Genomic DNA, 57671 nt, shown 5'->3' on the forward strand with positions numbered 1-57671 from the left:
GGGGCCGCGCGACTGGAAAACTGTCGTGCATCCCGCGAACCACGACGCCTTGTGTCGTGCCGCCGGAAATTCCCCTGAAAACCCGTCGTGAATTCACGAGAATTCCAGCATTATCAAGCCGGAATCCGGCTTTAGGCGTGGTGCGAGTCGAGCTATATTTGAATTGTTCCCGGGGAAACGGGAATTGAAATCCCGCCGATTTCTTCGCGGAGTATATCCGCGCCTGGGGTGAAGTGCGGCCAAAAACTGGCGTCCCGTCAGTTAATTGTCGCCGCTGCATCAATCACCCGAGAAACAACGCCGCCTGCAAATAGCGCGGCAGTCCCACCTCATACGCCCGAAGACGGAGCACGCCCATGTACCACGCGTCAGACGACAACGCCCCTGCCATCCCGCGCATCCCCCGGCCCCGACCGCCGCTGGACTCCAAGCCCCCGCAGCCCCGACCGCCCCGACAGCCCACCGTGCCGCGCCAGGCGCCGCCCGCTGACAAATAGTCAACCTGCCCTGCCCCTCCGCAACACGCACGATCGGAGCCATACGTGACCACCCAGCCCCAACCGGCACCCGCCACCCCCACCTCGCCCACCTCCTCCGCTACGCCATCGAAGGCGCGCCCTGGTGAACTGCGGGCGGCCGTCGCCAAGATCCTGGCCGGACAGCCGACGGCGATGTTCAGTGTGACCGAACTGGCGAAGATGCTGGGGCACTCAGGGGGCGCCGTCGGCAACGCCTGTGAAACCCTGGTGGCCCGAGGCGAGGCCCAGCGGGTAGGCGCCAAACCGCGCATGTACCGGGCAACTCCCTGCACCGCCACCGCAGCCCAGGCCACGCCTTCAACTCCACCCGGTACCAGTTCGCCCCTGCCCGGACCACGCCAGACCGCCCCCCAGACGACGGCAGCTCCGCCACCGGGCGGCAGGCCGCAGCCGGTCACCCGCCCCAACGGCCAGCAGTACCTCCCCAGGGCCCTGGCACAACTCCCCGACGTCGAAGCACTCCGCAAACTGCGCGAAGCAGGCGTGGCGGTGCTGTTGTACGGACCGCCGGGCACGGGCAAGACCTCGCTGATCGAGGCGGCCTTCCCGGACCTGATCACAGTGGCCGGGGACGGTGACACCACCGTCGGCGACCTGATCGGCGAATACACCCAGGACGAAAGTGGCGGCTACGAGTTCGTCTACGGGCCATTGGTCACCGCGATGCAGGAGGGCCGCGCCCTGCTCCTGGACGACGCGACACTCATCTCGCCGAAGGTGCTGGCCGCGTTGTATCCGGCAATGGACGGGCGGCGGCAGATCCAGGTCAAGGCCCACAAGGGCGAGACGATCACCGCCGCCGACGGCTTCTACGTGATCGCCGGTCACAACCCGGGCGTGCACGGCGCGGTATTGACCGAGGCGCTGGCCTCGCGGTTCAGCGTGCAGATCCAGGTCGGCTCCGACTACGACCTGGCAGCCTCCTTGAAGATCAATTCCACGGCGGTGCGCATCGCCCGGCGCCTGGCCACCAGCCAGAAGACAGGCGAACTGGGATGGGCTCCCCAGCTACGGGAGTTGATCGCCTTCCAGAAGATCGCCGATGTCCTGGGCACCGAGGCGGCCTTCTCCAACCTGGTCGGCATCGCTCCCCTGGAAGACCGCGACACCGTCGCCGAGATCGTCACCAAGGCCGTCGGCAGGCCGGTCACTGCCCTGGCCCTGGGCCGCCAGCTCTAACCACCCCGGGCCCGGCCACCCGCCGGGCCCCACCTGCCCACCTCCGCGCCACCCACACCACCACAGCACCCTCGCACGAAGGGAACAACCTGCCATGACTGCCCAGTTGCACAGCCACCTCCAGCCCACTCCCCCCGCCCTGTCCCAAGCCGAAGAAGCCATCGCACGCTGGGAGGACGACGGCGGCCTCATCCCCGAACCCCGCCCTGCCGCCCACAGTAGCCACTGGCTGCGCATCGGCGCAGCCCTCAGCGCCCGCCTGCCCGAACTCACCAGCCGCGAAGACGTCCTGGTCACCTGCCAGCCAGGCACCCGCTCTGGCGCACCGGCCGCCTTCTACCCCACCCTGGCCGAGCTGGAGATCGACGCCACCCTCTTCGCTCCGATGAACCCGGCGACCATCCGCCCCGAGCGCCCCGGCGATGAGGAACGCTACCCGGTGGCGTGGGGTGCCCTGGTGCACGAGGCGGCCCACGCCGCCCACAGTCACTGGCTCACCCCGCCCGCACTGCGCGGAACGGCCTTGGATACGGCGGCGCAGGTGCTGGAGGAGTCCCGCGCCGAACTCGCCCACCTTCACCGCCGCCCCGGTGACCGCCGCTACCTGCGGGTCTCGATCCACACCCTGGTCCTGGACGACTTCACCGCCCAGACCCCTACCGACCGCTGGCAGGCCGCAATGGCGGCCGGGCTGATCCTGGCCCGCCGCGACGCCGGAATCTTCGACCCGGACGAAACCGAAACCCTCGAAAACACTGTCACCGGCATCCTCGGCCCCGACCTCCTGCAAACCCTCGCCGACATCTGGACAGCGGCCCACAGCACGGCGGACGGGGACGGCCAGACGATGATGGAGCACGCCCGCGCCTGGTGCCAGGCCCTCGGCACCCAACCCAACGCACCCGAGCCACCCCCGGGACCGGATGGCGGCCGTAAGGGCGAGCTGGCCGAGGCGATCGGCAAGGTCGTCGGCCAGGTACGGGCGAACGAGGCTGCGCAGGCTGCTGCCGAAGCCCGGGTTGCCGCCGCCCGCGCGGCCCGCGCACGGGCCAAGGCCGCCCAGGCCGAGCAGGCGCGGCAGGCCGCGAAGACCGCCGCGAAGGTCTTCGCCCCCGGCGGCCGCCCGCACACCCCAGGCAACAAGCCCGGCAAGGGCCGCCGCCGCTCGCCGGTGACCGGCACCCGCGCCCCGGCGCCTGCGGAGAAGGCCGCTGCCGGGCAACTGGCCCGGGCCCTGCGGGCTGCCGCCTACCGGGAACGCACTGCCACCACCACCGCCTCGGCAGCCCCGCCCGGACGCCTCAACATGCGCCAGGCCCTGGCCCGCGACGCCCAACGCGCCGCAGGCGTCACCCCCACCGCAACCCCCTGGACCCGCACCACCCACCGCCCCCACCCCACCCCACCACTCCGCGTCGGAATCGCTGTGGACGTCTCCGGATCCATGGGATCGGCCACCGCCCCGATCGCCTCGGCCGCCTGGATCGTCGCCAAGGCCGCAGCCCTCACCGACCCCGACTCCCGCACCGCCACCGTCGCCTACGACCAGGCCATCACCGCCATCACCGCACCAGGCCGCGCCCCCGCACGCGTGACCCAGTTCAACGCCAACGGGCTGGGCCACAGCCTCGCCGAAGCCACCGACGCCCTCACCGCCGCCCTCGACCTCACCCAACAGGGGGCAGGCCGCCTGCTGGTCATCGCCTCCGACGGCTACTACCACCCCGACGAAGCCACCCGCGCAACCGAACGCATCACCGCCCTACGACAGGCCGGATGCGCCGTCCTATGGCTCGCCTTCGACCCCGACCCCCGCCCCCTACCCGGCACCACCCTGCTCGAACTCACCGACCCCGCCCAGGCCGCCACCGCCATCGGCAAGGCCGCCACCGCCGCCCTCGCCACCACCACCTGACCCCTGGGGCCGCCCCGGCACCGCCCGGGGCGGCCTCGCAGTCCCGTACGCGCGGGATACGGGTCTGCGCCGAGCACGTCTTCGACCGGCTGAAGGACCCGATGGCTCTCCGAGGTTGCCGCCGGAAGAGCCATGTCCACCGCGCCATGCTAGGCAGCTCCCGCCTGCGCAGCGTCACTGTTGCAGGGGGACCAATGAGCGAGAAGGTCGGCAAGCACGTTCGAGATCTCTTTTACCGGACCGCCCTTACAAGCCGCGATGGCATTGCCCATCACTGAGGGGAGACTGTTCCGCCACACCGGGATTGCCACCATGGCAGGAACTGATCCGGGCGGTTTGTGATGATGCCGTTCACGCCCCATGACGTCGCTGCCTGCCATTCGCTTTCGCGGTTGACCGTCCAGACGAATACCTGAACGCCGGCTGCCTTGAGCTGGTTCACCGCCGCAGGACGGGCGGAGAGCCCCTTGAAGTTCACCGCGTACGCACTGAGAGAGAACTTGCGGGCCGTGGCCACGGGGTCCGGGTCGAGGCTGGACCGCAGCAGCGCGACCTTGGTCCTGTGCGCTGAGTCGGCTGCATGCCGCACCACATCCTCATCGAAGGACTGGACCATCGTGCGTTCAGTCATGCCTGCCTCGGCGACGAGTCTGAGTGCATGCTCCACGGCTGCGGACGTCTGCGGCCCCTTGATTTCCAAAAGGAGACGAGTGGACCTGACCTTGAGCGAGGCCAGCACCTGTTCCAGGGTGGGCACGCTCCCACCGCCCTTCACCGTCAGTTTGGATATCTCTGCGGCGGTGAGCTGGTCGATGCGTCCCGTCCCGTTGGTCATCCTGTCCACGGTCGCGTCGTGCATGATGACCGGCTGACCGTCCTTGGTGAACTGCACATCGGTCTCGACCCACTCCGCGCCGCGATCAGCCGCCGCCTCCAGTGAGGCAATTGTGTTCTCCGGAGCAATCTCAGGTGCGCCGCGATGCCCGACGGTATACGTGAGAGAGCATTGAACAGTGGAACCCTGTTCAGCGATGCGGATGTTATCGATGGTTCCGGCGAAGTGTTCTTGCCAGGTGTATTTGTAGAAGAGGCGGCCGATCTGCAGGGCGCTTCTGGCGCGCCAGGGGGTGGTGAAGTCGGCTGCTGTTTGTGGTGTGCCGTTGACGTATAGCTGGATCTTCTTGGCCGCTGCGTCGTACACGCCGGTTAGCTGGGTCCAGACTCCGGCTTGTGCAGAGTCTTGGCTTATTGATCGGATGATGGCTGTGTCGTCGGTGTCTTTGGTGTGCCGGTTGAAGACCCATTTGTCGTAGTACTTGGAGTAGTAGAGCTGGAATCCGCTGGCACGGTTTCCTGCCTGGGACAAGAAGGTGTAGTTGCGGTCTTTGTTGTCGAGCTTGACCCAGGCGGAGACCGAGAACGATTTTGTCGTGTCCACTACCGGCCCGGACGTGGCCGCATATCCCGATGTCCCGTTGAGGTGCAGTGCGGTGCCGATCTTGCCTTCGGCGCCCAGTTCGGTTCCGCTGCCGGCCAGTGTGGCGACCGGTCCTGCGCCTTTGCCTCCGCTGGCTCGCGTGCTACCTGACGCCTCGTCCAACGGGAACGAGGCCAGCTCTTGGAGATGCGACGGCAGACGGCCACCCGCGATCGCCACGACGTCGGTCGGCGTGACTGCGGACTGCACGGTCCGTACATCATCGATGAGGCCGCCCGTGTGCTCCTGCCAAGCTCCCCGGTAGTGCAGTCGGCCGATCTGCAAACCACCACTCGCCCGCCAGGGGGTGGTGAAGTCGGCTGCTGTTTGTGGTGTGCCGTTGACGTATAGCTGGATCTTCTTGGCCGCTGCGTCGTACACGCCGGTTAGCTGGGTCCAGACTCCGGCTTGTGCAGAGTCTTGGCTTATTGATCGGATGATGGCTGTGTCGTCGGTGTCTTTGGTGTGCCGGTTGAAGACCCATTTGTCGTAGTACTTGGAGTAGTAGAGCTGGAATCCGCTGGCACGGTTTCCTGCCTGGGACAAGAAGGTGTAGTTGCGGTCTTTGTTGTCGAGCTTGACCCAGGCGGAGACCGAGAACGACTTCGTCGTGTCCACCACCGGCCCGGACGTGGCCGCGTACGCCGACGTCCCGTTCAGCTGCAGCGCGGTACCGACCTTGCCCGCAACCCCCAGTTCGGCGCCACCACTCAACTGCGCAACGAACTCCTCGGCGACGCCGCCCGACACCCGCCGCGAACCACCCCCCTCATCAAGGGTGAAGGTTGCTTTCTCGGCCAGGGAGGCTTCATCGACGGTAGAGGGTTGCGCAGCAGACGATCTGGTAACCGAGCTACTCGATACGGTTGCCCACAGGATTGCCGCAAGCGCCATGACCAATACAAATATCAACGGCAGCGTGAATCTGCCATGCAGTTTCATCCTAAATCCTCACCAATCAAGCAATCCAGTGCAGAGAGCAGGGCACCAACGCCCGCAAGAAGCTGAGGGCTGGTCCGGCAGGATCTGCCGGACCAGCCTTCGCTAAGAGAGTGTGATTCGCCGACCGCTAGTTATTGATTCGCAGGCCGTCGCTGATGATTTCGCCGGCCTCGACGGGCCGATCCCAGATGCGGATGTTGTCGATGGTTCCGGCGAAGTGTTCTTGCCAGGTGCCCTTGTAGAAGAGGCGGCCGATCTGCAGGGCGCTGCTTGCGCGCCAGGGGGTGGTGAAGTCGGCTGCTGTTTGTGGTGTGCCGTTGACGAACAGCTGGATCTTCTTAGTCGCCGCGTCGTACACGCCGGTCAGCTGGGTCCAGACACCTGTCTGTGCGGAGTCCTTGCTCATCGACCGGGCAATCTGTGTGTCGTCGGTGTCCTTGACGTGCCGGTTGAAGACCCACTTGTCGTAGTACTTGGAGTAGTAGAGCTGGAACCCACTGGCGCGGTCTCCCGCCTGGGACAGGAACGTGTAGTTGCGGTCCTTGTTGTCGAGCTTGACCCAGGCCGATACCGAGAACGACCTCGTCGTGTCCACCACCGGCCCGGGCGTGGCCGCGTACGCCGACGTCCCGTTCAGGTGTAGCGCGGTGCCGATCTTGCCTTCGACGCCCAGTTCGGTTCCGCCGCCGGCCAGTGTTGCGACCGGTCCTGCGCCCTTGCCTCCGCTGACCCGCGCGCTACCCGATGCCTCGTCCAACGGGAACGAGGCCAGCTCCTGTAGATGCGCCGGCAGACTGCCACCCGCGATCGCCGCTGCATCGTCCTGGCTCACCGCCGACTGCACCAGCCGCACGTCGTCGATGAGGCCGCGAGTGTTCTCCTGCCACGCGCCTTGATAGAGCAGTCGGCCGATCTGCAGGCCGCCACTGGCGCGCCACGGCGTGGTGAACTGCACTGACTGCTGCAACTGGCCGTTCACGAACAACGACAAGGACTGCTTGTCCGCATCGTATGAACCGGTCAGGTGGGTCCACACACCCGACTGGGCGGAAGCATTGCTCATCGCGCGGACGATGGCTGTGTCGTCGGTGTCCTTGGCGTGCCGGTTGAAGAGCCACTTGTCGTAGTACTTGGAGTAGTAGAGCTGGAACCCACTCGCACGGTTCCCTGCTTGGGAGAGGAAGGTGTAGTTGCGGTCTTTGTTGTCGAGCTTGACCCATGCCGAGGCCGAGAAGGACTTTGTCGTGTCCACCACCGGCCCGGACGTGGCCGCGTACGCCGACGTTCCGTTCAGCTTCAGCGCGGTGCCGGTCTTGCCTGCAACACCCAGCTCGGCGCCACCGGCCGGTCGTGCGACAAGCTCCTCGACCGCACCGCCCGACACGCGTCGCGTACCAACGCTCTCGTCCAGGCCGAACCGTGCTTTGCCGCTGAAGGTGCTGCCGTCGAGCCACGGGACGATGTTGTCGGTGCGGGCCGCGATCGCGTCCTCGCCCTGGCCGGACTGCCCCAGGCAGCCGGCGCCGTCGGCGCGGCTCTGCACTGCCGTGATGTGTCCCTTGCCGTCGAGGATCGGACCTCCGGCGTCGCCCTTGCAGATCCGACCGCCCCCCAGCCCCAGGGTGGTGGCGGTGGTGCTCTTCTGGGCCACATTGCTGTGATGGGGGCTGCTCGGCACCCACTCGGTGTCGGTACGACCGAATCCCGCGGCGACCAGCGTAGCTCCATCGGTGGGGGCGCTTCCAGCCAGCGTGGCGGGGGTGACGTCGGTGACCGGAGTGGCCAGCCGGGCGAGCATCACGTCCCGGTCGCTACGTGGTATCAAGTAGTCGATTTTTACGGGGGCCTGTCCGGCGATCGTGGCTGTGGCGTCGAGCGTCGGAGCAGCGGCCGCGGCCCGCATCGGCTTGGCCGGATTGTCAGCGAAACAACTTGCCGCCGTCAGCACCCAGGTCCTGTCGACCAGAGCGCCGCTACAGCTCCGTCCGCCCTCGTGCCCCGGCGTGTTCACGGTGACACGAGCCAGCCACGGACGAGCGGCATCGCCGGACAACGTCGAGGCCGGCTTGCCCTGTCCGACACTGATCTCGACCAGCATGTGCTCGCGGCGCTCGGGGTCGTCGGACTCACCGACCGGCGTCCACTCGTTCTTGTCGTTCTTGGGGACCTCCACCACGCGCTTTGTGTTGTCCGGTGCGGTGAGGGTGAGGTCGACGGCGTGGTCAACGCTGCCCTTGACGGTGAAAACGGCCGGGATCTCCAGGGCGAGGTAGCCGGAGTTGCCGGTGATACGGAAGCAGGTCTTGCCGTTCTTCCGTGACATCACCTCGAACAGGCCCGTGGAGCTGGCGCACTCGGCGAGGGTGATGTGGCCGTCGCCGCGCTTGAGCGCGATCCCCTTCTCTTCCTTGATCTTGTCCGCGCCCGGGTAAGTGAAGTCCTCGATCGCATAGCCGGGCTCGCTGTTCGCGACCGGGACTGTCGACACCTGCCGCGTGGAGTCAGGGGAGGGGGTGGTGGCTAAGACCGTAGCCGCGCAGGCCACGGCCGTCGCACCCGTGGCGGTGATCCGCCGTAGGAGCTTCATGCAAGTTCCCTTGTGTGAAGGTGAGCTGAGCCGCGCCTGCCGTCCCTTCCAGGGCACACTGCATCAAGTGCGGTGTGGTGCGGGCACGGTGAGGCAAAATGCAAACACGGGTTCGTATCCCATGTCACTCAACAAACCTGACGCAAATGAAGCTAAACCGGCACATAGGGGGTTTGTATTCTTTCTCACGGCTTTCACGGCATGCACACACCTAGCCAACAGACCCTCTACTTGCATATCGTCACGAGACGCGCTCTGTTGTGCCTCTGCCCAACGCCCGTACTGCTACCGGGACATGCGCGATGACGACGACGTGAACATGTTTGGCGGCGTGCTGCCGTCTGTGCGCCACCGCCAGGAGCCATCGGATAGGACCACCTTGGACACCACCTACTGGAGCAGGCGGCGATTACTTACCGCTATAGCGGCCACGACGGCCGTCGCCACCACCTCAAGCCTCGTCCTCAACCCCATAGCCGCCCGGGCCGACACCCCGTCGACCGACAGCGACGACGGTGACCCGTTCGCTCTGCCCGACACCGACCGGGCGAAGGCCGTCAATGCCTGGCTGCTGGGCGGCAAGGCCACCCGCGCCGCAGCAGAAGCGGCGCTGATCGGGTCCGACGCCGACATCCAGATCTTCCTGACCGTCGAACTTCCCAAGGCCACGGCGGAAGACAGCCGTGTCGCTGTCGCCACCTCCCTCGCTGGCGGCGGTAAGGGCACCCGGCGTGAGGCTTCCGCGGCGCTCGACGGCGGTGACGCGGCCATTGCCGACTACCTCAAGGGCGGCTTCAAGGCCGGCATCATGGAAGACCTGCGGGCTGCTACTGCCACTGTGATGGCCATGGGCGCCAAGGCCGTACGCCGTGATGGGAGCGCCGCCCTGGACGCGGACACCCAGGCCGCGTTGGAGAAGTTCCTCACCGAAGGCCAGTACACCGCCCGCCTGGAAGACATGCGCGTCGAGGTGTCCACTCTCCTGGTGCAGGCGGGCCCGGAGGTGAAGGAGTATGCCTCCCGAGCTCTCTCCGGCACCGTCAGTGACGTCGAATGGTTCCTCGACACCGGCCAGCACATCGCCCGCGCCCGCGACCAGGAAGCCGCGACGATCGAGGAACTCGTCGCGGTCGTCGAACGCGAAGGCAAGAAGGCCGACGCGAAGACGAAGCAGGCCGAGGAGGCATCCGCCCGCGCCGTGGAGGCCGCCAAGAAGGCCAAGGGAGCTGCGGAGACTGCTGCGGCCGAGGCCAAGGCGGCCCAGGACGATGTGGTCAAGTCCGGCAAGGCGGCTCGCAAGGCAGCCGGGGCCGCGCAAGGTGCGGCCGACTCGGCCCGCGTCGCTATCCGCGCTTCCCACGCCGCCGTCCAGGCATCCCGCCGCGCCGCCTACGCCGCTACCGCCGCGAGCCAGGCCGCAGCCTCCGCCGGCTCTGCTGCCGCCAGGGCATACGGTGCTGCCATCGCCGCGTCCAAGGACGCTTCCCAGGCATCCGCGGCCAAGGACGCCGCCGTCGCCGCCCGCAACGCCGCGGCCAAGGCCCGTAGCGCGGCGAAGGCCGCCGACTTTGCTGCCAGTGCCTCGGCCCAGGCCGCGAGCGCCGGGTCCGCTGCCGCGTCGGCGGCCCGCAATGCCGCCGCTGCCGCGAACGCTTCCGCCGCGGCCGCCTCCGCTGCAGGCAAGGCGCAGGCGGAGGCCGCGGAGGCCAAGCGACAGGCGCGGATCGCCAGCAGCAACGCAAGTATCGCCACCAACGCCGCAGGCACGGCGCAAGCTTTGGCGAACACAGCAGCGCAGGCCGCCCGCACCGCACGCGACGCCGCGAACAGGGCGGCCGACCACGCGGAGAAGTCCGCAGAGGCTGCCGAGTGGGCTGCCAAGTACGCGGGCAAGGCTGTCGAGTACGCGAAGAAGTCCAGCGACTTCGCCAACGCAGCCACCCAGGCCGCGAACACCGCCACCGACGCCGTCACCCAGGCGATCGAGGTGGAGAAGCAGGCGCGGGAGGCCGAGTGGCAGCGCCTGGACGAAGACAGGAAGCAGGCGATGGAAGAGGCCCGCCTGCTCGCACAGATCGAAGAGCAGGAGAAGAGAGAACTCGGGGGCAGACGTACGCAGGCCGAGCAGGCAGAGCAGGCCACGAAGGACCTGGTCTCCAAGGCCGAGTCGGCACTGAAGGCGGGCGACACGGGCCTTGCCACCACCCTCGGGCGCAAGGCGGCCATCGCGTTGATGAACTCCCGCGGCGCCTGGTCACGGGAGGCCGCACGGTTCGCCCTGTCCGGCACGGACGCCGACATCCATGCCTGGATCGACACCGACCGGCAGATCGCGCAGCGGCAGGACGACCGGGAGACCGTCCTCTACCTTGCCCAGATCTCCGCCCCGGACGTCGCCGACGCCGCGACCAAGGCCTTGGAGAGCGACGCCCCGGACGCCGCCACGACGTTCCTCGCCACCGGCGTCATCGAGGCCGCCGCCATGGACAACAGCGTCGCGATCGCCCGCGTCCTGGCCGGCAACCCTGGCAGCGCCGTCAAAAGAGCGGCGAACGACGCGATGAACGCCGGAACTGCCCAAGCCCTGTACGAATTCCTCAGCAGCGGGTACGAGACGGCGCAGCAGGAGGACGACGCGGTCGCTACCGCTGCCATCCTCACCAAGGCAGGCCCGTACACGAAGGCCCACGCCCAGGCCGCACTGGAAGGCCCGGCATGGATGCGCCGCAACTTCCTCGCCTCGGTCCAGCACAAGACCGCACAGCTCGACCACGACTCCGCCACCCACATCGCCGCCATCCAGGGCGCCATCGCCGCTGCCGCGAAGATCGCCCACAAGGCGCAGGAGGACGCCGCCCGTGCGCAGGAGGCAGCGGCGAAGGCCCGCGACGCCGCCGCAGATGCGGTGAAGTGGGCGGACAAGGCGAAGAACTCAGCCCAGCAGGCCGACCACTACGCGAAGCAGGCAGACGCGAACGCGGACGCCGCCGAGAAGTCAGCCAAGAACGCACAAGCCTCGGCCGACAAGGCGAAGCAAGCCGCCACCACCGCCCGCACGGCCGCGCGCTCGGCGAACTACTCGGCCAACCGCGCTGTGGACGCCGCGCGCCGCGCGGTGTCCTCCGCCAACTCGGCTCAGGCGTCGGCCTCCTCGGCCCGCGCCTCCGCCATGCAAGCCGGCAAAGACGCCAAGACGGCAGCATCCGCCGCAACCCAAGCGCACCAGATCGCCATGGCCAAACGGAAGGCCGAAATCGAGGCAGCTGCCAGGAAAGCAGCCGAGGAAGCCCGCAAGGCCAAGGCAGCGGGAAAGAACCCGGCCGATACCCCAGAGAATGACAAGACCAAGGATGACCTTCCCTGGTGGAAGGAGACCGCGCAGTGGCTGGCGAACGCCACTAACTGGGCCAGCATCGGGTTCGGATTCGCCTCCGCTGTCACCGGTCTCGCCGGCCTGGCGGTCGGAATGTTTGCCCCGCCCGCTGTACCGGTCATTGAAGCTTTCGCGACCGGCTTCGGGCAAACCTCCCTCGTGTTCACTGGACTCAATGTCCTGTTCACCGGAATCGGTTACGGAGTGACGAGCAGCGAGTTCTGGCAATCCCTCGGTAGCGCCGGCCTGAGCTTGCTCACCTTCGGCCAGTCCAAATGGATCGAACAGCTCGGCAGGGTCGAAGAGTTCGGCAAGATCGAACGGATAGTGGCCCCTGTCGCCACGAAGATCACGCAGATCGGGACCGATCTCATATCGCCGGTCACCGGCCTGCTGGGAGCCATCGGATTCTGAAGAGAAAACGTATAGAACCCGTCCAAGGGCTGGCGGCACATCTGCCACCAGCCCTTGGACGCTGCCGAAAGGACGGCCATGCTCGCGCAGCTTCCCCTCGTCTACCTGCTGCTCATGGCAGCTTTCGCCACCTTCCTATTCTGCCTCGCAATGGACAGATGGATAAAGGTACGCAAGCTGACTGTGCTGTGTGCCATCATTTCTGTCGGATGCTGCCTCGGTATGATCGTGGTAGGCAATCTCCAGTACCAGCACTGGAATGCGCGGCAGATGCTGGTTTTGTACTCCTTCACATGGATCGGAATCACGATCGGCTTTCTTCCGCCCAGAAAACTGCTCCTCAAATACTGCGAGGAATGGCGCCGAGGCGTGAAGAGGGAAAAGTACGAGTACCCTGCGCGATACGTGACGTATGCCATTATTTCAGTCGGCCTGATGGATCTCTTGGCATTCGTTCTTGCGAAATGACGCACGCCGCGCCGTGCCCCCATCGATAGTCGCACGCCCCCGCCGTCCCGCGGCGGGGGTGCCGAGACGGCGGCGAGGCGGCCAAAAGGGCTGACCGAGGGGCGAGGGCCGGGTGCACACCGCTGGTATGCGGGGTGCACCCGGCCCTCGGCGCAGGTGGGCGGCTACTAGGGGTTGTTCACGGTCGAGTTGGCGAGCCGGAACGTGCGTGGCCGGTCGCTGACCTGCTCGGCGATACCCTGACTGACCAGCTTGTCGAGGGCGTTGGCGATGGCACCCGAGGACTTCTCGATGATGCGGCTGATCCGGGTGGCGGTGAATGCCTCATCGGGGTGTGTCCGGAGGTGCTCGATGACCATCTGTCGGAGCGCTCCCGGCGCGAGTCGCCTGTCCGTAGGAGCTGCGGATTGTGCCGGTACGGTCGGGGGCTCGGCGCTCACCTGCGGTGAGGGAGCGCTGCCGGGGCCCTCTTCACCGTGCGAACTGTTCGCCCTGGTGCCCTCGCTGTCGTCGTTCCCCGTGTCCTGGGGGCTGTCGTCCTGGGGCATGTTGGAATCTCCGGTGCCGGTGCCGGTGTTGCTGGTGTCTGCGTCCGTATCTGCGCTGTCGGTGTCCGGTGCCGTGGTCTCCGGAGGGGTCTGGTCCGAGGAGTCGTCGGTTTCCGTAGCGCTGTCGGTTGGCTGCGTTGTGTCGTGCGTGGAGGGTTCCGGCTGGGCGGGAGTGGGTGTGTTGTCGTTGTCTTGCGTGCCGTTGGCCTTGTGGGCGGGGGCGGTGCGGTACCAGAGGTCGGGCGTGCGCCGGGGGCCGTCGTGGCCGCCGGGGGCGCGTTCGGCCAGGCCGCGCTGTTCGAGGAGAGGAAGTGCCCTTCCGGCAGTGGATTTGCCGACGCCTGCGGCACAGGCGAGCTCGACGACGGTGGCCGGTTCGGTGAGGCCGATCAGTTCCGTATAGATGGCGGCTTGCGCTCCGGTCAGACCGGTCAGCGGTGCAGAAGCGGGGGTTTGCGTCGGTGTGGTGTCAGAGGTGGTGTCGGACATGTTGGGGTCCTCGATTCCGTTGTGAGCGGGTGGTTGAGGTCCCCGGCCGGGGCGGCCCATGTGTGGGCCCGTGGGGTTCGCCGGGCGCGTGCGCATCGCGTGGTCCCGGCGACATAGCCGTGGCGAGCGCGGGCTTGTGTCGTGCGGCCCGCGGTTCGTTGGCCGTGACCATGGACGCTCGAACCCGGCGGGAAGTCAAGCGACCCGATCGCACGGGATCGGAGCTGGTCAGAGCGGTAGCGCGAGATCGCGGACAGATCGGGGTGGAGCGGTGCGCCGATCCCGATCGGCGCACCGCCGGTGGCATGCGGTTTCGTTCTCGCCGGTCGATCGGTCCAGGGGTGAGGTGGGGCGGGGCGGTTCATTCGATTGGGGGTGGTGGGTCGGGGTGGCGGGTTTGCAGATGGTGGTGGATCTGTCGGGCGCGTTCGGGGCCGATGTGCAGATCGGTGCGCAGCCGCCAGATGCTCGCCGGCCTTCCAGTGGCGGCGCGTGCGGTGTCATCGACGGCGATGGCGCGCGGCCATAGGCCGGTGTCTGCCGCCCCGATGCAGGGAGCTGGCGGGTCGGGGGCGGGCCAGCGGCGGTTCGGGGTGCTGTCGGCCGGGCCGGGCCGGGTGTCGGCCGCGTCGGGGATGTTGCTTGCCGTCGGATCGGGATAGGCGGTGTTCGCCGTCGGTGAGGTGGCGTCTGGTCGGGTGGCTTCGGTGGCTGATCGGAGTGCGAGAGCGGTGGTCGGACCGATCGGTTCGGCCAGCTCGGTGGTCGGATCGGCCGGGTCGGTGGGGCTGGCGGAGCCGATCTGGTCGAGGAGGTTGGTGATGGTGCGGCGGTAGGCGGCGATGGTTTCGGTGAGGGCGATGAGGAGGAGGGCGGGGGTCAGATGGAGCAGGACGGCCGCTGGATCGGCGTGGTCGGGCCAGCCGATCTGCCCGTCGGGCCACAGGCTTTCCCACGTGTTTATGAAAGCGGCGGTGGATCCGGCGCTCCAGCGCAGTGTGGTGGACCAGGCGGGTGGGCGGATGCTCCAGGCGGCCAGGCGTGCGTCGACGTAGAGGACGCCGGCCAGGGCGGTGCCGATCATGGGGTCGAGGAGGACGGCGATGGGGAGGGGGACGTCTCGGCTGGTGGCGAAGCGGGTGACGTTGACCGTGGTGAAGACCAGCGCCAGGATCCCCACCACACACAGGACCCGGGTCATGGCGCGCAGGAGCGTGACGGCTTCGCGGGCTTCGATCTGCTTCACCGGGCACCGCCTCTTCGTGCGGTGGGTCTGGTTGCGCCCTGGAAGGTGGGGGCGGTGGTGCTGGCTGCCGCCTGGCGGACGACTGCTCCGGGGTGTGGGGCGTCGATGGCTTGGCCGCCGCCGATGTTGAGGGTGACGTGAGTGATGCGGGTGGGGCTGGGGCCGAAGAACAGCAGGTCGCCTGGGGCGAGGGCGGCGTCTTTGGGGAGGTGGGGGCCGGTGTCGTATTGGGCTTGGGCGATGCGTGGGAGAGGGATGCCTGCGGCGCGGTAGGCGGCCTGGGTGAGGCCGGAGCAGTCGAAGCCGCCGTCGGAGGGTCCGTCGCCGCCCCAGACGTAGGGGGTGCCGAGCTGGGAGCGGGCGAAGGAAACCGCCTTGACAGCAGCTCCTGTTGGGTCGGGTGTGTGAGCCGCGTAGGCGTGTGCGACGTGGAGGACCTCGCTGACGTAGGCGTGGGAGTGGTTGTACGCGAAGATCGCGTCCCGCACGTTCTTGCCGTGCCTGGCACCGTGGGCGCAGAGCAGCCTGGCCGCTGCGTACACGGCGTCGACCGGGTCCCAGGGCGTGGGCGGCCTCTTCCCACCGGGCGGCACGGGGTGCGCGTAGGCCGTGAACGTGGAGGGGAGGAACTGCATCGGCCCTACGGCGCCTGCTGTGGAGGTCATGGTGGGGTGGCGCGCGTGGTTTGTCTCGACCTTGCCGATGGCGGCGAGGGTGGTCCAGGACAGGCCGGGGCATTCGGGGGCGGCGCGCTGGTAAAGGGCGAGCATGAGCGAAGGGATGTCGTTCAGGGCGCGTGTGCTCGGGGCGGCGGCCGACGCGCTGCTGTCGAGGGACGGACCGCCGAGGGCCGCGGCGATGGTGAGGGCGGCCAGTAGCGGCAGGGCGAGGACCGCGCATCCAACGCCGGCGACCGCCTTGCCGACCAGGGAACTCACGAGTCGGCCTTGGAGACGGGCGGCAGTGCGGGGACGGGGAGGGTGAGGGCGGTGTCGGCGTCGGTCGGTTCCAGGCCGGAGGCGGGGCTGAGGGCGGGCCAGTGGGTGGCGAGGACGGTGAGGGTGGTGCGGCGGGCGCCAGCCTGGAGGGGTGTCCACCAAGGTCCCCAGGGGCTGGTGGTGGTGAAGTCCGCGGAGGAGGTGGCCACGTTCAGGTCCAGGTTGCGCGCGGTGTCGGCGAGGCGGTGACGGAGGGCCTGGTCGCGGGACTGGGTCCGGGTGTGGATGAGCAGGGCGGGGCGGGTGCTGGTGGCGGTGGTGAAGGCGGCGTAGCCGGCGAGTTTGGCTTCGACGCGGGCGAGGGGTTGGCTGCCGGTGTCGTATTCGAGGAAGAACGGCAGCAGTTGATCGCCGTCGTGGTAGTGGGCGTAGGCGTCGGGGCGGATGATGTCGCCCCAGCGGCGGGCTGCGGAGTGTTCGGAGAGCCAGAGGGAGAGTCCGGTGGTGGGGTTGGTGTGGGTGTGGGCGGCGAGGTGGGTGAGGAGGTCGTTGACGCCGAGGTCGTGGCCGAGGGAGGGGGAATAGGCGATGCGGCCGGTGTGGGTGGGGCGCCAGCCGAGCGCGGAGACGTCCAGGTCGGCGTGGGCGGCGAGGAGAGCGGCTCCGGCGGGGCCGAGGGTGTAGTGCTCGGGGGCGGAGCCGGTCTGCGTGAGGGGCCGGAAGGATTCCAGGACCGTGTGCTGGTGGAGGGTGCGCAGGCGGCGTTGGGCGGAGCGGGGCGAGGTATTGGCGAGGCGGGCGAACTGGTGGGTGGTCAGGACGCGGTGCTCGTGGAGCATGCGGATCAGCCACAGGTCGCGGGGGGTGAGGCGGCGGGTGAGGGCGGCAATGTCGGTGTGTCGGGTGGGGCGGGTGCGGGTGGTGGCGGCGCGGGCGGTGTAGCGGGAGCCGGGGCCGGTGGCGGGTCGGGGGAGTGCGGGCATGGCGGTTCACCTTCGGGTGGGGCGAAGGGGTTGGTGGGCTGGTTGTTCAGGGGCGGGTGGCTTGTCGTGGCCCGGTGCGGCAGGCGGCAGCCGTGCGCAGGTTTTTGGCCCTGCCGGGCACGGGTGGTGGCAGGGGGCGGGTGGTGAGGGTGAAGGCGGTGGATTCCGCGCCGCCGGTAAGCAGGTGGGCGGCGGCCTGGAACGGACCGAGGTGGGCGAGGTCGTGCGCGGCCAGTGTCGGAAGCGTGTGGCGTTCTAGGGCGTTGGCGTCTTCGGGGGAGGCGTTGAAGAAGATTTTGTTGCGGGCGTTGGCGGAGATGCCTTCGCGTAGGTCGCGTGGGAGTTGGGCGAGGTGCTGGTGGGCCAGGAGCATGGACAGGCGGTAGCCGCGTGCCTCGGCGAGCATGTCTTCCAACGGGTAGGGGAGAGTGAGGAAGTTGTGGGCCTCGTCGATGTTGAGCGTGGCGTCGATGCGCTGGTGTTCGGGGGTGCGGGCGCGGGCGGAGGCTGCTTGCCAGGTTCCGGCGACGATGAAGGAGCCGAGCAGCCGGGCGGTCTCCTCCCCGAGGGCGCCCTTGGGCAGGCGGGCCAGCAGGATGCCGCCGTTGAGTACGTCGGTGAGGTCGAAGGTGGAGGGGCCGGCGGCGATGGCGCGGCGGGCGAAGTCGCGCAGGAGGAAGGCGCGGAGCTTGTTCATCACCGGGCCGACCACGGCGGCGCGGGAGGGTTCGGACATGGACTCGTACCAGGCCCAGAAGCCGCGCAGGACGGGGTCGTGGAGGGCGGGGATGATGCGCAGCCGGTAGGCGCTTTCGCCGAGGAGGCGGGGGATGTCGGCGAGGGTGACCTGTTGGCCGGTGTGGCCTTTGTGTTTGAGGAGGGTCAGGCAGGCGGCGCGCATGAGGTCGTCGGTGCGGGGTCCCCAGAAGGCGGTGAAGATCCGGCGGAAGATGCCGGTGATGTTGTCGACCACGACGTCGATGTCCGTGCCGTCGAGCACGTTCAGGCACGGGGGCTTGTGAGGGTCGTCGGGGTCGATGAGGACGAGGCGGTCGGCGCAGGTGTCGGGGAGGCGATCTAGCAGATCGTTGACCAGGTCGCCCTTGGGGTCGATGACGATGACGCCGCGGTGGTGGCGTACGTCGTCGAGGGCGAGGTTGGCCAGGAGGGTGGACTTGCCGGAGCCGGTCGCGCCCATGACGTGGAGGTGGTGGCGGGCGTCGGCGACACCGAGACCTACGCCCCGGCGGGCGCCGGCATCGGAGTGGCCCACGGGTTTGACGCCGTTGCCGGGGGCGGGTTCGGGGATCTGCGGGGGAGGCAGGACGGAGCGGGCACCGGCCCGCCGCACACCGGGGGCGTCGGGGTCGTAGGGGAGGTGGGCGAGGGCGGCGAGTTCCGGCACCGACAGCAGCGCCGGGCGGGAAGACGGGAACTGTCGGGCGGTGAGTTGGGGTTGGGGGCGGTGGAGGCGGGTGCGGGTGAGGTAGTTGCGGTCGGCGTACAGGCCGAAGGCGGAGGCGATCGCGTGGGCCCGGCCCCGCGCCACATCCTGGGCTCGCTCCGCTTTTGGTGAGCAGGTGGCGGCGTAGGTGAGGGTGCACTGCCACTGGGCTCCGGATTGCTTGGCGACCATCTGTCGTACGGCGGTGCTGTGGTCGGGGTCCTGCTTGCCGGTGGCGGCGGGTTGGGCACGATGGAGGAGGAGCGCTGCCAAGGCGGGAAGACGGGCCGGGGCGTGACCGGCTTTGAGCCGTCGTGCCTGGCGGCGGGCGCGGCGCAGGGCGCGGCCGGTGGCGGGGCGGGCCAGGATCTGTACGCAGGCCGATTCGTGCTCGGCCATGCCGGTGGCGGCCTGGAGGAGAGCGCGTAGGGGGTCGGTGGGGTGGTCGGTGCGCAGCGGCAGGATGTCGGGGCGGGCCGGCCGTAGACGCCCGACCGTGCAGGCGGCGGTGTCTGTGTTGGGGAGGAGGGGGGTGGGTTCGGTGGTGCGGGTGTGGGCGCCGGGCCAGGCGGCTTCGACGGCGCGGCGTACCAGGCCCATCGGCACCGTGCCCGGGACCCACAGACGGATGCGCAGGCCATCATGGGCCCAGGTGTATTCGAAGGCGAGGTGGGGCTGACCGGTGGTGATGCGCCGCCACCAGGGCCGTAGGAGTCCGGCGAGTTGTGCCCAGAGGACTTCCCCGCCCTTGGGGGCGACGCGGGGCGGGGCGAGGATCTCCACACAGCGGGCGCCGTCGGCGAGGCGCTGCCGGCGTGAACGCAGCAGTCGGCGCCGGGCGTAGTACGCAGATGCTGTGGACACGAGGGCGGTGGGGATCAGGAAGGGCGCGGCTGCGGTGCACCAGTCGAGGGCGGCGTGGAGCGCGGTGGAGACGAACGTCTCAGGGCGGGTGAGGAAGTCCACCAAGGGGCTGCCCGGCTGGGCGGTGGCTCGTACCATGGACCCGGTCACGGCGCCCACCCCTCGTCGCCGTCGACGCCGGTGCCCTCGCCCGCACAGCCCTCGACGGAGAGGGGATCCTCACCGCCTGGGTATTGGGCGGCGGCCAGTTCACCGGGATCCGTCGTGATGACGTTGTGTTCGCCGGGAGCGGCGACGCTGATCAGAGCGACTTTGTGCCGGCGGTCACCGGTCAGCAGCAGAGCCTCACCACGGGAAGCGGACAGCAGGAATTCCCGTTCACCATGGCAGAGGTGGAAGTTCTCGCTGATCGTGTCGATGGCCTGCGGTGCCTGGCGGAGCAGGATCTGGGTGGCGGCGTTGGAGACGATCGCCCGACCCAGCGGGGAGGTGAGCACGTCGTCGGCGTCCTGGGTGACCAGGGCCAGGCCGGTCCAGCGCTTGCGGGCGGCCTTGGCCATGCGGAACAGGAAGTGGGCCCCGGCTCCGTCGCGCATCAGCAGCCATGCCTCGTCCACCACGACCAGGTGCCGGCCTGCCTGGGCGCGATGGGCGACCTGCCGCCAGATCGCATCCAGGGCGAGCAGCATCGCCGGTGCCTTGACCTCTTCCGGCAGCTGGCGGAGCGCGTAGACGACCAGATGGCCGGAGGTGGCTGCGGTGCTGGGACCGTTGAACAGGCGGGCGTGCGAGCCGGTGGTGTACGGGGCGAGCCGGTCGGCAAGGCCGCTCGCCGTCTCGCTCGCGTCGTCGGCCAGGACGGCGGCGAGATCGGTGAGGGTGGGTGGGGTGCGCGTCCACGTGCGGGGGTCCGCGGTGATCCCGGCCTGGGCGTACACGGCGAGGATCGCCCGGTCGAGCACCGCCTTCTCGTCCGCCGCCAGATCGGTGCCCAGCAGGACGGCGAGGAAGGTGTGCAGGAACAACACCCGTCGCGTCAGGTCGTCTTCTCCCTCGTCCCCCGCCGGGAGGTCGAAGGGATTGAGGCGTACGCCGTCGGTGCCCAGCGCGATGACGGTGCCGCCGACGCGCTCGGCCAGGCGCACGTACTCGTCCTCGGGATCGATCACCGAGGCGGTGACGCCGGTGAACAGCAGTCTGAGCAGTTCGAGTTTGGCGAGGTAGGACTTGCCTGCGCCGGAGCGGGCCAGGGTGATGGAGTTGTAGTTGTCCTGCGCGAAGCGGTCCCAGACGACGGGCGCTGCTGAGACGGTGTTCAGCCCGTACAGCACCCCGGAGGCCGAACCATCCTCGCCCGTGGTGAGTGGTAGGTCTGGGCTGGTGAAGGGGAAGCAGGCGGCGAGGGCTGCGGTGTCGAAGGTGCGGCGGATCTTGAGCGTGTCGATGCCCAGGGGCAGGGTGGCCAGCCAGCCCGGCAGCGCCCGGTAGGTCGTGGGCGCGACCGTCATGAGCAGTGACTCGGCGATGGCGCGGACGGCGGCGGCCTGTTCGGCGAGGGTGTCCTCGTCCGGTGCGTGCACGGTCAGGTAGAGGGCGACGTGGAAGAGTTTTCCTTCGCCGCGGGCGATGCGGTACGCAAGCTCAGCGGCGTCCGCAGCGGCGGCCTCCACCTCGGGGTCGTCCAGGCGGCCCTTGTCGAAGCCCGTGCGGCGGCCGGATTCCAGGCGGGCGCGCTGCTTTTTCAGGCCGGCGGCGGCTACCGGGTTGGGGACGGGCTCGATGTGCAGGGCGAGGTCGAGGGGCCCGGGGAAGTTCAGCAGCGGGGCGAGCCAGCCGGGGGTGACCTCCGCGGGGTAGCCGGTGACCGCGAGCGTGGTGGCCAGGTGGGCGCCGATGGCCAGGGCGCGGGCATGTACCTCGATGGCCTCGGGCCCGGTCGCGTCGAGCAATGCCGCACTGTCGATGGCTGGGGCCGGGGTTGGGTGGTGACGGCGGCTGAGAAGACGTCGGGTCATGCGAGGTCACCTTCTGATCCGTTGATGTGCGGGGTGGGGGTTTCGGGGTTGCAGGCCGCGTGCACCGCGCGGGCGGTGTGCGGGCCGTCCAGGGGCGTGACGGTGATCTCGGCCGGTGCCAGGGCGCGGGCGGCCTCGTCAAGGCGCTGGATCACCCGCACCGCTCCCGAATTCCGCATCACGCTGGAGGCGGCGGCTTCCTCGCGGGCGACCAGCAGGATCTGCCGGCCGAGCAGGTTGCCGCTCGCGGCGAGGTCGGAGAGGAAGTCGGCGTGCGCACGCGCGGCCGCCTCCAGCGCCGGGTGCGGCAGCGCTGCCGCGTTGTGCTGCAGGACGTCGGCCAGGGGCGCGAGATCGACGCGGTGGGAGCGCACCAGCAACTGGGCCGGGCCGGTGAGGGAGTTGAGCCAGCGGGCGAACGCAGCGGTGAGCCCTTGTTGTTCGGCCACCGAGCGCAGGTCGAAGTTGACCGTGGAACACGTCGCCATGGCAGCGCTCCCCTCGCTGCCCAGGTCGAGCACCCCTTCCGGGGTGATGCCGTCATAGGGCATGCGCATGGCAGCAGGGTGCGGCCCTGCGGCCTTGACCCAGCGGGCGGGAACGACGGACGGTAGTGGAGGCACGCCGTCGGGGGCGTATACCCGGCGCTTGGGCGTGCGGGCATGGGCGAGCGCCGCGAGCAGGAAACGGTCCAAGCCGATGCCCTCCCGGTGGCCGAGCGTGAGAGCTGCCACGGCTCCGGCAAGCGGAGCGGCCAGAGCCGCGTACGTGATCGGTGCCATGAAGGGTCGCGTGGCCCACCAGCCGGCGTACAGCACGATGGCCGCGGCGGCGAGGAGGGCGGTCTGGCGGGCAGTGAAGGGTCCTAGGAGACGGTCGGGGCGGGAGATGTCTGCTGGGATGCGTGTGGAGGATGGGGCTTCGGTGGGGTTGTCGGGTGCTGCCATGGGATTTACCTCCGGGGTGGTTCGAGGGGCAGCCGCAGCTGCAGGGGGCGCGGCGGCCGTGGGCGTACGCGTTCGCCAGGACTACGTCGAGGCAGCTGTCGTGCATGCGGTGCTGATGCGGGGAAGGACGGCGGTGGTGTGGCTGGCTCGGTGCGGGAGTGGGGCGCTGGGGCGGCGGCCCGTTCGGCTCGGAGCGGCAGCGACACCTGTGTGGGCAGGGGTGCTCGGGCCGGGATGCGCTCGGCCGAGGCGGGCCGGGCGAGTTGCTGGATCCGGCGGGCCTGGTGGGGGCGGAGTACGGAACGGGGACCTGTCGGTGTACGGGTGAGAGGGGCAGCGCGCGGGGCGGGACGCCGAGGAACCTGGACGCCGGACGCAGAACCTGCGGGAGTCCTTGAAGCCGCGTGGCCGACGGCCATTGCCGGGCGCGTCCCGCTGGACGTCCGGTCTGTCGGTGCTGACCGACCGCCGTCGGCGGATCCCCCGTGCGGACGCCCCGGGGAGGAAGCGCCGCGGGAACGCAATGCTCGCCGCCGATCCCCTCCAATGCGCCCCGACCCGGCGCCAGGCGGTCGTCCACCGCCGCCGCCCGGGCCTGGACGCCCGCCTCCGCCTGCCGGCCCTCCATGGCGTGGTCCGCCTGGGCCGAGTCCCGGTGTGTCGCCTCCGCCGGGGCGGCGCCGTAGCAGGCTCATGCCGGGCAGGTAGTGGTCCATGAGCCGGTACATCGCCAAGTGCCGGAGCACCCGCACCGCGGAAGGCGCATGTGGACTGTGGGCGGGAGTGCCGCGCAAGATGACGTGCATGGTCCAGCCGGGAATCTTGAACAGCACCCAGAACAAGCCGAGTCCGGCGAGCAGCGTGCCCAGCTGGTCGGACTTCGGGATGCCCAGCGTCGAGGCGCCCGGCGCGAAGAACAGCTTGATGGCGAGGACGAACGTGAGCGACTGGGCGACCTGAATGACCAGGCACCCGGCCAGGGCCCGCCACCACAGCCGGGCGATCGGATCGGTCAGCGGGTGGGCGTGGCAGGCCAGGGCGAGGGGGCCGCTGACGGCCACCAGTGCCAGCACCGCCACGCGCACCATGAAGCCGACCAGCACGGCCAGCACCAGCGCGACCATCATGATCGCCAACAGCAGCAGGTACAGCTTCAGCCCGGCCACACCGAAGATGGCGAACGGCAGGACCCGTTCGACCATGCCCTGCCCGGCGTCCGCCAGGTCGGTGGCCATGATCGCGTGGGCGAGCGCGTTGGACAGACTGATCGCCTTGCCCATCACCGTCAGCGAGGTAGTCGCCGCGACCATCCCCAACAGCAGCCGCGGCAGGATGTGCTTGAGGGCATAGCGGGTCTGGACCGTCTCGTGGCCCATGACGGTGATGCCGCCGGCGGTCACGAACAGCACGTAGATCCCGACGGTGATTTCCAGCATGGCTTTCCACAGCCGTTTGACGTCGGCGTGCTCGGTGACGTCGGGGGTCGCCAGCAGGGTGTCGGCCAGAAACTCGCGGAGCGGTTTCATGACCTGCTCGATCAGCGTGCCGAGGAACGAGGTGATCGCGTTCACGATCATCCCGGGGACGTCGAGTACGTCCCAGCCCGAGGAGGTGTCCTTGACACACTCCCGTCCCTCCGCCTCGCACGCCGGAGGGGTGGGACCCGGCTTCGGCTCGGGCGACGACGTCTGTGAGGACTGCGAAGGTGTCGGGGACGGACGGCCCGGTGCAGGTGTCGGCCCGGGCTTGGGGTCAGGTTTCGGCGAGGCGGAAGGTGGCTTCGGAGCGGCGGCTGTGGGACCGGGTGCAGGCTGAGGCTCGGGCCGCGGCGGCTCCGGAGCCGCGGGCGCCCGACCCGCTGTCGCCGTGTACACCATTCGTGGTGCGGCGCTCTGTGTAGACAGCGTTACTGGAATGAGCACGACCAGGAAGCACAGACCGGGCATGAAGCGTGCGAGGCACCTGGCGCGGGTCACCTCCCGTCACCGCCGCCGACGCCGACGATGTGCTGCAACACGGTGACGAGAGCAGGCGCCAGGACCGCCAGCCCGTACCCGATCGCCGCGGCTTTCAAGGCACGCTTGGCGGACTCGACTTCACCCGGGTCGCCCCCGGCCATCAGATAGCGCAGGCCACCGAAGGTCAGAAAGAGCGTGGCGAGGCCGGACAGGATGCCGACGACCCAGTTCCGCAGATTCTTGATCACGGTGGGGATGTCCGCGACCGCCCACACACGCGGCGAATTCACCAACACCACCAGGACGGCGCCCGCCGCGATGACGGCGAGCCTGACCATCCAACGGCTCAGCGGCCGGTGCGGCCGACGAGATCTTGCGAGCATGGCGAACGCACCTCCAGCAGACAACACGGCAAGGGGAAAGAAGCGGATCGATGAAGCGCGACGCGACCAGACGCGTCACGTAAGGCCGTGCGGTGTGGGGCGAACACGGAACCCCGCCCGGGGCCGTCCTCCTCGAAGGCGGTGGGAACAGGGTGCTCGGGTGTCAGCACGAGACGGTGCGTTCACCCCACACAGCAAGGACCTGGAACAGCCCCCGAAGGGCCTGCGTCGGGGACCGGCACCGCCGGGTGCATGGTGCTGGGGTGCATCCGGCGGTGCCGCTCACTGGTAATAGAGATGCACGGCCCGGAAAATGACATCAGCGGGTTGCAAGTCCCCCGAATGCACTGCGGTTACTGCTCGCGCATCTGGTGGTGCAGGTAGGTGGTCAGGTGCTGCTCGGCGGCCGTGCGGTGGCGATAGAGCTGACGTGCACTCATACCCCGCTCATCCGCGAGGCGCTGCATCGGCTCACCTTCCAGCCGCGTACGGGCGATCAGCTGCGCCTCCGCGATACCCACGGCACCGGCGCTGACCGCACGAGCCAACACCGCGTACTCGTCGCTCGCCTCAGCGCTCCCCACCCCCAGGGGCGCGGCCTGACACATGGTCCTCGCCCTCGGCTGGGCGAGGCGGCCCAGGTGAGCGGCTTCCTGACTCGTCTCTCGCGTGGCGCGGCGCCGAGCGGCGTACCTCAGCCGGTGCACCGCGCGGTCGGCCGCCGAGAAAAGCTCCCGGGCAACGTCCGCAGTGGCCACGTCCACGGTGGACAGCGCGGCAGCGATGGAGGCCAGGGCCTCCTGCTCGACCTCGGCACGCTCCAGGTGGGCGGGGCAGGCCAGGCGGGCCAGCATCCGGCGCAGAACCGGAACCGTCATTCCCACGGCCACGACGTCCCACGGATCGCCGAGGCGCTGGGCGCGGCGCACCACCTCACGCCAGGTCTGCTCACGCAGCCCCGGCGAAGTGGCGGCGTGGGCGAGGCGAGAGCGGATCTGGTCGATGGGCAGCACAGGCTGCTCCGGCTCCTCACAGACCAGATGGGCAGGCATCGTGAGCGGCTGGGCTGCCGTGGCGAGCGCGAGGAAGGACTCTTCCAGTGCTTGAAGAGGCGAGTGGTTGGCTGGACGTGTACAGGGGGTACGGCCGGAGGCGCGGTGGCGGGGGGTGGGGTGGGGGCGCATGTGCGGCTCCTTGCGGGGGAGTGGCGATCACTGTCGCCGCAAGCCCTCACACCACCCCGCGCCACCCACGGACCGGCCCCGGCCCAGCCCCGCGCACCGGCCGAACCACTGGCCCGCTCTGTGCGAAGGCTGGCCACTGGTCCATCTCTGCGACCAGCACTGTTCCCAGGGGAGAACCGCCAGAATCGAACACAAAGAAATTCTCGGACCATCCTCGCTTCACGGTCCGCGCCTTCCCTGGGGGTTCGGCAGTGGCTCGCAGGTGGCTCGTCGCTCGATCTTGTCCGATAGATCCCCGGATGGGCGCCTCCCTGGCCTGCGCTGGACGACCAGTGACCATTGCTAACCTCGGGTACTTGTTCGTCTTCAGTGGTGTGGCCGTGAGGGGGCGGTGGGGGACTGGTGAGTGCCGTGGAGCAGCCGTTCCTGATGGTCGTCGAGGATGTCTTCCCTGGGAACAAGGGCTGGGTGGTCCGGGAGGTCCTGGCGACGGGCCGGATCGAGCGCGGACGGGTTAGCACAGGCGATGAGGTGGAGCTCGTCGGCTTCGGAGGCGGCGCGCTTGCCCGCGTCGCCGGCATCGAATTGTTCAGGCAGGGCATCGATGAGGCGGAGGCGGGCATGAACGTGGCCCTGCGGCTGCCGGGTGCGCTAGCGGAAGAGCTGGAGCGGGGACAGGTGCTCGCGACGCCGGGCTCGATCGGCGCACGCGCTGCCTTCATTGCCGATATGGCAGTGCTGCCAGAGAAAGAGGGCGGGGCAGAAGTACTGGCCGGCCAGGAACTTGATTTCTACCTGCGCGCTGCTGCGGTGAGGGGCGTCGTGACGCTGCCCCATGGCCTGGACGCGCTGCGCCCGGTTCACATGGCAACAGTGACGGTCAGGCTCGAACGGCCCGTCGCGTTGGAGGACGGTCAGCACTTCCCTTTCCGGCACCGCGGTCGCGCTGCCGGTTCAGGGACCGTGACCCGGCTCTTGGACTGAGTGTCACGAGCCAACCCGTCACATGACCTATCGGACACGTCTGCTCTGCAGTGCTCGGGTGGTTCTGGCGCGCTTGGGAGACTCCCAGGAGCTCTTACGACGTGGTCGGCTATTGATGTTCGGGCGTGCTGGTCTGAGGTTCCGGCTGGTGGGTGAGTCAGCGGGCTGCAGGTTGACGGGCACGAGTTCGGTGCTGGGTCTGGGGTGGGTGGCCCGCTGGGCGGCCCGGTCGGAGACCAGGCCCGCGACAGCCCGGTGTGTGGCGGGGGAGAGCTCGCGTCGTCCGAGGAAGCGTTGCAGCGGGCGCCACTGCTTGTGCTCGGCGTTGGCGTGCTCGACGCAGATCCGGCGTGAGAACTGGTGGCGTCGCTGCTCGCGCCAGGTGTGTTGCTCGCCCAGCAGGGCATCGTCTTTCGGCTTCTTCGGCGGGCCGCTGACCTGGTCGGGGAATGCGTTGGCTAGCCCCCGGTAGCCCTCGGCCTTCACCTTCGGGTGGAGACGGAGTTGTTCGGCGATGCCCTCGGTGCGGACGGCTTTCTGGTCGTGCATGCGGCCTGGCCGCGCGGCCCCAGACCACAGGGTGCGGCCCTGAGAGTTGCTGATCGTGGTGGTCTGGTAGGTGTTCTGCTTCTTCTTGCCCGGCACGAAGGCGCAGCGGCCGGGGCGGTGGGCCTGGGGCTCGGTGGCATCGATCCGCAGGGTCACGCCTTCGGCCGCCGCGTAGGCGAAGACGTCGGCCAGGGTGTGCAGCCGCAGGCCGGGCCGGTCGGGGACGGCGAAACCACGGCTGACTAGCAGGGGCCGGATCTCGCGATGGCCTAGGTGACGGTGGAGCGGCCCACCGAGTACAGCTCTGCGAGCGCGGCATACGGGAGCTGGGTGCGCAGGTGGACCAGTGTGACCAGCACCCGGTCGGTGAAGTCCAGCTCGTGCTTGCGTCCGGCTCCGGCCGCGCGGCGGCGGTCCCCGCCGCGCCCCTCGCGCAGCGCGGATTCCCGACGGGCCTGCCACCCAGGGGCCAGCTCCTCGATCAAACCGCCGAGATGTGCATGAGAGATGCCGGTGAAGGCAGGATGGGACAAGGCCGCACGGGCCCACTTCGTCTTCACACCCGAAGAACCCGTGCGGCCCCCCATCACGTCACGCCCGATGCCCCGGCAACCCGACCGGTCAGGCCAGCTCCTCGGCGAGCAGGTCCATAAGCAGCCCGTCCTGCCAGGCACCCGACCGGTGGTCGCGCCCGTACGCGCGCATGATCCCCACGGCCTTGAATCCGACCTTGCGGTAGCTGCGGATCGCGGCGGTGTTGGCTGCGGCGGGATCGATGGTCAGCCGGTGATGACCGCGTTCGTGCACCAGCCACCGGGCCAGCGTGCGCACGGCATCGGTGCCAAGTCCCTTCCCGTGATGCCCTGCCGACAGGAAGATGTCGATGCCGGCATGGCGGAACTCGGGGTCGGTCTCTTCCTCGAACTGGACCGCCCCGATGACCTCGCCCTCGAAGACGACGGCGAGCATTCCCTCGAAGTCGTCCGGGGGCGACCACCACGCCGCAACTTCCGGCTCCCGCACGATTCTGTCGAGAACCGCCCCATCGCCGCCTGCCACCAGTCGCAGCACAACCTTGTCCCCGCGCAGCTCCATGCCCAGCATTATCCCTGGAGGGCGCAGGCACCCCCAGAAAGAGGACGCGCGCTATAGCCGACTACGTCGTTAGGCGCGGGTATGAGTGCCTTCGTCCACATCGCACTCATTCAGCCGTCACTGGAGGGAGCGCCGACTGAACTCAAGAACGGCGGCTCCCTCGCGCCACTGCGACTCTTCGCCCTGAACCCGGAGCCGGCGTTGGCCCGGCCCTGATAACCGGTACCGCTTCACGGTCTCACCCCTTTGGGCTCGAACACAGAGATTTTTCGAGCCGGTGCCTGCCCCTCTCACGATCCACTCCCGCGATGGCTCGGCAGTGGCTCGCCACTGGCCCGTTACTGCGATGACCTGGGGAAAGCGCTCCGCTGACCCGTCCGTGCACCCAGTGGGAGACGCCAGCACCTGACGGGCAATCGATTCGAACGCCTTCAGTAACGATGGCAAAGACGCACGGTCGCATCCCTATTACTTCACGTCAGCACCAGACGGTCCGGACCCCCTTCCCGGGCGCCATCCACAGATGACCCGCTCCCAGGACGCCGTTCGCCACCGCACCTCTCCCCGCCGCCCGCTCCCGACCACCCTCTGGCTCCCCGACCCCGACCAGCCTGACGCCGTACCCGCACCTGGCACTGTGCTGCCCGACTGGGCGATCGAGAAGATCCGCACCGAGTTCACCCAACGCCCCGGAAAAGTCCCCGCACCGCTGCTCAAGCTCTCCATCCGGGACACCACGCCGGGCATGGACGCCCGCACCCCCGTGGTCACCTACACCGACGGCGCGCCCAGCAGGCTCACGATGCTGCTCGCCGAACTCCACCCCGACGCTCTCCCCACGCCCACCGACCGTCTCACCAGCGGGGCCGCCAGTGACATGCCCGCGGCCATGGAGGAGGGCTGGTCCGGCTTCTTCCACCGCGCGCACCGTCTCCTGCCCGGGGACGGACTGCTGTTGCTGGCCACCCGCCAGCGCCGGGACGACGACGCAGGGCTTACCGACCCGCTCGGCTCCCTCATCGCCTGCGCCCGCACCGCCGGCTTCCGCTACCTCCAGCACATCATCGTCGCCCACACCCACCCCGCCGCCGACCAGCTCATCCCCGCACCTCCCACCGACGCCGACCCCGGTGTCACCCACAGCGACCTGATCGTCCTCTCCGCCATCCACCACGCCTGAGCATGCAAGGAGTCTCCGTGGCCTGCTCCAACTCGGTGTGGAACACCGCCCCTACCTCCGCCCCCGCCCAGCGCAAAGGCCGCTATGTGCCCGGCTCGGCCGCCCACCCGGCCAAAATGCACCCCGGCATCGCCGCCCACGCCATCACTACCTATACCCAGCCCGGCGACCTCGTCCTGGACCCGATGTGCGGCATCGGCACCACCCTCGTCGAAGCCCTCCATCTCGGTCGCAACGCCCTCGGCATCGAGTACGAACCGAAGTGGGCCACCATCGCCTCCCGCAACGTCAGCTTCGCCAGAGGCGCCGGAGGCACCGGAGGCACCGGCACCGGAGCCGTCCACTGCGGGGACGCGCGACGGCTCACCGACCTCATGCCCACCACGCTCCACGGTGAGGTGGACTTGGTCATCACCTCACCTCCCTACGGACCCAGCGTCCACGGACAAGTCCGCTCCACCCGCGAGACCGGCGAACCCGGCGTCGTCAAGAAGGACTTCCACTACAGTCACGACCCCACAAACCTCGCCCACGTCCCCGCGGCCTATCTCCTGGAGGCCTTCACCAAGATCCTCGCCCAGTGCCGCACCATGCTGCGCCCCGGCGGGACGGCCGTCGTTACGACCCGCCCTTGGCGCGAACGCGGCGAACTCGTCGATCTGCCCTCCGCCGCCCTCGCCGCCGGGCGAGCCGCCGGCCTCACACCCGCCGAACGCTGCGTCGCCCTCCTCGCCGGGATCCGCAACAGCCAGGTCATCTCCCGCCCGTCGTTCTTCCAGATGAAGAACGTCCGCGACGCCCGCCGCCAGGGCATCCCCCTCTCCATCGTCCAGCACGAAGACGTACTCGTCTTCACCAGACCCCTGACCCCCGCGGTTTCGCCAAAACTGAAGGGGGCCCAGCGGGAACTCGAGCGTCCGATGCCCTGATGTCAGGGGCGCCTGTGGGTTCGTGGTGAATTCGCGGAGCTGCCTCCGCCTGCAGTGAGGGGGAGCTCCACGCTCGTCGGAGCGGCAGTCTGACCCGACAGCGAACCATCGACGGCCCACCGCATTCGGTGGGCCGTCGATGGTTCTGCGCTGGATCAGTGATGCGTCTTAGCGTAAGCGACGGCACTTGACGCAGTCTCGATGAAGATTTTTGTATAGGTCTACACCAATGAACTGTGATAGAGGCATATCTCCATTTTGCCGGAATTGGTACTTGCGTACCACGCATACCTCACCCCCGGACTACACCGACGCGACCTTCTCCTGATGCGCCCGCCCACCACCACATCCGACGATCTCGGTGGCAAGCAAGCCGGGCCGCACCGACCGCGCCTCGGCGAACCGAAGGACGGAGTCGCAACATGCCGGCGCGCAAGAGACACAAGGCCAGCTGGGGACGGAGACACACCGTGGTGATAGCCACCGCGGCCGCTGTGATGTCCCCACTCACGGGCGAGGCCCTCGCCGCAGGGGGCGGCGGCAAACCCGCACGCGGCGCCGGCGCCGTCGCCTGCGCCGCGAACACCAGCGCCCCCACCTGCGTCTACCGCGTCGACAGCCGCCCACCGTCGAAGGTCTTCGCGGAAGGCTTCGAGGTGCCCGGCGAGGGCACCAACAGCAACCTGCTCGACCACATCAACGGCCGCAGCACCCTGCAGGCGAACGGCCCCCTCAAGGGCACCACCAACTTCGTCTCCACCTCGACCGGCACGGAGTACGTCACCAACTACGCGGGCCGCCTGAAGCTCGACCTGAAGGCCACCGGCGGAGAGGGCTGGATCTACGTCGTCCAGCCCGACCGCAGCTTCTACAACGTCCGCACCAGCCTGGAGCGCGCGGCGAGGAGCGGGGACGCGGAGGTCGCGAACGCCGCCAAGCAGACCCTGAAGTACTACGGCTACCAGGCCGAATGGGCAGCGCACGGCTCGATCCGCCCGGAACTGGTGCAGCACGCTGTGCCGGTGAAGATGGTCAACGGCCTGCCGGAGCCGGACTGGAGCCGCCTGGAGACCAACGGCGGCTACCGCCCGGGCGACGCCAAGGCGGCCAACCCGGCCCCGTACGACATCGCGAGGGCCTCCGAGCTGTGCGCGACGGGCAGCGGCACGGGGAGGGCCCGGCGTTCCGCAGAGGTCTGCGACATCGGGGCGAAGGACACCGCCGAGATTGCGCGCAAGCACCGCGAGCGCCTGACGACGCACGGCGACGACGTCGAATACGTCACCACACTGGACGAGTTCGAGAAGAACCCCAATTCCCTGCTGTCGCCCCTGCGCGAGACCAACGCGGTCCTCAACGACGCCGCGGCCGGTGAACTCGGCGCGAAGGACTTCGAGGCGTTCTCCACCCGCGTCACCGAGGCCTTCGGCCGCGACCTGCGGGCGGTGCACGGGCTCAGCACGGACACGGGCCTCCTCGCGAAGGTGGCCCGCCAGGCCGGCCGCACCGCCGAGCTGGGCGCGAAGGCACTCCCTTACGTGGGGATCGCCGCGACCGGTTACGCCATCGCCGAGGACGCCAAGGCCGGTGACTACGGGAACCTCGCCTTCGACACGGTCGCCGAGGGCCTCCAGGTCGCCATGGCTGCGCAGCCGGAGCTCGCCCCTGTCCTCGAACCCGCCCTGCTCGTCGAGCAATTGGCACAGATCGTCTACAACGAGATCGCCGGGTGGTTCAAGCAGCAGGAGCAGCTGGACCACGACCGGAAGCAGTGGGACAGCGCTGCCAAGGACCTGGTGCAACACCGCAACACGCAGTGGCGGAACCATCTGGAGGGCCAGGCCCTGCAGCAGCTGTTCCCGCAGCTGAACAAGAAGTTCGACGGTGTCCTCACCTCGGACGTGAAGACCCTCAAGAAGTGGGCCCAGTCCAAGAAGGAAGCCGTCGCGCAGATCGCCGCCCGGTCCAAGGCCCGCGCCTCCTCACCGGAGGAGAAGCTGCGCATCGAGAAGCACGAGATCGCGCTGAAGAAGAAGATCAACGCCAAGGTGTGGGAGCAGCAGGACGCCCGGGCCGCGGTGTACGAGCAGCAGATCGCCAAGACCGCCACCGGCGCATTCGCCGCGACGGTCAAGCCCGGCAAGGACGGGAAGGCCGCCTTCGACGCCTTCACCGACGCGTTCGTCGAGCACAGCGTGAAGCCGTACCTGGACAAGCTGATCGACAAGATCAGCGAGGACGAGTTCCGCGCGAGCGGCGCCCGGGTCTGGGGCCAGGCGGAACTCACCCGGCGTCAGGCGCGCTGGGAGAAGATGACCGAGGACAAGCTCACCGAGGTACGGACGGCCCTGTCCCGCGAGGGCCGTACCGCCCTGTCGGAGCAGGAGGTCAGGAAGCTGCAGCAGGAGAACTTCCCGGCGAAGGAGGCGTTCCGCAACCCGGAGCGCGACCGGGAGCGACTCATGGATGAACTGGCACGGGACAGCCGGAACCGGCGTACCTGACGGCACCGGGAAGGGAAGGGGTGGATCCGCCCCTCTCTCTCCCACAGATCACGCCGCGGCCGCGACGGCCGGGCCGGCTACTGCACCCGGACCATGGCGTTCTCGGCCCGGACGGGGCGTCCTCATCGAGGACGCCCCGTCCGCCTGCTTAGGGCGCAGCCGCGCCCCAGTGCCGCGTCCATCGGCGGCTCGGACCGCGGGAAGGCGAAGTCGAAGGCGCCCGGCGTGCCCAAGCCGCAATCCGCACCGACGGCACGGATGTGAAGGCCCGGCCACACCTGTAGCGCCCAGCAAGTGCTGTACCGGCCCGCTACCGGGTAGCGCTTCGCAGAGATCGGTGGCGTAGCGTCCCCCCACACACCGACCCCCACATCTCGTGCCACAGAGTCTGCACAGTGCGCGGTTGACGTGCCGAGTTCCACCGACCCACTTCGCTGCAACAAGCGACGTTCCTCGACAGCGGCTCGGGATCCACGAACAATCCATCGACATCGGCGCCCCCCCGCAGCTGCTCCTTGTCACCTGCTTGAGAAGGGTATTTCAATGGCAAGTCTCGGTCGCAGGTCCAGCGCACTTGATGGCCTTTGAGGTATTGCTTAGCCAGAGCCGAATCCGTAGTCTGATTTAGGGGAGTTCGATTTCGCCGGTGGCCCACGGCTGGTTGGTGAATGGTGACACTCGGACTCGGACACACTCTTGGCACGCGCTGCTGGGTTTTCAGGCAGCGGTCATCGGCGCCCGTTCTTGGCCTTCGGCCGGGAGCGGGCGTTTGTCGTGTCTGGCCTCCTTTTGTTCGGGGGGTGGATGGGGTGAGGCGCCGGTCGGTGGCTGTCAGCCGATGAAGATCCTTTCTGCGGTGGGGGTGCTGGCGGTGAGGGTCTTTCTTTTCGGGTCGTAGGTCAGTGTGATCTTTGATGTCCGGAGGCGGGTGACGATGTCGGCTGGCGAGGTGCTGGCTGCACCGGGGGCTGCCAGGCCGAGTCTGATCGCGAGGGCGGGCAGGTGGGGCAGGATGCGGTCTTCGCGCACGTAGGCGTTGCGGGGCCGGTCGCTGCTGGTGGCGGTGGTGTAGCCGTGGCGGCAGCGGTAGGCAGGGCGTTGGTGGGACCAGCAGGAGTCCATCTGGCGCTGGCAGAGAGCGCAGCGTAGTAGGCCGACGAGAAGATATGCGCGGCCGGAGGCGGTTTCCCGCGGGGCGCGGATGTTCTGGACGGCGACGAAGTCCGCCTCGCTGACCAGTGCCCGGTGGGCCGGGGCGGTGGAGACGCTCCAGTTCTCGGGAGTATTCCAGCGCCTGACGTCACGGCTGCCGAGGGTGGTGTTGGCCGGGTCGAGGAGGACGTGGTCGGTCCGTTGGCGGTTCCAGACCTGGCGGCCCGTGTAGCGGGGGTTGGCAAGAATCGCACGCACGACAGTGGCGTTCCATGCTGTCTTGTTGCGGTGGGGGTTGCGTGCCGGGTCGGCCGCCGAGGGGCAGGGAATGTCCGCGTGGTTCAAGGCGCGGGCGATGCGAGCCATGCTGTGCCCGGCGAGGCGTTGGGTGAAGATCCAGGTGACGACAGGGCCGGTGGTGGGGTCAGGGACGAGGCGGTGAGCGCGTACGCCGCGTCGAGCCAGGCCCCGGTTGGGGTGAGGGCCGGCATCCGTGAGCCGGTAGCCGTAGGGTGGGCGGCCTCCGAGGAAGCGGCCTTGGTCGCGGGCTTGGACGGTCATCGAGGTGAGGGCGCGCATGCGGGCGCGGGCGACCTCGCGCTTGGCCAGGATGCCGAGCAGCACCATGAGTTCCTCGTGGCCGGCGGTCTGCGGATCGGCGGCGCCGCCCAGTTCGGGAATCCATACGGGGATTTTGTAGTGGTCGAAGAGTGGTGCAAGGACGGTGAACTGGTTGCCGTGGAAGGCGCGTTCGCTGGAGCCGATGACGATGGCGTCGAAGCCGCGGTCGGGGTCGGCGAGCGCAGCTAGGAGGGCGGCTGCTTCGGGGCGGCGCGGCCAGGGGGTGCTGCGGCTGCGGCCGATGTCGAAGTACTCGGTGGTGATGTGGCCGTAGCCAGAGGTGAGGGCTTGGGCACGCAGGAGCTGCCAGCCGCGGGAGGTAGCGGGGTCCTGGTGGTCCTCGGTGGAGACACGGCCGTAGAAGGCGAACCGCAGCCCCGGCGATGCAGATGCCTCAGTAGTAGTTACGTGGGTGTGTTCCTGAACCCATTGGTCCAGCCCCGGGAGCTGGTTGGATGCGCACGACACCGAGTTACCGGGCAGTGGAAGACAGCAGTCCTTCGACGCCATGGCACCTCCAGCAGCTGGTGGTTGGCGACATGACTTCACTGTGATGGACGGATGGCAAGATCGGGAGTCGTGTTCCCTCGTATGAGGGAAGGGGCCTTGACAGGCCGCGAGGCTGCTCGTTATGCGCGGCGCGGGCAGTGAGGACCGGGTGTGGCATGGGTTGCTTGTCATGTGTGGGCCGAGGGAACCTCTTCCGGAAGGGGCTCCCTCGGCGACGCGGTGCGGTCTGCTGTGCCGCCTCGGCAAGACGCACCGGCCTCGCGCAGACGGATGATCTTGCTCGGGCCGGTTGTGAGAACTGGACTCCTCCGGATTGCCGGAGAATGCCCCTTCAAGGGTTGGCCTGGGCCTCACGGACGGCTACATGTCGATGAGCGGCGGGTAGAGGTTGCGATCCACGGCCCCTGGGGGACGACTGCCACTCTCCGGCGGCGTCAGTTCTCGTCTGTAGCCGGTGAAGTCGTGATCCATGGTCACCTCGGAGGACGAGCGCCCCAGCCTCCCCCAGCGCCGCTCGCATGCGCCGCTGGTCGCGATCCATAGCCGTCCCGCGACCCCGCCGCTGTCATGGACTGCCCGGCCATCGAAATTCCACGGCTCGGCTGACCTCAGCTCACGTACCCGCATCGACACGTAACGGAATTGCACCCCTGGAACCGTCGCAGTGTGGGTGAGGATCTCGCCGAGTGCACCTCACGCGGGCGGTTCGATGCCTCGTTGCGGATGATAGGGACCGGTCCACTCGCGCAGGTCGCCGGCGATTTCGACAGCGTGGCCAGTGTTGATTGCTGTCTGCAGTTCTTGTTGTGGGATGGATGCCATGTGGTTCTGGAGTGTGCGGTAGGTCTCCGGGGTCGGTACTCCGCTGCGGAGTTGTTTGACGGCGTCTTGGGCGGCCTGCCGGTCCTTCTGGTTGAGTTGGGAGCGGATGACGACGACGGCCACGGAGTGTTCGTTGTCGATCATGCGCATTCTGTGGGCGACTTCCGGGTAGTCCAGCTTCTCTCGTAGTGCCTCGATGGCTTCTCCGGTGGCTCCGTTGGGATCTGTGGAGGAGCTTCCGGCCTGGAGTCGGTAGCGGTGCCGGTAGTAGGAGCGCAGTGCGTCGAGATTGTCTGGATGTTTCAGCCTCTGGCCGAAGCGGCGGGATGCTGCGGCGATGCCGCAACGGTTGTAGACCACGCGTGGCTGGAGGCCGTCTGATGGTTCGAAGATGGTCATGACGCTGTCCTCGGCCCGGTGGCGGCCTTCGCGGTTGATGCGTCCGGCGGCCTGCTGTTCAGACTCCGGAAGCGACCTGGCACGGAATCCACGCGGGAAGTCGAGGTCGACGCCGGCTTCGATCAACGACGTCGACACCAGCAGAGTGTCCAGGCCTGTCTCAAGGCGTTGCTTTGCCGCCTGGATGGTCTTTCTGCGGTGGCCGCCGGTCATGCGGGTCGACAGGTGCAGAGTGCCCGGATTTTCCTCGCGGTCGCCGAGCCACACTTTGTGCACGTGGCTGGCGTCCTTCGTTCCGTTGACCACCACCAGAGCGTCGTCGTGCGTTGCGGCCTCTGTGGCGATGCTCCCGAGGGTCACCTCTGGACCGGTGCGCCACTCGTCCCGGACCCGGCGCAGCTGATGGAAGAGCGGCGCTGGATTGGCGACGATGTTCCGCTGCGGCAGGCCGGTTTGCCAGGGAACTGCTGCCCGTCCCAACTCACCTGGCCGCCCCTTCCCGGCCCTGCACGGTGTTGGCGTCGACTGCGAAGCCGAGGGCGAAGAACCAGCCGAGGGCCGGCAGCACCCAGAACCAGGCGGAAAGCACTCCGAAGGCCAGCAGCGGCACCAGTTCGGACACGACAGCCAGCAGAACGGCTGGCACTCGGAATTCACGGTGCCGTTGCGCCGGAACGCCCCTCACGCTGAACACGACCCCGAACAACACCTCTACGATGGCGGGGACGACCCACCCCCAGCCGATCCAGCCCATCAACGACGCCAGCCCGAGCAACAGCCCCCCGGACCGTGTGAACCCAGGCAGACCAGGCCAGCACTCTCTTGCTGGCCTTCCAGTGCGGCTCCTCCCGCCTCGCCGGCACCGTAGCCTCGTACTCCAGTAGCGCCGACCCGGCCTGGACCAACTGCGCGAACAGCGCCTCGTAGCGCGGATCCTCGTCAGGAAGCCCCGCTAACTCCCGGAGCACCGAGCTGATGCCAGCCTGAAGGCCGGCGACCTCACCGGCTATCTCCTCATCGATCTCGCCCACATACACCCCCTGTGACGACGCGTCCACCGAAGGCTGCCCACGTGCAGCCCGCGTCAGCCGTGAAACTGGTCGACCGTACCGGCCGCTGACCATGGTCTGCCGGACGATCAGCGGCACTGGCTGGATCCGCACGCCTCACGGGCGCCAGGAGGCCGGCCAGCAGCGGCTGAAGCCGGCCCCCATGCGCCCGCGCCCCGGAAGACTGTGCCGGGCAGTCGACGGCCGGAGCCCAGTAGCAGGTGGAAGAGGAGCCCGGCAGTGAGGGCAGAGCTCCTGGAGTGTGGTCAGGGGCTTGCCGAAGGTCCAGGGCAGGCAGGAGTTGGCGCGGAAGGAGCCGTGCTCGACGGGCCGGTGGTGGAGGGCGGGCAAGAGGTCCCAGCGCAGCTCGGATGGCTTCGCGCGCCGGGGTTGGGGACGTTCGGCGAGTAGGGCATGGAGCTGCACCCGCTTGGCCGGATCGTAGCCGGTCGTGGTGGCGGGAACCCCGGCGGCGGCGTGGACACTCTGGGTGTCCAGGACCACCAGGGTCGGGTCCTCTAATCGGCGGGCGCGTTCACGGACCTGGCAGCGCAGGAGTTCATGGATGACCTGGTCGGTTCCGTCGTCCTGCCGGGCGGCGAAGTAGCAGTACGTCGCGCTCTTCTGCGGCAGGTCGTGCGGGAGGTAGGCCCACTGGCAGCCGGTCCGCCCCTGGTAGAGGATCGCGTTCACGATCTCCCGCATGTCGTAGGCGCCCTGATGACCGCTGACCGAGTGGTGCCGGTCCTTCCACGCGGTGATCACCGGCTCGATCAACGACCACTGCTCGTCCGATAAGTCGCTGGGATACGGCTTGCGTTCACTCACCCCGCCAACCCCAGCAGACCCCGCACCACGAACCCGCGGATTCCGCCCTACCCACACCATCAGGCGACCACAGAACAACTCAAAGACTCACGAACCGCCCACTAAGAACCACCAGAGCAAGGCCGTCGGCTGGTTCTGGTTCTGCTATAGCGCTGGCTATCCCATCCTGGGCTCGTTCGTCTTCGCGCTGTTCAAGCTGGTGATCGGCTTCTACGTCACACTGTGGATCTCCCTGGCCCTGATCACCGCCGGATCCCTCGTTGTCCTGCTCCTGCTCCGGGAGAGGACCAGCTTTTCGGGCCTGGCTCCCGGACGTGATCCGCGTACCGAACTCACCGGCACTTTCAGGATCCTGGTCCAGAAACCGAAGCGCGGCATTAGCCTGGTCATCCGGCTCATCAACACCACACCGTCGTTCGGTATGTGGGTTTTCATGCCCTGCTTCGTCAGGGACCTTGGCTTCGGCGACGCCGAGTGGAACACCCTGCTCGTGATCATGATGGTCACCAACCTCGGCGCCCTCCTCGTCTTCGGCGTCCTCGGCGACAACTGGAGTGGACGGAAGACGTGCGCCCTGTTCGGCGGCGGACTCGGTGCGATCGGATTCCTGCTGTGCTACTACCTGCCGGCGACGGCCGGCTACAACTTCCCCGAGACCGCCGTTGCGGTCGCTGTCTACGGAGCCGGCCTGGCCGGCTATGTCCCACTGCCCGCCATGATGGTCGCCCAGGCCCCCGACCGCAGGGGACAGGTGATGGGCGTCTACACGCTCGGAGCCGGACCCAGCGTCGCCGTCGGGCCACTGATCGGCACCCTCTCCTACAGCTCGTTCGGATTCCAGGGCCTGATGTGGATCTACGCGGGGCTGCTCCTGCTCAACGCGCTGCTGTGCATGTGCGTGACCTCACCCGGGGACGGCCTGCCCCGCCCCGGCACCGGCAAGGCCAAGCCGCGTCACGACACGCAGGAGCCGTCCCACACACCATCCGCCTGACGCGATCCCGCTGTGCCGGCACCTGGCCCGCGGCGATCGGCTTGGCCGCTTCGGGCCGGGTCCTCCCCGCCCCCTGCGACGCAGCGGTACGGACTCCGCCAGGCTGAGCAGGCACTCACCGCCGGCGCCCGTGACCTCACCGCGGTCCAGAACGTCGGATGTCCCCAGAGGTGAAGGGGCGCCGCGGCTGCACCCTTGTGACACCCGGCGCCGCCAGTCCCGCCTCGGGCACCGCGGCCTGATCGCCTGCGAGACGGCGCTCAGCACGCCATCAACTACCCTGACATAAGCCGCATAAGACACCCCCAGGTTTCGAGGCCGGGCCCAATGATAGTCGGGACGACCGCCGCCATCTCCGCGGCCTGTGCTCGGCACCCGCATGAATGTGGCCAGCTTGCTCGGGATCGACTTCCCCGGCGCTGGCGCAATCGTGCCCTGGGCGAACGCGGCGCCTCAGCTTTGGCGCAACACGACTCGCTACGGGCGAGTTTGGCATAGGCAGCCGTCACTGCTGGGAGCAGAGAAGATTATTGCGTAATCAATAATTAGAACATATTAACGGGGGTCGAAAAATGATTCCGCCAGCTCGTACTGTGCCTAAATTCAGGTGGCCCAGTTGACGCCTATTCCTAGGTGAAACATGCTGCTTCGTGCAGTGTGGTGCGGCGACGGTAAATTAGTAGGCAGGCCTCAATGAGGGTTCTTGTGACATGCAATGTGGATGCTTCAGGGAAACTCAAGATTGCGAAGTAATTTTCGGGGAGCATTCTTGTGTCCGCCCTATGGGGACTGAGTTGTGCAGCGAAGCAGGGTGTGAACACCAGCCGTTGAGGTCGCATCTGCTCTGTGTCTCTTCTAGCTGCCGCTCTGCCTCCGCCACTGGATTGGTCAGTGAGGGACGACTCTGCTCAGTTCGGGGCTCTGCATTTTCTGTCTGCGGCAACTGGGCAGCGAAGTCGTCTTGGTGCTGCGGCTCTACGACTACTTCTGTGGCCGAGGAGCGCCGCGTCGCTCGGCCGCAGGGCCTGTCCCTCACACCTGCCCTGCCACTCTATGGCTCTCCGAGGCCATCGATCACGTCACCGGGGCGTGGTGGGGGCAGGGGAGCGGACCACGGGTTCACCGGCACGTGATGTCGGCACCTGCACAAGGCGTGGCCCTGTCGGCGTTGTCCACGCCCGCACCCCCACCGCGACGGGAGATAGAAATGAGCCAAGCAGGGTTAGCCGGCGAGTGGGATGTGCCAGGGATCCGGATCCGGGAGTGGACGGCCAGCACCTACTCGGTGACGCCGGTGCCAACGGCAGTGCCGGCGTTCGTGTGCCTGCACGAGCACAAGACAACGCCACACGGCATCACAGGAGTTGCTGGCTTGGGCGGATACGCCTCGGTGGTCCGGCACGTGCTGGCCGGTTACTTCGCCAACGGTGGCGGCCCGTGTTGGCTGGTGCCCGTACCGGAGCACTCGCCGGAGGCGTACGCACAGTCGCTTCCCCTGCTCAAGGACGGGAACGCGGGTGTCACCATTATCGCCGCTCCGGATCTGCAGGAGGGGGCGGGCCGGGCGGAGGCGCAGAAGTGGTTGGCCGCGCACTGCACCGGCCAGGAATGGATCGCGTTGCTAGATTATCCGGTGGACGACACCGTGCTCGGGTCGCACTGTCAGTATGCAGCGGTCTATGCACCGAGCATCGTGATGCCGAGCCTGGACGGCCCCGAGCAACCGCCGGTGACTGTGCCGCCCTGCGGGCATGTTGCTGGCGTGATGGCCCGTACAGACGGTGGACGCGGGGTACATGTGGCACCGGCGAATGTACCCGTGAACGCGGTGCAGGCACTGGAGCCGGACGTTGCCTCCGACGCCGCGCAGCGCCGGCTCGGCCCACACGTCAACTGCCTGCGGTGGTTCCCGGACAGGCAGACGCTGGTATGGGGCGCGCGGACGCTTTCCACCGACCGCTACTTCCGCCACCTCAACGTTCGCAGGTTGGTCAGTCACCTGAAGATCGTGCTGAGGGAGAGCACCGGCTGGGTGATCGACCGGCCCAACGATGATGCAACCCGGGACGGGCTGGGGGCGCAGGTGCGGCGATTCCTGACCGAACAATGGCTGGCCGGAGCGCTCGCCGGCGATACCGCAGACGACGCATTCCGGGTCAACTGCACGAGCACGGGAACCAAGATCAGCTGCGCTGTGAAGGTTGCGCCGCTGACACCCGCCGAGTTCGTCACGTTCTCGTTCACCCAGTCGGCGCGAGTCTGAGGAGTTTCCATGGCCAGTAGGCCCATGCCGAACATGGTGGTGCCCGGGTCGTACATCTGGGAAACCGTCCCGCACTTGTACGAAGTCACCGCAGTACCCACGGCAGTCACCGCGTTCGTGGGCAAGAGCAACGAAGCGGAGGCCGGTAAGGCGATCGCCTGGTGGTCGGACAGCTTTACGGACTTCCACCGCTGGCTGGCTACCCGGGTACCAGCGGCCGTGGCGCACGCCGTCGCCACCAAGCTTGAGCAGGGCGGCCATGCCGACGTTGCCCAGAACATTCAGCAGCACTTCGCTGACACCGACAACCCTCCTCCCCTGTCCGAGGACGCCATTGAGGAGCTGCGCGCGAACATCGGCGTGGACCAGCTGAAGACCAGCACGACCTTGTTCCACTCGGTGTACGCGTTCTTCGCCAATGGCGGAGGCCGGTGCCTCACCGTCCTGACAGGCCAGAGTGACACCAGTTACGAAGGCGCGATCGATGCGCTCACCGAGCACGCTGACGTGACGATCGTGGCCGCGCCGGACGATGGTCATGACCCGGTGGTCGCGTCCAAACTTGCCGATCACTGCGCCCAGATGGGCAACCGGATGGTGATCCTGCAGCTGCCTTCCGACGTCACGGCAAAGACGGCTACGGCGCCGAACGTGACGTCTGCCGAGTACGCCGCCGTGTACTTCCCGTGGATCAACATGCCGACACCTGGCGGGGTGCCGGACCCTGGCACCGGGCGGGTGCCAACCGTGCCCGTACCGCCGTGCGGGCATGTGGCGGGTGCCTGGTCGACATCGGACCGTAGCAACGGAGTCTTCTACGCGCCGGCGAATATGCCGTTGGTCGCTGTGGATTCGTTTACGGCCTCGCTGAGTGAAGCACAGCAGCACGACCTGATGCTCAGGACCGAGAGCAAGGTGAACTGCTTGCGCAGCTTCCCAGGCTTGGGGCCGATGGTGTGGGGTGCGCGCACGCTCGATAAGGACCTCAACCGGAGGTACGTGAACGTGCGTCGGTTGATGAGCTTTCTGGAGGCGTCCATCAAGGCCAGTACCCGGTGGGCGGTGTTCCAGCCGATTGATCAGCATTTGTGGGGGGCGTTGCGGGGGCAGGTCGGCAGTTTTCTGCACGACCAGTGGTTGTCCGGTGCGCTGCGCGGTGATGTTGCGTCGGATGCGTACAGGGTGCTCTGCGATGCGTCCAACAATCCCGCCGACTCGATTGCGGCGGGCAAGGTCGTGGTGGACATCGCGGTGGCTCCGGTTCGGCCGGCCGAGTTCATCCTCTTCCGGATCACCCAGACCGCGGGACCGGTCACGCTGCTCGCGCACCCGAACGCGTAGCGAAAACAGGAGGTACATGGCAATGAACGTGAAGTCTCCCCAGGGGCTGCTGCTCGACCATTTCGCGGTGCACCTGAACAAGGTGCGGGTGGCCACCGTGCAGGAGGTCAGCGGGCTTGCGTTGCGGCAACAGGTGGTAACCATCCGACAGCTCAACATGCGCGGTCAGATCGTCGAGTACAACCAGCCGGCCGGCAAGGAGCTCAGTGGCGAGATCATGCTGTCCCGCGTGATGGACGTGAGCAAGGACCTGCTCATGTGGCTCGAGGATGCCATGGACTTCAAGGATGTCCGGCAGACCGTGACGATCACGATGCTTACGCCGCAGCGCAAGGAGGCGCACAAGTTCCACCTGGCGAACGCACTCCCGGTGCAGTGGAGCATGTCGCCGTTGAGCGCGACCAGCGCCGGGACGCCGGCTGTCGAGTCAATCACTATTCGGTACGACCAGATGGTCGTGGACCGGAGTAAGTGACCAAATGCAGACGGAAGTTGATTTCGAACTACCCCGCGGGTACCTGACCGAGGACGGCACTTTGCACCGCAAGGGCCGGATGCGTCTGGCCACTGCACGAGACGAGCTGCGCTCCTTGCGGGACTTGCGAGTCCGGGACGACCCTGCGTACCTCGGGATCGTGCTGCTCAGCCTGGTGGTGACCAGTCTGGGCGACCTTCAGGACCTTGAAGCAGAGGACATCGAGCGGCTGTTCGCTGCGGATCTGGCCCATCTGCAGCACCTCTACCACGAGCTGAATGGCACGGCCGCACCGGTCTGCGTGACCACCTGCGGCTCATGCGGCGCACGGGTGGAAGTGCCGGTGGGCGGTGGTCGCCTGGGGGAATCATGACCCACCCGGTGGACCGACTGTACGAGGAGCTGACCTACCTGGGGTACTACCTGCACTGGTCACCCGACGCTCTCCTCGACCTCGACCACCGGGAGCGCCTGCGGTACGTGCACGAAGTGGCCCGGTTGAACACCCGCATCAACGACGGGGGCGGTTGATGGTCGGCCTTGCGCAAGGGGTTGCGGTACTGACCCGCCTGCCGGTCAGCACCGGACGCCCGCTGGCGGTGCAGGTGCTGCGGACCGACCGGGTCCACTGGCCGACACCGGTCGGCGTCACCCTCGGAGTCGGGCGGGCGGAGGCGCTGCCTGTGGTGGCCCGGAACTTCGTCGTGAGGTCCGGCTCCGTGGACCCGGGGGCGGCGGTGTCGGCGTCGCACGTGCGAGCGGTGGCCGAGCCGGCCTTCGGGAACATGCCCTGGGTGGTGCCTGGTCATTCCGAGGACGTCGCTATGCCGGGTGAGTTGGGTGCCGGTCTGGCTCCGAGCACGCCGGACCTGGTGGAGACGGTGAGAGGAGAGCTGTCGGGTGCGAGGGGGCAGGCTGGGCGAGCGGTCGAATCGGACCGGTCGTCGGCCGCGAGGACGATGGAAGTGGGCCGCGGCCGGGGGGCGGTGCGGGACGGCGCTCCCCCTTCAGCGCCCCCGACGGCCTCGGTGCACCAGGGTTGGTATGTGCCAGGATATCTGGGTGTCACGTCGGCTCCGGCTGCGTCGGACGTGGCGGAGCCGTCAAGTTGCCTGGGAAGGACACGGCGAGCGATTGACCGAGTCTTCCGGTCCACCGCCCACGAGCTCCCGGGTGCTGACCGCGATGCGCACTGCGGGCATGCGTACTTGTGGTCGGGCATGGCAGCGCCAGAGGCTCATGTGGGCCGGGGCGGAGGGCCGGCGGCTCGAACAGCTGGACCGGAACGCGAGATGGGCATGCCGGTGGCCGTTCCGTTGCGTCGGGGGCGAAGCGCACCGGGCGTTTCGGGGAGTGAGCCAGCTTCGGTTCCGCCGTACTTGGGGCACGGGGGCCGGTGGCGTGAGTTACCGGTGGCGTCGGTTGGGCCGCCGGGGAAGGTGGCCGGACCGGAATGCCAGCCGGGCACTCCGGTGACCGGTCCGGTGTTGTCCGACGGGTCTCCCGTCCCCTCGCGCGTTGCCTCCTCGGTCGTCGCCATGTCGACGCCGTCCGCTGAGGAGGTCGCCCGAGAGGTGGCGCCGATGCTCGGCGAGTTGGTTCGGCGGGAAGTGGCCGTGCAGCGACGGGTGAGGCTCCGCCCGTTGGACGGACGTGTTTTCGGCCGACTGAGACAGCTTTGAGCCCGAGGAGGTGGATCCCTTGGCGGACGAGGAAGTTCTGCTCACTCCCCGGTTCCGCGTGACGGTCGGCCGTCAGAATCTGGGCACTTTCTCCAGTTGCGACGGCCTGGGCTGTGAGATCGAAATCGAGGAGTACCGGGAGGGCGGGATGAACGACCGGGTGTGGTGGCTGCCAACCCGGTTGAGATACCCGAACATCGTGCTCACCCGGCCCGTTACTAGGGATACGGCCAAGGTGTGGCGATGGCTGCGTCCGCAGGTGGAGAAGGTGATCCGGGCAGGTGCGGAGATCGAGGCGTTGCACCCGGACGGAGAGCCGCTGATCCGCTGGAGGCTGGCCGATGTGATGCCGGTTCGCTGGTACGGCCCGTCCTTCACGGTGGACGACGTGCGCGTCACGGTAGAGCGGCTGGAGCTTTGCCACCACGGCATCATCGACGTCCGATGACGGGAAGGTGACGGAAACACCATGGCCGATCTGGTCCGAGCTACCCTCCGCATCTTCGATCCACCATCCGGCACGGCGTACACGCCGAGCCGGGAGCGGACGAAGGTCATGCCCACCTTCAATCCGACCGAGTTGACCATCACCAAGGCGGCCACCTGGGCCTACCAGCCAGCGGCCGGCTCGACGGCTGCGGCCCGCGGCTCGTTCACCGGCGCCCAGCCAAAGTCGATGAGCCTGCGGCTGTTCTTCGACGCCGGTGCTGGTCAGGAGAGCACGGTGCAGCAGCAAGTTGACACGCTGCTGTCCTGCTGCGCGCCCACTCGGGCGAGCGCAGCCAAGCACGCCGGCCAACCGCCGTGGGTACGGCTGGAATGGGGCAAGGACCAGACCACCCGGTTCAACGCCCGGGTGCTGTCGGTACAGGCTCGGCTGACCCGGTTCGGCAAGGACGGCACACCGCTGCGCGCCGAGTGCATGGTGACCGTGGAGGAGGTCGGTGGCGAGGTGCCAGGGCAGAACCCCACCTCGGGTTCGCTCGTCGCACACCAAGGCCACCAGTTGGTGGAGGGGGAGAACCTACCTTTGCTGGCCTACTGCATGTACGGGGATCCCAGCCTCTGGCGAGCCGTGGCCCGGATCAACGGGATCAAGGACCCGCTGAGGCTGGTACCGGGCACCGTGCTGGAGCTGCCGGCCGACATCTGGGATGTGCCGTCATGGGCCGGGTAGCGGGAGGGCGGCCGCTGGCCGCCGAGCCGGTCATCTCTACCACCGGCCCGTTACCGGCCCAATGGAGTACGGCGTTCGTGGACGGCTTCGTCGACCACACGATCAACCAGCCGGCCGAGGCCGTCCTGCGGTTCGCCGATCCCCAGCACCGGATGCTCACGGACACCCGGATCACGCTCGGCACGCCGCTCCAGGTGGCGGTGGTGACGTCCACCGACCGTAAGCGCACGCTGCTGTTCGACGGCGAGGTGATCGGGCTGGAGACTGAGAGCGACCCGGCCGGCGTGTACACCGTGCTGCGGGGCATGGACCGCGGCCACCGACTGCTGCGGGGACGACGGGCCATCACATACCCGAAGACCACGGTGCGTGAAGTGGTGGCGAAGCTGGCCCGGCGCGCCGGCCTCAAGCCCGGCCGGGTCGACCCCACGCACCGGTACGAGTACCTGTGTCAGCCGGGCGTCAGCGACTGGGACTTCCTGCTCATGCTGGCCCGAGACCACGGGGGAGCGGTCACGGTGCAGGGCAACAGGCTGAGCCTGAGGGCATTGCCCAAGGCCACCGAGGCTCCGGCATCCTCCACCCCGAGCGGGCAAAGCGAGCAGGTACTTGAGTACGGCAGGAATCTGCTCTCGCTCCGCGCTGCAGTCGACGCCGCCGAGCAGCCGGCCTCGGTGGAGGTACGGAGCTGGGACATGACTACCAAGAAGCCGATTGTCGCGTCCGCGAAGACCACGAACAGCGCACAGTGGGCACCGGACAGGCCGCCGTGGTCCGGCTCGGCGGCGACTTCCGGCGAGCCGCCGCTGGTCATCGACGACCGGCCGTACCGGTCGCACGCGGAGGCCGTCGACGCCGCTGCCTCCGCGGCCGCCACGGTGGCGATGAGCCGAGCCGACCTGGTCGCGGTCGCGTACGGATCGCCGAAGCTGCACGCCGGTACCGCGGTCGCGCTGTCCGGGGTCGGCGAGCCTTTCACCGGGCGCTACACGGTCACCTCGTGCCGCCACTTGTTCGATCCGGGGCAGGGGTACCGCACCAGGGTGACGCTGTCGGTGGCTGGCCAGGCGTGGGCGCGCGATCTGCACCGCACTACACGGATGAACGGGCTGGCCATCGGCACCGTGAGCCAGGTACGGACGCCGCCCGGCGCACAGGGCCGTGGCTGGGTCCGAGTCAGGTTCCCGTGGCTGTCGGACACTTACGTGACCGACTGGATCCGTGCTGTCGAATGGGGCGGCAAGGGAGGCGGCGGTGCGTTCTGCCCCGGAGTAGGCGACGAGGTACTGGTCGGCTTCGAGCACGGCCGACTGGACCGGCCCTATCTTCTCGGTGGCCTCTACAACGGCCAGGACAAGCCGAGCACGACCAAGACTGTGGTTACCGAAGGCGGCACCGTGATCCGCCGTTTTCTGGCCGACCGGTCCGGCGACCGTATCGAGCTGGTGGACAGCGGCGAAGGCGCCGGCGTCCTGCTCACCACCGGCGACGGCAATCTCAGCGTGCAGCTGGACCGGGGCAAAGGGGCGATCACTATCTCCGGCTCCGGCCTGGTCCACCTTAAGACCACAGGCGGTCTCGTCCTTGATGCGAAGACGCTCGAGCTGAAGGGCACGGGAACGGTCAAGCTGTCCGGCGAGTCCGTCGAGCTGGCCGCTGGGGCCAGCAAGATCAGCGTCTCCGCTGGTTCGATCGGCCTGAAGGCCACCCGTGTCGACGTCACCTAGACCCGTCGGCGTCCTCTGGAGAGGGAACAATGGCACTGGATCATCTGCGGTTCCAGGATCTCGTTGACGATGCCCGGCGGTATCTGCGGCATCACTGTCCACAATGGACCGACCACAACGTGTCCGATCCAGGCATTGTGCTGCTGGAGGCCGGCGCGCAGGTTGTCGATGCACTGTCCTACCGCCTGGACGCGCTGCCTGAGCGAGTGCAATGGGCCCTCCTCCGGCTGTACGGCCTGGACTTGGCACCTCCGGTACCGGCAAAGGGCTGCGAGCCACGCACCGTCACCCTGCGGATGGTTGACGACCCTGGGAGGAAGGTCCCGAAGGGAGTGCCCGTTTGTGGTGACGGGTACATCGCGCGGACTGATCAGGAAGCCGATTTTCTGTTCAGTGCCGAATTCCCGGTCCGCGACGTGTTCGTCGTGTCGTCGGTGAAGGACCCAGCAGGCAAGCTCGATGTCACCGGTGCCGAGGGCAGAGCGAAGCGGATAGTTGCGGATGATCTCAGTGGTTGTCGACGGGTTGTCGGGCCGGCACCGGTATCTCACGAGAATCACATGGTGGCGCTGCGGGTCCATCTCACGGACCCTGTCGGCAGGGTCGAGATCCCGATGAGGGGTAGCCTCCCCCACGGGTGGCATCTCAGCTGGTTTGACGGACTGCAACTCGCCGCAGTCGACATGCAGCAGGACGAGGCGCGAACGAAGTTGTTGGTGACCAAGGTGCCTGTGAACACGCCGCTGCAGTGGAGTCCTGGCGAGTTCTGGTTCTTCCTGCTTCCTCATCCAGGGGCGCCTGACTTCACCGTAAGCAGGCGGGAATGCGGTGATGGTGCCTGGTTTCCGGCCGCAGCTGTGTCAGTACGTGCGGTGATCGAGGCACGCCGACGTCTGCTCGGCACCGGAGACGGGCGGTGCGGGCAGCGCTTCGGCTGCCCGGAGCGGCCGCTACGGGTGCAGGTGGGCGAGACGCCGTACTCGGTTCTGGACTCGTTCCCCGTCATGCCGGGAACGGAGTGGTGTGTCTATGACCCGCTCACTCACGAGATCCAGTTCAATCCCGGAATCCGGGAGGACGCAGGCGAGTTCGGCGAGCCGCCGCCCGAGCACACGCCGGTTTTCGCCGTGTTTCCCGATGACGGTGCCACGGTCCCGGCCTGCGCGTTCACCTCGCTGGCGGCACCGTACCAGGACGTCCAGGTCACTCAGGAGGCACCGGTCGCCGCGATGCCGGTCGGCCCGGCGCCCGTCGTACCGCAGCCGGCGCTGGCCGACGTGCTTGCCGAAATACATCTCGGCGCCTGGGGTGTTCGGGACCGCGCGGTCACCGCGGCCGACTACGTCCGGCACGCTCGAGCGGTCCCAGGCGTGCAGGACGCTTCCGTCGTAATCACCGGCAGCGCGCCGACCAGGGAGGCCAGGGTGACTGTGCGCTGCCAGGAGGCCAGCGTGCGCGATGCCGTTCAGCGGCGGCTCCAGGAGGTCTCGCTGCTCGGCACCACCGTGACAGTCGAGGACGGTGCGATGTGATGGATCATCTCGGCACCGGCTGGAGCCACCCGGTCCGGATCATCCACGGGCGTGTAGTGCTCGTGTCCGGAGCGGACAACGTGGACAAGTGCCTGCGGCTGCTGGTGCGTACCAGCCTGCAGGAGCGCTGGATGCGCCCGGACTACGGCTGTTCGCTGCGAGAGCTGGCATTCCGCCCCCTGGACGCGCGGGCAGCAGGTGCTGCCGCCTACGAGGTGCGCAAGGCGGTGGAGCGGTGGGAGCCGCGAGTGGCGTTGGACGACGTGACCGCGATCCCGGATCCGCTGCGCGGTCGCCTGGACATTCTGATCCGCTACCGGCTGATCACCAGTAACAGTCCACGCAACCTGGTCGTGCCCTTCTATCAGGTCCCCCATGCAGAAGGTGAGCCAACGTGAGCTGTCCGCCAGTGAATTTACCCGAAGTCCTGGCCGACGACCGGGTAGTCCAGGCGTTCGCCGCGGGCCTGCGTGCGATGGTGCGCCCGGCCGTGGCGGTGCTGGACGATCTTGAGTATTGCCTCAATCCCGCAACCGCGCCGAGGTCGATGCTGGACTGGCTGGGCGCGGGTGCCCGTATTCCGCCGTACAACGTGCCGGAGGGGCAGCTGCGGGCAGCGCTGGCTGTGGCAGGCACGGTCAACCGGCGCCGGGGGACCGCGGCAGGGCTGGCTACCGATCTGTCGGCCTACGGCTGGGAGTACGTGAGCTGGATGGACAGGAGCGGAACGCTGTTGGTGAGCCTCCGCCGCACGGACCCTGCCGCTGACAGCGAGGTGGCCACATGGGTGGTGGCGCAGCACGTTCCCGCCGGGGTGCCGGTTGAGGTCGAGGGAGACACCTCATGAGCGAGATCGTCAACGCCGACCAGGGGGCCATCGCTGCCGACGGCCGGGAGGCTGTACAGGCAAAGCTCCCGGAATGGACAGGCCGAGCTGGCGATGCCGGTACCGAGCTGATCGAGGTCTGGGCCGACATGGCGCTCAAGCTCCGGCGCAACGTCAACCGGGTGCCGGGACAGGTGCTGGACCGGGTGATCGGCGACATCGCCGATGTGCCGTCTGCGCTGGCCCGGGCCGAATTCCTGGTCGAGCCGGTTTCTCACAACCAGGTGGAGATCCCGGCCGATACAGAGGTCGTGGTCGAGTTACCCGGCGCGGAATCCGTGATCTTCACCGTGCCGCACCGGTTCGCCGGCTCGGAGCTCAGGGCCGGGAGCCCGACGCCGTATCGGATATACCCACCGCAGCCGCAGTGGGACTGGCTGTCTGCGGACGACCGGGTCGGTGTAGCGGTACTCGGGGAGCACGGCCTGCTGCTTACCTTCGACGGCGACCCGCAAGGGCATGCCGACCCGAACGCGCCGGGGAGTCCGGATGTGGCCGACGTCTTGGTCAACGTCGTGGCTGACGTGATGATCCGTCCGGCCAGCACCGTTCGCTGGACGGCAAACCAGACCGCGTACATCTGGGGGGCTCCGTATACCTCCGGCTACCAGGACGATGTGGGGTGGTGGCAGTTGGAGACCGGGGACACCACCGCGGCGCTGCACCAGTCAGGGCGGCTCACCTTCCAGACCCGGAACAACATCCGCGCGGCACGGCTACCGCATGGCGTTCTCGGCGGGGGAAAGTACGCCATCTGCCTGCCCACCACCGAGGGCACATGCGAGCTGACCGTGACCAGGCTGGTCGACGCGAACCTGCAGCCCGCGCCTGACCTGTTGCCAGCACCAAAGCCGATCACGTACTTCACCCCGAAGCGGCCGGACTGGGCGGAGCAGGTCATGCACGAGCTCCCCGAGTGCGGGCTACTGTTTCCGTTCATAACCGAACCGGACGGCGGCACCATCATGGTCGTGACGGACTGGCCGAGCGGCCCTCCGCACTCGTCGCCGTGGACCGGCCAAGCCAAGGTGTGGACAACCAAGGGCTGGATGCCGGCAGCCGCAGAACAGCTGACAGTGGACCAGCCGGGCCGTCTGTGGCTCCGGCTCCCGGCGCCGGCGGCGCCGCTCCCGGAGAAGTCACCGGCGCCCGGTCGCTACTGCCTTGTGGCGCCGACCGCCAAACTGACGGCGGTCGCGGGTGTGCACATCTGGAACCTGCCCTCAGGAACCGTCAGTACAGTGCGCGGAGTCCACAAGGGCCCCGAGGACGTCGGCGTCTCGACCGGCATGCCGGGGCAGCGGTTCCGGCTGTTGCACCGGCCCTTGCCCGCCCAGGAGCACGACGAGCCTCCTCTGGAGACCATTGACCGATGGGGCGTCGGTCAGACCTGGAGCCGGGTCGAGTCATTCGCCGACTCCGGTCCCGACGACCGGCATTTCCGACTCGACTACCAGGCCGGCGAGGTGGTGTTCGGCCCGTTGCTGGCCGATGTAGACGGCGTACGCCGGCAGTTCGGCGCCATCCCGCCGGCTGGGGCACGAATCCGGGTCGGCCGCTATGTGATGTCCGACGGCGCTGCCGCCCATGTGCCGGCCGGTTCGCCGGGAACCCTCAGGCCCGGCAACGACACGTGCACGCTGACCTTGGCCGCGCAGGTCGCCGGCGGCAACCCTCCGGTCGCTCGGCGGTCCCTCTGGCGGGTTGGCTCCGGCAGGGTGGTCAGCCTGGCGGACTGCAGGGACGCGGCGTTGTGCATGCCTGGCGTGGGGAGGGCCGAGCTGCTCGGTCACAACGTACTGATCGTGCCGACGGTCGGCTACGACGCTGCGTCGGCGGTCTCGGCCGCTGCCCTGACCGGTGCTGCGGCCGGACTGGCGGCGGATGTCCGTCGGTGGCTGGAGCCGATTGCGGCCGACAGGACACCGATCCAGCCCATGGCGTTCGTGAGCGCGAGTATCAGTGTGGCGGTCACCGTGCCGACAGGATCGGAACGGTTCGGCCTGCGGCAAGGGGTCACCGCGGCACTGTTGCACCGGTACCACCCACTGGTCGGTGGTGACCACGGCACCGGCTGGCCGGTGGGCACGCCCGTCACTGCCGAGGACGTCAAACAGACCCTTAGGAAGGCGTGCGGCGGCCTGAATAGCACCTGCACGGTGGATGGCCCAGCACCCCAGAACGGCGAGCTCGCCGTAGTCGACTCGGTAACGGTCACCGTATCCATCGATGATGGGGGTGCCTGATGAGCACGGAACCGTCGACCACGCAGCCGGCCACCAGCCTGGTCGGCATGGTGGACCAGGTACTGAAGGATTTCCTGGAGCAGCGAACGGCGTCTGGCGGAACCCACCTCAAAGTCAGCTTCGAGGTACCTGCGGAGGAGTACGAGCAACTGGTCGGCGAGGTGTACGGCAACGCTCCCACCCTGGTCAACGCGTTCCTCTACGACATCCAGGAGGACCGACCCAGGCGGGCCGGTGGTGGATCCTTCGATAAGGACTCCGAGGACTCCGGCACGATGCGCCATGCGCCGCGCTGGTACACGCTCTCGTACCTGTTGACCGCGCGTGCGAAGAAGGCCGAGGACCAGCATCGTGTGCTCTCCGCGCTGTTGGTTGTGCTGCCGGCATTCGTCGACCGGCTCCCCGAGCTGCTCCGGTTTCCGGAGCAGGGGTGCTACGCCACCGCGGTGTTCGGACGGCCGCCGGCGGACGGCCGGTCACTGGCGGAGATGTGGAATGCATTGCGCACTCCGCCGCGTCCCGGCCTGGAGTTGGCGATCACCGTACCGGTGATACCGGACGCCGAGAAGATCTGGGCGGTGCGGGACCGAGAGTTCACCGTGGACGCCGGGGGACTGCCGTGACCGGCGCCGATCCGGGTCTTCGATACCTGCTGGGCCGAGTAGGGCTGGTGGTCGAGCGGCTGCGCCGCCTGGCCAACGCCGCCCAGCACCGCAAGGACAGCGTTGAGTCCAGCCTGTGGGACGAGCAGGCGGCGCTGGCGGAACTGGAGGAGTTCGCCAACGAGGCCGCAGCCGCTGGAGCGGAGCCCCGGCTGCGCCGACTGGTGAGCACCTTCGCGTTGACACCCGCGGACCTCGACGCGTTGCTGATTCTGTTGGCGCCGGAACTCGACCCCATGGTGGAGACCTATTACGACGAAATCGGGCGGTGTGACGGACAGGCTGCAGCCAGCGTCGGCATGGTACTGGCCCTGTCCGGTGCGCCGCCCTGGTCGCCGGAGGCCAGGAGCCGACTCGGTCCCGACGGTCGCTTAGTGCGCACCGGGTTGGTGGCGGTCGACGACGCCCGGGCGCCGCTGCTTCGCCGGCGGGTCCGGGTGGCTGACCGGGTGATCAGCCACCTGCTCGGCGACGACCGGCCGGATCCGCTGTTGCGACGGTACGCCGCGGTCGTCCACGGTGAGCTGAGGCCGAACGCTGAGGACGAGGACCGGCTGTGTTACGTGCAGGGTCGCAGCCCGGTCGCCGCCGCCGATCGAGTGAGCGAGCTATTGGCGGGGCGCCCGGCGGTTCGCGCGACGTTCGCGGACGTTCCGGAGGAGGAGTTCGCCCGGTTCGGCGCGGCGGTGGCGCTGGAAGTCAGGCTGTGCGGCGGACACTTGGTGCTGGGGCCGCTCGGCGCGGGCTCCGTCGACCCCGACACCAGAGACGATCAGGCCCGCCGACTGCGTACGCTCACCGACCTGGACGTGCCGACGATTCTCTACGGGACCGGCGCCTGGGAGGATCGGTGGAGCCGCCGCCCGCCAGTGCTGCTCACCGTGCCCTGCGGTACCCCCGCCGAACTCGTCACTGCGTTCCAATCCGCATTGGATGGCCAGGCTGTGCCCACCGAGGACCTTGAGTACCTCACGGCAACACACCGGATCGACCGGGGCGAGCTGCCCCGGATCGTGGCCGCGGCGACCAGGCAGGCCAGGGCCGAGAGCGCCGCCGTGTCCGGCCGGCACTTGCGCACCGCCATCCGGCTGGTCGGCGGAGCCTCGCTGCCACGACAGGTCCGCAGGATCGAACCGGCCGTGGGTTGGGCCGACTTGGTGCTGTCGGAGCATGTCGAGGCAGGACTGCGGAGCATGGTGCACCGGGTCCGGTACCGGAACCGGGTGCTCGGCGACTGGGGGATGCGCAGCGGCGGTGCCCGCGGCCGCAGTGTCGTCGTGATGTTCTCCGGAGAGTCCGGTACCGGCAAGACACTGGCGGCCGAAGCTGTGGCAGGTGAACTCGGCCTGGACCTGTGCATGGTGAACTTGGCACAGACCGTGGACAAGTACGTCGGTGAGACCGAGAAGAACCTGGAACGGATCTTCGCGGCCACCGCCGATACGCCTGGAGTTCTCGTATTCGACGAGGCGGACGCGTTGTTCGGCAAGCGATCCGGAATCTCCAACGCGCACGACCGGCACGCCAACACCCAGACCGCTTATCTGCTCGCAATGCTGGAGTCCTTCGACGGGATCGGAGTGCTGACCACGAACTTGCCGGGGAACATCGACAAGGGGTTCCTGCGTCGGCTCGACCTTGCACTGCACTTCCCGGCACCGGACGAGACGCAACGGCTTGCGCTGTGGGACCGCTGCCTTGGTCCGAAAATCCCCCGAAGCGATGACCTCGACCTGGAGCTGATGGCGCGTTGGTATGACCTGCCTGGTGGAAACATCCGCAACGCGGCGGTGGCAGCCGCATACCGGGCCGCTGCTGAGGACCGGCCGGTGCGCACCGCTGACCTGGTTGCCGGGATGGTCGAGGAGTACCGCCGCTTGGGCCGCCTTGCTCCCGCAACACCGTAGAGAGGCAACCATGCCGTCGGACAGCGCGCTTGAGCTGATGGAACCGCAGGGTTGTCGCGCCGGAGCAGTCTGCTGGCCAGCCCCGTCGCTGAACCTCGCTGACCCACCCGAAGGAGGCGTCATGCCCACCACAGTGCTGACCACCTCAGCCTCGATCACCTGCCTGCACCCGCCGGGCCGAGTGCTGCCACCGCCCCCCGCACAGACCGTGCTGTTCATCAAGGGCGAGCCCGCGCTCACTGCGGCCAACCTGGTGTCCATGTCGATCGTGGGTTGTGCCGACTCGTACACGCCGTGTACCAAAGTCGCTCAGCTCGCCGAGTCGAAGAAACTGTTCGTCCAGGGCGAGCCAGTGTTACTGGCAGGGGCTGGCAAAGCACTTCCAACGGGGGGCTCTGTGCGCGCGAGCGGCACCGCCTCTGCCCTGTTCGCCTAGTACTCCAGTAATAACTCACCATCAGTGGTGGGTGCGTCTTGTGTCCGGGCGAGTCCCGCTGACGTGACGTCAATCGGGCAGATAGGCGTCGAACCCCGTTGCGGGATGGTCGCGGCTCACCCACATGAGGTCCTGTACGACCGGGCCGCCGACGCGGTCGGCACCACGGCCGCCGCCGCAGTGCCTCAGCCAGGTCCACAACGACCAAGTCCACGACATTGCCGCTGACCGCACAGACCAAGCCCTGCTCGCAAAGGGGTGATGGAAATGAATCCGAAGCCACGAGAGAAGGCTCTGACAGTCGTAGCGCCCGGGAGGGGCGATACGCGTAGCGAGGTCACCTTGATAGAGGTGCGCCGGGGGGTGGGGGTCGCCCTAGGTCTGGATGCCCATACCCTGGCGCAGCAAGCGGGCGTCTACGGCCTGCGCACGCAGGGCTGCACTGTCGCACCGCCTGCCGAGGTCCGCAAGATGGATGCGGCGAACCTGCGTTGGGTGCCTCGGGAGGAATTCGTCGGATATGTCGAGCAGTTGTTGGAGGAGATTGGAGTCAGTGCGGAGGGCAGCGCGCTGGTGCACAGCTTCGCAAGTGCCCCCCTTCCAGTGCGGTACGAGGAAGGAGGGTGGGCCGAGGAGCTAGGCGACGACCAAGTGTTGCGTGACAGTGACCAGGGGACGGACTCGGGCATCCGCATCGTGATCGCGCTCGGGCTGCACGGATGGGACTGGTGGACGGCGCCCGGTAGCCGACAGCGGTGCCAGGACGGCTCCGGCACGTGGGCGATTGTCGCGGTGCCGTTCCGAAGGACCTTCACCGAGGGGCAGTTCACGATCCATCCGGCGATCGCCCTGACGCATCAGCTTACCCACGGAAGCCAGATGCACCAGGGACGGTTCGACCCGAGGATCGCTAAAGGGGTGATCCAGACTTGGGAGCCGCACCACTTCAGCCGACACGACATGACCGTGTCGGAAGTTGAGGCGCGTGGGAAACGTCAGCAGTTGCGGCACCTGACCCTTGGTGCAAAGCAGTCCCGTAGCGAAGAAGAACCGCTCGTCTTGGAGCGTACTGCCGCGTCGGCGGCCCTAGCTCACCAGTATGCGGCCGCCGTGCACGGCACGGCGGCCGCTGCCGAAGCCGAACGCACGGCTGGCGCCCGTGAGAGCGTGCAGCGGGTCTCCGAACGCACCGTGGCCAAGCCGCTCAAGATCTTCTACCAGGGGCCCGCCCACGAATACACCCAGTACTCCTATGAGGTCACGCTGTGGAAGTCTCCGGAGGTGCTGCGCAGGGCGCTGCAGTTCCAGGCGCGGACCTCGGAGACCAATATTGACGAGTCCGGCAACAGGGCTGTCCGCCTCCTACGCAAGGGGAAAGCCAAACTCGGGCTCGGCGATCCGGACAAGATGGTGACCACCAAGGTTTCCAAGCCAAACCCGGCGGAGAAGTGGCTGTTCTTCAAGCCGAGCGGCTATGAACTGTTCTGCCTCGCGGACGAGGACATCGCCGCTCCCGGACGGGACATCAAACACTGGGAAGACCGACTCCCCAAAGGAAGTCGCAAGCTGGCCGGCATGAAACTTCTCAACACGGTGATCAAAGTCGCTGCACCGGTCGTGGGTGCTCTCTCTGGCGCTATCGTCGGAACCGCGGTGTTCCCCGGTCTGGGGACGGCTGGCGGAGCCATCGCGGGAGCGACGATCGTGAACGACATCGCCAAGCCGTATGTCGTAGCCACCAACCCCAATCTGATCAACGCTGTCGATCCCGCCATGCGACACGCAACGCATGTGCAGGAAGTCATCGACGAGCGGGTCAAGCAGTTTT

The 57671-nt window shown here is 68.1% G+C and carries 45 protein-coding genes and 1 pseudogene (1 of these 46 running past the window's edge); 25 read left to right on the forward strand and 21 right to left on the reverse strand.

Annotation, left to right across the window (positions count from 1 at the left end; all coding sequences use genetic code 11):
- Positions 1-671: 671 nt before the first annotated feature.
- Together ACFY12_RS08275 and ACFY12_RS08280 are read left to right on the forward strand one after the other, a co-directional pair.
- Positions 672-1718 (forward strand): AAA family ATPase, encoded by a 1047-nt coding sequence (locus ACFY12_RS08275; RefSeq protein ID WP_390715085.1) that lies wholly within the window; start codon positions 672-674, stop codon positions 1716-1718.
- Positions 1719-1812: 94 nt separating this feature from the next.
- On the forward strand, positions 1813-3633 hold the full coding sequence (locus ACFY12_RS08280) for a VWA domain-containing protein (RefSeq protein WP_390714923.1): 1821 nt from the start codon (positions 1813-1815) through the stop codon (positions 3631-3633).
- Between the two features lie 271 nt (positions 3634-3904).
- Here the strand turns inward: ACFY12_RS08280 and ACFY12_RS08285 are convergent, their stop codons facing one another.
- The gene (locus tag ACFY12_RS08285; RefSeq protein WP_390714924.1) at positions 3905-6052 is read right to left on the reverse strand and encodes a glycerophosphodiester phosphodiesterase family protein; all 2148 of its coding nucleotides are present in this window, start codon (positions 6050-6052) and stop codon (positions 3905-3907) included.
- Positions 6053-6179: 127 nt separating this feature from the next.
- The gene (locus ACFY12_RS08290; protein WP_390714925.1) at positions 6180-8639 is read right to left on the reverse strand and encodes a LamG-like jellyroll fold domain-containing protein; all 2460 of its coding nucleotides are present in this window, start codon (positions 8637-8639) and stop codon (positions 6180-6182) included.
- Positions 8640-9018: 379 nt separating this feature from the next.
- Between ACFY12_RS08290 and ACFY12_RS08295 the strand changes: the two genes are divergently transcribed.
- Both ACFY12_RS08295 and ACFY12_RS08300 read left to right on the forward strand, forming a co-directional pair.
- The gene (locus ACFY12_RS08295; RefSeq protein WP_390714926.1) at positions 9019-12426 is read left to right on the forward strand and encodes a hypothetical protein; all 3408 of its coding nucleotides are present in this window, start codon (positions 9019-9021) and stop codon (positions 12424-12426) included.
- 78 nt (positions 12427-12504) lie between these two features.
- The gene (locus ACFY12_RS08300; protein WP_390714927.1) at positions 12505-12894 is read left to right on the forward strand and encodes a hypothetical protein; all 390 of its coding nucleotides are present in this window, start codon (positions 12505-12507) and stop codon (positions 12892-12894) included.
- A gap of 167 nt (positions 12895-13061) precedes the next feature.
- On the opposite strand, the gene ACFY12_RS08305 is transcribed toward ACFY12_RS08300, so the two are convergent.
- From ACFY12_RS08305 to ACFY12_RS08350, 10 genes are all read right to left on the reverse strand, one after another.
- Positions 13062-13931, reverse strand: coding sequence for a hypothetical protein (locus tag ACFY12_RS08305; protein WP_390714928.1), 870 nt, complete (start codon positions 13929-13931; stop codon positions 13062-13064).
- 361 nt (positions 13932-14292) lie between these two features.
- Positions 14293-15177, reverse strand: a complete 885-nt coding sequence (locus ACFY12_RS08310; protein WP_390714929.1) for an extensin — start codon at positions 15175-15177, stop codon at positions 14293-14295.
- Positions 15174-16115 (reverse strand): NlpC/P60 family protein, encoded by a 942-nt coding sequence (locus ACFY12_RS08315; RefSeq protein ID WP_390714930.1) that lies wholly within the window; start codon positions 16113-16115, stop codon positions 15174-15176. The genes ACFY12_RS08310 and ACFY12_RS08315 overlap by 4 nt, the downstream gene beginning before the upstream one ends.
- Positions 16112-17098 (reverse strand): replication-relaxation family protein, encoded by a 987-nt coding sequence (locus ACFY12_RS08320; RefSeq protein ID WP_390714931.1) that lies wholly within the window; start codon positions 17096-17098, stop codon positions 16112-16114. The genes ACFY12_RS08315 and ACFY12_RS08320 overlap by 4 nt, the downstream gene beginning before the upstream one ends.
- A 46-nt stretch (positions 17099-17144) precedes the next feature.
- Complete coding sequence (locus ACFY12_RS08325) at positions 17145-19544, reverse strand: type IV secretory system conjugative DNA transfer family protein (protein WP_390715086.1); 2400 nt, start codon at positions 19542-19544, stop codon at positions 17145-17147.
- Between the two features lie 8 nt (positions 19545-19552).
- Entirely contained in the window at positions 19553-21421 is a 1869-nt protein-coding gene (locus ACFY12_RS08330; protein WP_390714932.1) for a VirB4 family type IV secretion system protein, read from the reverse strand.
- Entirely contained in the window at positions 21418-22368 is a 951-nt protein-coding gene (locus ACFY12_RS08335; RefSeq protein ID WP_390714933.1) for a PrgI family protein, read from the reverse strand. Before ACFY12_RS08335 ends, ACFY12_RS08330 begins: the two co-directional genes overlap by 4 nt.
- A gap of 5 nt (positions 22369-22373) precedes the next feature.
- Entirely contained in the window at positions 22374-23945 is a 1572-nt protein-coding gene (locus ACFY12_RS08340; RefSeq protein WP_390714934.1) for a hypothetical protein, read from the reverse strand.
- Positions 23946-24340: 395 nt separating this feature from the next.
- Positions 24341-24709: a pilin gene (locus ACFY12_RS08345; protein ID WP_390714935.1), complete on the reverse strand. Its 369-nt coding sequence runs from the start codon at positions 24707-24709 to the stop codon at positions 24341-24343.
- Between the two features lie 353 nt (positions 24710-25062).
- A complete protein-coding gene (locus tag ACFY12_RS08350) occupies positions 25063-25893 on the reverse strand; it encodes a hypothetical protein (RefSeq protein ID WP_390714936.1) in 831 nt (276 codons plus the stop codon).
- Positions 25894-26304: 411 nt separating this feature from the next.
- Here ACFY12_RS08350 and ACFY12_RS08355 point away from each other — a divergent pair, with 411 nt between their 5' ends.
- Positions 26305-26877, forward strand: coding sequence for an EF-Tu/IF-2/RF-3 family GTPase (locus tag ACFY12_RS08355; protein ID WP_390714937.1), 573 nt, complete (start codon positions 26305-26307; stop codon positions 26875-26877).
- 27 nt (positions 26878-26904) lie between these two features.
- Here the strand turns inward: ACFY12_RS08355 and ACFY12_RS08360 are convergent, their stop codons facing one another.
- The 3 genes from ACFY12_RS08360 to aac(6') form a co-directional block, all read right to left on the reverse strand.
- On the reverse strand, positions 26905-27582 hold the full coding sequence (locus ACFY12_RS08360; RefSeq protein WP_390714938.1) for a transposase family protein: 678 nt from the start codon (positions 27580-27582) through the stop codon (positions 26905-26907).
- Positions 27583-27695: 113 nt separating this feature from the next.
- Positions 27696-27959, reverse strand: a complete 264-nt coding sequence (locus ACFY12_RS08365) for a transposase family protein (protein ID WP_390714939.1) — start codon at positions 27957-27959, stop codon at positions 27696-27698.
- Positions 27960-28047: 88 nt separating this feature from the next.
- The gene (gene aac(6') / locus ACFY12_RS08370) at positions 28048-28521 is read right to left on the reverse strand and encodes an aminoglycoside 6'-N-acetyltransferase (protein ID WP_390714940.1); all 474 of its coding nucleotides are present in this window, start codon (positions 28519-28521) and stop codon (positions 28048-28050) included.
- Between the two features lie 523 nt (positions 28522-29044).
- Between aac(6') and ACFY12_RS08375 the strand changes: the two genes are divergently transcribed.
- From ACFY12_RS08375 to ACFY12_RS08385, 3 genes are all read left to right on the forward strand, one after another.
- On the forward strand, positions 29045-29701 hold the full coding sequence (locus ACFY12_RS08375) for a hypothetical protein (RefSeq protein WP_390714941.1): 657 nt from the start codon (positions 29045-29047) through the stop codon (positions 29699-29701).
- Positions 29702-29718: 17 nt separating this feature from the next.
- The gene (locus tag ACFY12_RS08380) at positions 29719-30630 is read left to right on the forward strand and encodes a TRM11 family SAM-dependent methyltransferase (RefSeq protein ID WP_390714942.1); all 912 of its coding nucleotides are present in this window, start codon (positions 29719-29721) and stop codon (positions 30628-30630) included.
- 470 nt (positions 30631-31100) lie between these two features.
- The gene (locus ACFY12_RS08385) at positions 31101-33134 is read left to right on the forward strand and encodes a hypothetical protein (RefSeq protein WP_390714943.1); all 2034 of its coding nucleotides are present in this window, start codon (positions 31101-31103) and stop codon (positions 33132-33134) included.
- A gap of 831 nt (positions 33135-33965) precedes the next feature.
- Here the strand turns inward: ACFY12_RS08385 and ACFY12_RS08390 are convergent.
- The 5 genes and pseudogenes from ACFY12_RS08390 to ACFY12_RS08410 all read right to left on the reverse strand — a co-directional run.
- Positions 33966-35417 carry a recombinase family protein gene (locus tag ACFY12_RS08390; protein WP_390714944.1) on the reverse strand — a complete coding sequence of 484 codons (1452 nt, stop codon included), beginning with the start codon at positions 35415-35417 and terminating at the stop codon, positions 33966-33968.
- A gap of 693 nt (positions 35418-36110) precedes the next feature.
- Positions 36111-37118, reverse strand: coding sequence for a hypothetical protein (locus ACFY12_RS08395; protein ID WP_390714945.1), 1008 nt, complete (start codon positions 37116-37118; stop codon positions 36111-36113).
- Position 37119: 1 nt separating this feature from the next.
- A complete protein-coding gene (locus ACFY12_RS08400) occupies positions 37120-37260 on the reverse strand; it encodes a hypothetical protein (RefSeq protein ID WP_390714946.1) in 141 nt (46 codons plus the stop codon).
- A gap of 31 nt (positions 37261-37291) precedes the next feature.
- Positions 37292-37669: a hypothetical protein gene (locus ACFY12_RS08405; protein WP_390714947.1), complete on the reverse strand. Its 378-nt coding sequence runs from the start codon at positions 37667-37669 to the stop codon at positions 37292-37294.
- Positions 37670-38110: 441 nt separating this feature from the next.
- Positions 38111-38515 (reverse strand): annotated as a pseudogene (locus ACFY12_RS08410) (transposase); the annotation flags it as partial.
- Between ACFY12_RS08410 and ACFY12_RS08415 the strand changes: the two are divergent.
- From ACFY12_RS08415 to ACFY12_RS08490, 16 genes are all read left to right on the forward strand, one after another.
- The gene (locus tag ACFY12_RS08415; protein WP_390714948.1) at positions 38502-39509 is read left to right on the forward strand and encodes an MFS transporter; all 1008 of its coding nucleotides are present in this window, start codon (positions 38502-38504) and stop codon (positions 39507-39509) included. The pseudogene ACFY12_RS08410 and the gene ACFY12_RS08415 sit on opposite strands and share 14 nt — an antisense overlap.
- Before the next feature lie 1207 nt (positions 39510-40716).
- On the forward strand, positions 40717-41772 hold the full coding sequence (locus tag ACFY12_RS08420; protein ID WP_390714949.1) for a phage tail sheath family protein: 1056 nt from the start codon (positions 40717-40719) through the stop codon (positions 41770-41772).
- A gap of 9 nt (positions 41773-41781) precedes the next feature.
- Complete coding sequence (locus tag ACFY12_RS08425; RefSeq protein ID WP_390714950.1) at positions 41782-43113, forward strand: phage tail sheath family protein; 1332 nt, start codon at positions 41782-41784, stop codon at positions 43111-43113.
- 16 nt (positions 43114-43129) lie between these two features.
- Positions 43130-43588 carry a phage tail protein gene (locus ACFY12_RS08430; protein WP_390714951.1) on the forward strand — a complete coding sequence of 153 codons (459 nt, stop codon included), beginning with the start codon at positions 43130-43132 and terminating at the stop codon, positions 43586-43588.
- Positions 43589-43592: 4 nt separating this feature from the next.
- A complete protein-coding gene (locus ACFY12_RS08435; protein WP_390714952.1) occupies positions 43593-43961 on the forward strand; it encodes a hypothetical protein in 369 nt (122 codons plus the stop codon).
- A complete protein-coding gene (locus ACFY12_RS08440; protein WP_390714953.1) occupies positions 43958-44119 on the forward strand; it encodes a DUF6760 family protein in 162 nt (53 codons plus the stop codon). The genes ACFY12_RS08435 and ACFY12_RS08440 overlap by 4 nt, the downstream gene beginning before the upstream one ends.
- Positions 44120-45289: 1170 nt before the next feature.
- Positions 45290-45718 (forward strand): phage tail protein, encoded by a 429-nt coding sequence (locus ACFY12_RS08445; RefSeq protein ID WP_390714954.1) that lies wholly within the window; start codon positions 45290-45292, stop codon positions 45716-45718.
- A gap of 21 nt (positions 45719-45739) precedes the next feature.
- Positions 45740-46447, forward strand: a complete 708-nt coding sequence (locus tag ACFY12_RS08450) for a peptidase M23 (RefSeq protein WP_390714955.1) — start codon at positions 45740-45742, stop codon at positions 46445-46447.
- Entirely contained in the window at positions 46435-48174 is a 1740-nt protein-coding gene (locus ACFY12_RS08455) for a VgrG-related protein (protein ID WP_390714956.1), read from the forward strand. Before ACFY12_RS08450 ends, ACFY12_RS08455 begins: the two co-directional genes overlap by 13 nt.
- A 29-nt stretch (positions 48175-48203) precedes the next feature.
- Positions 48204-49706, forward strand: coding sequence for a hypothetical protein (locus ACFY12_RS08460; protein WP_390714957.1), 1503 nt, complete (start codon positions 48204-48206; stop codon positions 49704-49706).
- Positions 49706-50104 (forward strand): GPW/gp25 family protein, encoded by a 399-nt coding sequence (locus ACFY12_RS08465; protein WP_390714958.1) that lies wholly within the window; start codon positions 49706-49708, stop codon positions 50102-50104. The genes ACFY12_RS08460 and ACFY12_RS08465 overlap by 1 nt, the downstream gene beginning before the upstream one ends.
- The gene (locus ACFY12_RS08470) at positions 50101-50553 is read left to right on the forward strand and encodes a phage tail protein (protein ID WP_390714959.1); all 453 of its coding nucleotides are present in this window, start codon (positions 50101-50103) and stop codon (positions 50551-50553) included. Before ACFY12_RS08465 ends, ACFY12_RS08470 begins: the two co-directional genes overlap by 4 nt.
- Positions 50550-52838, forward strand: coding sequence for a hypothetical protein (locus ACFY12_RS08475; RefSeq protein ID WP_390714960.1), 2289 nt, complete (start codon positions 50550-50552; stop codon positions 52836-52838). Before ACFY12_RS08470 ends, ACFY12_RS08475 begins: the two co-directional genes overlap by 4 nt.
- Positions 52838-53461 (forward strand): Pvc16 family protein, encoded by a 624-nt coding sequence (locus ACFY12_RS08480; RefSeq protein WP_390714961.1) that lies wholly within the window; start codon positions 52838-52840, stop codon positions 53459-53461. Before ACFY12_RS08475 ends, ACFY12_RS08480 begins: the two co-directional genes overlap by 1 nt.
- On the forward strand, positions 53458-55407 hold the full coding sequence (locus ACFY12_RS08485; RefSeq protein WP_390714962.1) for an ATP-binding protein: 1950 nt from the start codon (positions 53458-53460) through the stop codon (positions 55405-55407). The genes ACFY12_RS08480 and ACFY12_RS08485 overlap by 4 nt, the downstream gene beginning before the upstream one ends.
- Before the next feature lie 121 nt (positions 55408-55528).
- Positions 55529-55843: a hypothetical protein gene (locus tag ACFY12_RS08490; protein ID WP_390714963.1), complete on the forward strand. Its 315-nt coding sequence runs from the start codon at positions 55529-55531 to the stop codon at positions 55841-55843.
- A gap of 69 nt (positions 55844-55912) precedes the next feature.
- Here ACFY12_RS08490 and ACFY12_RS08495 read toward each other — a convergent pair whose 3' ends face one another.
- On the reverse strand, positions 55913-56062 hold the full coding sequence (locus ACFY12_RS08495) for a hypothetical protein (protein WP_390714964.1): 150 nt from the start codon (positions 56060-56062) through the stop codon (positions 55913-55915).
- Between the two features lie 144 nt (positions 56063-56206).
- On the opposite strand from ACFY12_RS08495, the gene ACFY12_RS08500 reads away from it, so the two are divergent.
- On the forward strand, positions 56207-57671 hold the 5' portion of the coding sequence (locus ACFY12_RS08500) for a hypothetical protein (protein WP_390714965.1). 1775 nt of this gene lie beyond the right edge of the window; the window shows 1465 of its 3240 coding nt (coding positions 1-1465); it begins with the start codon at positions 56207-56209; the stop codon falls past the right edge of the window.

It is taken from the genome of Streptomyces sp. NPDC001339, assembly GCF_042895955.1.
In the GTDB taxonomy this organism is placed as follows: Bacteria; Actinomycetota; Actinomycetes; order Streptomycetales; family Streptomycetaceae; genus Streptomyces.

Bases quoted from the DNA above. Each gene is read 5' to 3' on its own strand.
- ACFY12_RS08275 (WP_390715085.1), top strand. From the start codon at position 672: ATGTTCAGTGTGACCGAACTGGCGAAGATGCTGGGGCACTCAGGGGGC.
- ACFY12_RS08280 (WP_390714923.1), top strand. From the start codon at position 1,813: ATGACTGCCCAGTTGCACAGCCACCTCCAGCCCACTCCCCCCGCCCTG.
- ACFY12_RS08285 (WP_390714924.1), bottom strand. From the start codon at position 6,052: ATGAAACTGCATGGCAGATTCACGCTGCCGTTGATATTTGTATTGGTC.
- ACFY12_RS08290 (WP_390714925.1), bottom strand. From the start codon at position 8,639: ATGAAGCTCCTACGGCGGATCACCGCCACGGGTGCGACGGCCGTGGCC.
- ACFY12_RS08300 (WP_390714927.1), top strand. From the start codon at position 12,505: ATGCTCGCGCAGCTTCCCCTCGTCTACCTGCTGCTCATGGCAGCTTTC.
- ACFY12_RS08305 (WP_390714928.1), bottom strand. From the start codon at position 13,931: ATGTCCGACACCACCTCTGACACCACACCGACGCAAACCCCCGCTTCT.
- ACFY12_RS08320 (WP_390714931.1), bottom strand. From the start codon at position 17,098: ATGCCCGCACTCCCCCGACCCGCCACCGGCCCCGGCTCCCGCTACACC.
- ACFY12_RS08325 (WP_390715086.1), bottom strand. From the start codon at position 19,544: ATGGTACGAGCCACCGCCCAGCCGGGCAGCCCCTTGGTGGACTTCCTC.
- ACFY12_RS08330 (WP_390714932.1), bottom strand. From the start codon at position 21,421: ATGACCCGACGTCTTCTCAGCCGCCGTCACCACCCAACCCCGGCCCCA.
- ACFY12_RS08335 (WP_390714933.1), bottom strand. From the start codon at position 22,368: ATGGCAGCACCCGACAACCCCACCGAAGCCCCATCCTCCACACGCATC.
- ACFY12_RS08340 (WP_390714934.1), bottom strand. From the start codon at position 23,945: ATGATCGTGAACGCGATCACCTCGTTCCTCGGCACGCTGATCGAGCAG.
- ACFY12_RS08345 (WP_390714935.1), bottom strand. From the start codon at position 24,709: ATGCTCGCAAGATCTCGTCGGCCGCACCGGCCGCTGAGCCGTTGGATG.
- ACFY12_RS08350 (WP_390714936.1), bottom strand. From the start codon at position 25,893: ATGCGCCCCCACCCCACCCCCCGCCACCGCGCCTCCGGCCGTACCCCC.
- ACFY12_RS08375 (WP_390714941.1), top strand. From the start codon at position 29,045: ATGACCCGCTCCCAGGACGCCGTTCGCCACCGCACCTCTCCCCGCCGC.
- ACFY12_RS08390 (WP_390714944.1), bottom strand. From the start codon at position 35,417: ATGGCGTCGAAGGACTGCTGTCTTCCACTGCCCGGTAACTCGGTGTCG.
- ACFY12_RS08420 (WP_390714949.1), top strand. From the start codon at position 40,717: ATGAGCCAAGCAGGGTTAGCCGGCGAGTGGGATGTGCCAGGGATCCGG.
- ACFY12_RS08425 (WP_390714950.1), top strand. From the start codon at position 41,782: ATGGCCAGTAGGCCCATGCCGAACATGGTGGTGCCCGGGTCGTACATC.
- ACFY12_RS08430 (WP_390714951.1), top strand. From the start codon at position 43,130: ATGGCAATGAACGTGAAGTCTCCCCAGGGGCTGCTGCTCGACCATTTC.
- ACFY12_RS08435 (WP_390714952.1), top strand. From the start codon at position 43,593: ATGCAGACGGAAGTTGATTTCGAACTACCCCGCGGGTACCTGACCGAG.
- ACFY12_RS08440 (WP_390714953.1), top strand. From the start codon at position 43,958: ATGACCCACCCGGTGGACCGACTGTACGAGGAGCTGACCTACCTGGGG.
- ACFY12_RS08450 (WP_390714955.1), top strand. From the start codon at position 45,740: ATGGCCGATCTGGTCCGAGCTACCCTCCGCATCTTCGATCCACCATCC.
- ACFY12_RS08455 (WP_390714956.1), top strand. From the start codon at position 46,435: ATGGGCCGGGTAGCGGGAGGGCGGCCGCTGGCCGCCGAGCCGGTCATC.
- ACFY12_RS08460 (WP_390714957.1), top strand. From the start codon at position 48,204: ATGGCACTGGATCATCTGCGGTTCCAGGATCTCGTTGACGATGCCCGG.
- ACFY12_RS08465 (WP_390714958.1), top strand. From the start codon at position 49,706: ATGGATCATCTCGGCACCGGCTGGAGCCACCCGGTCCGGATCATCCAC.
- ACFY12_RS08475 (WP_390714960.1), top strand. From the start codon at position 50,550: ATGAGCGAGATCGTCAACGCCGACCAGGGGGCCATCGCTGCCGACGGC.
- ACFY12_RS08480 (WP_390714961.1), top strand. From the start codon at position 52,838: ATGAGCACGGAACCGTCGACCACGCAGCCGGCCACCAGCCTGGTCGGC.
- ACFY12_RS08490 (WP_390714963.1), top strand. From the start codon at position 55,529: ATGCCCACCACAGTGCTGACCACCTCAGCCTCGATCACCTGCCTGCAC.
- ACFY12_RS08495 (WP_390714964.1), bottom strand. From the start codon at position 56,062: ATGTCGTGGACTTGGTCGTTGTGGACCTGGCTGAGGCACTGCGGCGGC.